Genomic DNA, 57150 nt, shown 5'->3' with positions numbered 1-57150 from the left:
ACCCGGTGCACCCAGTTACGTATTAGGTATTATCAATTTGCGCGGTAACGTGGTTACAGTCATTGATACGCGCCTGCGCTTTGGTTTGCAGACGACCGAAGTCACAGACAATTCACGTATTGTGATCATTGAGTCTGAACAGCAGGTTATTGGCATACTGGTCGATAGCGTTGCCGAGGTGGTTTATCTGAAAACCTCGGAAATTGATAGCGCTCCGAATGTGGGTACTGACGAGAGTGCTCGCTTTATTCAGGGGGTAAGTAACCGAGATGACGAACTCTTGATTCTGGTTGACCTGGATAAAATGCTCACCGATGAAGAGTGGGATGAAATTTCCCGTCTGAGCTAAATGATGACGAACTGGTTATTTGCTATTTCAGCGCTGGCTCTTGGGCTGGCGCTTATTGCTTTAGTCGCGGTGGTTATTACCTCGCGGCGGCAAGCTGAGCTTATTGAACGTCAGCAGCAGCGCTTGCTCATGCTGACCGAAACTGCCAGTGAAGTGTTGTCCTTACGTGAGCAGTTCAAACAGCAACCCTCTGAAGCACCCTCGAAGACTGATTTTGCTCAGCAGCAGGTGGTTGCTCAGTTGCAGCAGCAAGTCGCGCAGCTAAACGAAGAGCAACAGCAGTTACAGCAAAGGTTGCAAGAAGTTGCGGAGCAGGATCCGGGTAGTAAGCTTTATCAGCGCGCTGCTAAGTTAGTGGCGAGCGGAGCCAGTGTTGAAGAGCTGATGCAGGAATGTGACCTGCCGCAGGCTGAGGCTGAGTTATTAACCTCGTTGCATAAGAAAGGCGCATAAAGCGGCCTAACCCTCTTCCCATTGTCTTGGGAATTTGCCATCCAGTAAGTACGCGAAAGCGATAATTTCTGCAATAATAATGTACAGCTCGCGTGGAATTTCATCGCCGACATTCAGTTTGGCCAGCGAATCGGACAGCAAAGGATCTTCATGGACTAAAACGCCATGCTCTTTTGCAACGGCAATAATTTCTTCAGCAAGTTCGTCAAACCCCCGGGCTATGACTTTGGGCGCATTAAAACCGTCGTAAGACAAACCTATCGCTTGTTTTTCTTTCTTGTCACTCATACTGTCACCCGAATAATACCGCTATGCTGCTGCGCCAGGTTGTCCGGAATTTTGCCTTGCTGAACCCGAAGTTTAACGCTGTTAACCTCCAGTTCGGCAAGTCTTTTTTCAAGCTTTTCGACATTACTCTCAACCACCTTTTGCGCCGCTTTCGTTTCGGTATAGAAGTCAACCGATGACCCTTGTGGATGGTAGCGACCTTTAACCAGCAAAGGTCCGGTACTTTCCAGTTCAAAGCGTAGGGTAAATAACCATAAGGTTCGGCCACCTTCTCCTTTATTGTTACTTTCGCGTTCACTGCGAATAAGCAGTTCATGCTGCTGTGGCTTCTGCGTATCAGCGGGTAACAGAATGTAATATTCCGGTTGTTGAGGAGGAGAGTCCTGTAACCTTGCCTGACTGCTCTGCGCTGAGTTAAGAATACCGGTAAAGAGCTGTAATAGTCGCTGCAACTGTTGCTGCGGTAATTGTTGCAACAGGGAATTAATGCGCTCGCGCACTTCGCCTGCATTTTCTGGGCCAGGGTTAAGCACCTGCTGAATAAAGGCCTGAGTAAACTGATTTGGTGAGGTTCTCGCTGCTGAACTATTGCTGGTCGTTTCCGGTTGCTGCTGCATTGCCAGCCCCAGCAGCGTCATTAGCATTTGCCCTAAACCTCCCATTTGCTGGCTGGGTTGAGCGCTGACCGGGCGCGCCGCAAACCAGTCGCTGACCCAGCTCTGCAAGGCCTGGGGGCGCTGCATGGAATCCGCTGTTGGCATTTGCTGAAGTACTCTGACTAAAAGCTGTTGTAAGGCCTTAGGTGGCGACTGCAAGGCTTCTCTTGCTGCTTCTGCTGATAATCGCGCCGTTGGCTGCTGAACGCTTTCAGTCGTGCTTGTCGATGAGGGCGAAGGCCGCAGGCTTTCTGGTATAAAGTTCTGCAATGCCTGTTGAAATTGTTTGGGTGTTATTTGCTGAGCCTGTTTTATTGCTAATCCGGTAGCCGTTGGTATCGACACTTTTTGCGTTGGTGAGGGCTGGGCAGCGGCGTTTGGCTGACTCACTGGCTGGTTAATGGGTTGAGCGCCTGGCTTTGATGTTACCGGCTGTTGCGGTGTCGGTTGCACCGTAGCAACCCGACCTTGCTCAACAAAGGCTTTAACCAGTTTGGGCGGCAGTTGAGTTATCGGCACCTCTGCAACAGCCACAGGCTTTGTTGCACCAGTGCTAAGAGCTACACGAACTATCGGCTGTTTAGGATCTGGCTGAGTTATTGTCAGTTGCAATTTCGTTGGCGCCGTTAATGGCGGCTGAATATTTTTGGGTGGGTTAGGCCATTGCCAGTTGTTACCCTGAATACGAGCTGGTTGCTGGCCTTTCGCTGGCTCAAAAGTTACCGGTAAACTGATCTGGACCAATAATTGAGCGAGTAACCGAGTTGTATTTGCCTGATTCAGCAGGCCAGCGTTAATCGAAGGCGTTGGAATATTACCCTGTTGCGGAGCCTGAGTTGCGGCTGCGGTTGCGCTGCCATTAGAGGCGGAGCCACTGAAAATACGCATTAGACTGGACAATTGCTGCTGTTCGGCACGAGCTAAGGTTCGTTCCGGAGAGGCCATCATTTGTTGTAACAGTTGCTTAATATCAGCCATGCGCTTTACCTAATTTTTATGGTAGAATCTTGGGCATTTGCGTCAGCTTACCAGTAAGGTTCCGGTTGTAAAATCCGCATGACACAAGTTGCTTCCACCAACAGCCCACTATTGCACGCAGAGCAGCTAAGCTCAATCCGTGGAGGGCGGGTATTATTTGAAAATCTCGACTTTTCAGTGAGCGCGGGTCAGTTATGGCAGGTTAGCGGGCCTAATGGTGCCGGAAAATCGTCGTTACTGCGAATTCTTACCGGATTGCTGGAGCCCTCCGACGGTGTTGTTTCTTTTGACGGTCAGCCGCTGAATCAGAACTGGTCGGAATACTGTCAGCAGTTACTGTTTATTGGCCACAAAGCCGCGGTTAAAGGCGAGCTAAGTGCGCTGGAAAACTTTCACTGGCAGCAACAGTTATCCTCGGTGCAAGACGTGGATGCCTGGGATTTGCTCGAGAAGCTCGGACTGCTGGGGTTAGAAGATGAATTAACCACGCGACTGTCTGCAGGCCAGCAACGACGAGTTGCATTAACTCGATTATGGGCGACGCAGGCTTCGCTATGGATATTAGACGAGCCCTTTACCGCTTTGGATGTACAGGGAATAGCTTTATTACAACAACGCTTTGTCGAGCACTTAGATGCAGGCGGCACCATTATTTTTACCTCGCATCAGTCGCTGACTTTGTCAGGTTTAACGCCCGAAAAACTGTCTCTGGAATACCGGGGTGAGGTGCTATGAGTCAGCTTTCGAATAGACAAACCTGGTTAACCCTGCTGAAGCGGGACTTGCGAATAGCCGCAAGGCGACGCAGCGATGCCTTAAACCCTCTGCTCTTTTTATTAATGGTCGTGACGTTGTTTCCGCTAGGCATTGGTCCCGGTCCTGATATTCTGGCTCGTATTGCCCCCGGAATTATTTGGGTAGCCGCTTTACTCGCCAGTTTGTTGGGGCTTGAACGCTTGTTTCGCGATGATTTCCAGGACGGCACCCTGGAACAGCTGTGTTTATTGCCTCAGCCTCTGGCCTTTACGGTTACGGCGAAAATGATGGCGCACTGGCTGTTAAGTGGATTACCGCTGGTTATTCTGTCACCCGTTCTGGCTTTGCTGTTGAGTTTACCGTTGCAGGGGTGGTGGGCACTGGCGTTAACTTTGTTGCTGGGAACTCCGGCATTAAGTGCGTTGGGAGCTATTGGTGCAGCGTTAACTTTGCAGGTTCAGCGCGGAAGTTCGCTGGTCAGTTTAATTTTAATTCCGCTTTTTATTCCCTTATTGATATTTGCCACGGCGGCAGTCGAAAATGCCTCAATGGGGCTTGCAGTTCATGGTCAGTTAGCGATACTGGCGGCAATTTCAGTTTTAACCGTAACATTGGCTCCGCTGGCTGTAGCAGCTGGCATTAGAATGAGTGTGAATTGATATGTGGCGATGGTTACATCCGTACGCAAAACCCGAAGCAACTTATAACCTGTTGCAAAAGCTGCTGCCATGGTTTGTGGCATTAACACTTGTAACTCTTATTACCGGCGTAATTTGGGGGCTGGCATTTGCTCCAGGAGATTATCAGCAAGGTGACAGTTACCGAATTATTTTCCTGCATGTGCCTGCAGCGATTTTTTCTATGGGCGCTTATATGGGTATGGCCATCATGGGAGGCATTGCACTCATCTGGCAGATTAAGACCGCAGAGTGGGCTATTCCGGCAATTGCGCCTGTTGGTGCGGCACTTACCGTTGTTGCCTTGTTAACCGGGGCCATTTGGGGGAAACCCATGTGGGGAACCTGGTGGGTATGGGATGCACGGCTGACCTCTGAACTGATTTTGTTGTTTCTTTATGTCGGCGTTATGGCCTTGTATTTTGCTTTCGATGACGCCAGAACCGGTGCCAAGGCTGCGGCTATTTTATCTTTAGTGGGTGTTATCAATTTGCCCATCATCCATTTTTCGGTGGAATGGTGGAACACTCTGCACCAGGGCGCAACCATTACCAAGTTTGAGCGGCCTTCAATAGCCGCCAGTATGTTAATTCCGTTATTAATCTGCTTGGCCGGTTTCGCGTTTTTAACCGTATCCTTGGTGATGATGCGGTTAAAAAATGAGATACTAAGACACGAATTACACCGCGCCTGGGCACAGCAACGACTGGAGCAAGACTAATGGTTTTTGACAGTTTTACTGACTTCGTCGCTATGGGTGGGTACGGACTTTATGTCTGGTTGTCATTCTTTTTAAGTTTTGTTGTTCTTGCCGGAGTTGCGTTAGAAACTTTACTGGCAAAACGACAGTTGGTTAAGAAAAGCCGGCAGTTACAACAGCGTCAACAGCGCTTAGCCAGACGCACAGCCAGCCGTGCAGCAGTAGGAGACGGTAATGAACCCAAGACGTAAACAACGCTTAACCTGGGTCGCTATTTTAGTGATTGGGGTTTCGGTAGCAACGGGACTGATGCTGTATGCATTGAGCCAAAGTATCGATCTGTTTTATACACCGACGGAACTGGTTGAAGGCAAGGGCAAGGATAAACAGAAACCTCAGGTTGGCCAGCGGATGCGAGTTGGCGGTATGGTGGTTGAAGGTTCGGTAGAGCGTGACCGCGAAACTTTAGAAGTTTCCTTTAAAATTACAGACATTGGCCCTGAAGTCACTGTGTTGTATCAGGGAATTTTGCCGGATTTATTTCGCGAGGGACAAGGTATTGTCGCTCAGGGGGAACTGATTGAACCAACCGTGTTAAAAGCCAGTGAAGTTTTGGCTAAGCACGACGAAGAATATATGCCGCCGGAACTGGCAGAGCAGATGAAAGGCATCAAACATGTAAACCCAAACACGGTTGAAGAAGGTGATGGGCAATGATTGCTGAAGCAGGACATCTTGCCATAGCCATTGCGCTGGCTTTTTCTGTATTACTGGCGGTTTATCCTTTATGGGGAGCGGCGAAAGGGAACGGCGGCATGATGGCTTTAGCCCGGCCGTTTGCCTATGGCCAGTTTTTCTTTACCGCTATCGCTTTTGCTTTATTAGTCTGGGGCTTTGTCAGTAACGACTTTAGTATTGCTTATGTTGCGGCAAACTCGAATAGTCAGCTACCGGTTGCGTATCGGGTTACCGCGGTGTGGGGCTCACATGAGGGCTCTTTTCTTCTCTGGATGCTAATGCAGGCAGGCTGGATAGCCGCAGTCGCGATATTTTCCCGCTCAATGCCATTGCCGATGATAGCCCGGGTGCTTGCCATTCTGGGGCTGGTAAGCATTGGCTTCTATTTGTTTATGCTAACGGTTTCGAACCCCTTTGATCCCAGTTTGCCTCTCATTCCTGTTGACGGTCGCGATCTCAATCCGCTGCTGCAAGACCCGGGAATGATCATTCATCCGCCATTGCTGTATATGGGCTACGTCGGTTTCTCTGTTGCTTTTGCTTTTGCTATTGCCGCTTTAATGTCAGGCAAGCTTGATGCAGCCTGGGCTCGTTGGTCTCGTCCCTGGACTCTCGCGGCATGGATTTTTCTGACACTGGGTATTGCCATTGGTAGCTGGTGGGCATATTACGAACTTGGCTGGGGTGGCTGGTGGTTCTGGGACCCAGTTGAAAATGCGAGCTTTATGCCATGGCTGGTAGGAACGGCATTACTGCACTCCCTTGCCGTAACTGAAAAACGTGGCAGCTTTAAGTCCTGGACGGTATTGCTGGCTATATCCGCTTTCAGTTTGAGCTTATTAGGCACCTTTTTGGTACGTTCCGGCGTTTTAGTGTCAGTGCATGCGTTTGCAACCGACCCCGCCCGAGGCTTGTTTATTCTGATACTGCTGGGGCTGGTTGTCGGCGGTTCGCTTATTCTTTACGGCCTGCGCGCCGGAAAGATGCAAAGTTACAGCCGTTATGAACTGCTTTCACGAGAAGTGATGCTGCTGGGTAACAATGTCTTGTTAATGGCGGCTATGATAGTTGTGTTTCTGGGCACCATGCTACCTCTGGTTCATAAAGAAATTGGTCTGGGTACCATTTCTATTGGGGCACCTTTCTTTAATGAGCTGTATAGCTGGCTGGTTATTCCATTTGCATTAATGCTGGGTCTTGGACCCTTAATGCGCTGGCGCAGACAAGCTATGCAACCACTTCTGAAACCGCTGGCCTTAGCACTTTCTTTGGCGCTGATTCTGGCCTACACGCTGCCGAAGATTTGGGCCGACGAATTACCCGCGTTGGTGGTTATTGCGCTGTTTCTGGCGTTCTGGGTGGCTCTGGCTACACTGACCGAAGTCCAGCAAACGGTAAAACAACGCAAGCAGGGTTGGGCCGGGCTGACCAAAATTTCCGGTAGTCATTGGGGAATGGTTCTGGGGCATTTAGGTTTTGCCGTAACGCTTATCGGCATCACCCTGGTTTCAAACTATGAGCAGGAGCGCGATATTGCGCTTGCGCCGGGGCAATCGGTTGATGTTATCGGTTATAACGTCGTGTTCGAAAGCCTGCAGCATAGGGAAGGACCTAACTACGATGCCGATCAGGGAGTATTTACTGTCTACAAAGACGGGCAGGAAGTAACGCAGTTAACCAGCGAGAAACGTTTTTATCGGGTACAGCGTACCAGCATGACCGAAGTTGGGCTCGATGCGAGTTTGTTACGCGATATCTATATTGCCATGGGCGAACCTCTGGATGATGAAACCTGGGCCATTCGTTTCTATATCAAGCCCTTTGTCCGATGGGTTTGGCTGGGCGCTATTATCATGGCAATAGGTGGCGCTATGGCATTTGCTGATAAACGTTATCGTAAGCGTGGCATAAAGGAGATGGCCAATGACTAAGTTTCGCTGGTTTATCTTATTTGGTCCGCTGGTTTTATTCATCGGCTTGGTGGGCTTTTTACTTAAAGGCCTTGGAAGCGACCCAACCGAGCTGAATTCGGCGTTAATTGATGAGCCGGTGCCACAGTTTGAAGTGAGTGATCTTTATGACACCGAGGTGACTTACGACCAGTCAGTGTTACACGAGGGCCCTTTGCTGCTTAACGTTTGGGCTACCTGGTGCCCAACCTGTCGCGCTGAGCACGAGTTTCTCAATGAGCTAGCCTCAAGAGGTGTACCAATTGTCGGCCTTAACTATAAAGACGACTCCCGGGAAAAAGCCGTTAACTGGCTAAATACACTGGGTGACCCTTACACGGTGAATTTATTTGACCCGCAGGGCGAGGTTGCGTTTGAATTTGGTGTTTACGGTGCCCCAGAAACCTATTTTATTGACCACAAGGGCGTGATTCGTTATCGCCATGTGGGTGACGTTAATGAACGCAACTGGTCGAATCAACTGCAAGGCATTTACCAGCAATTGCTGGAGGAGGCCGAATGATCCGTTCATTGCTATTAGCTTTTGTCGCAGCGTTTGTATTGACTTCCACGGCATCAGCAGAAAATGAGAACAATTACCAGTTTGACAGCGAACAACAGCGTGCAACCTACCAGCAGTTAACCAAGGAGTTACGTTGCCCCAAGTGCCAGAATCAAAATATTGCCGATTCTAATGCGCCTCTGGCAGAAGATATGCGTGATCGTAGCTATCAGATGTTAAAAGAGGGCAAGTCACGCGAAGAAATTATTCAGTTTATGGTCGCCCGCTATGGCGATTTTGTGCATTACCAGCCACCTTTTACAACGGCTACCAGTATTCTTTGGTGGGGCCCTTTACTGATAGTTGTTATTGGCATTGGTGTAGCCATTGGCTTGACTCGCAAGAAAAAAGCGGCGGTTGAATTAACACCACAAGAACGAGAGCGTTTACAGCAATTGAGGAAGTCGGGCGATGAGTAGTTTATGGTTACTAATGTTGTTGATGTTGCTCGTTGCAGTGGTGTTCGTATTTCTTGCTACAGGAAAGCAAAGACGTTATCAGAAACGTCAGGATGAAAATCAACGCTGGTACGAACAACGTTTGTCAGAGCTTAAAGAAGAGCGCTCTCAGCACGGGCTTCCGGAAGAAGATTATCAGCATGCAAAGCAGGAGCTGGATAAAACCTTTTTGAATGATAGTCAGGATGTTGAAGAAAGCGTTAACTGGCAAAGAGCACCTGTGATTGTGCCGGCGATACTTTTGGTGGTTATATCCTCAGGCCTTTATTGGGCATTTGGCAGTTGGCAGTTACAATTGCAGGCTGAAGATGCACGCGAGCAGTTACCTGAGCTGGGGAAAAGATTGTTGCAGCAACAAAACCAGCAAGCCAGCCGCGAAGACTTAAATACCTTTGCGTTGGGTTTACGGCAAAAGCTGATGCGGGAACCGGATGACGCGGTTGCCTGGTGGATTTATGCTGGGTTAATGGTTGATCTGGGAGCAGGTGAAGACGCCGATGAAGCTTTTCAGAAGGCTCTGGAACTTGAGCCTGACAGAGTGAACACCTTAGTCAGTTACAGCCGGTTTTTATTAATGTCCGGAACGGAAGGCGGGCAGCCTAAAGCGGCTCGTATGCTAGCTCATGCGCTGCAACAGGAACCCGACAATATCGAAGCTTTATCATTACTGGGTTTTGTGGCCTTCGAGCGTCAGGACTGGGAACAGGCTATTAATGCATGGCAATTATTAAAACAGCGTTTACCAGAAAATTCCAGTAGGTATCAGGCAGTTGTTAACGCGCTGGAAAATGCAAAGAGCCAGCAGGAAAAATCTGAAGTTGAGCTAAAGGTTACTGTTAAGCTAAGTGATGAAATGCGTCGTTACTTGCCTGCTGAAGGTACAGTTTTTGTTTACGTTACAGGCTCAGAACAGCCTATGCCTGCGGCGGTTGTCCGGCAGCCCGTGAGTGAGTTTCCTATGACTGTGACCTTGTCGAATAGTAATGCCATGTTACCGGATTATAAGTTGAGTGACCTTGACGAGTGGCTGGTGCATGCACGTATTTCGCAGGATGAAAAAATCGATCGCCAGATGGGTGATCTGGAAGCTGAGACTGTCGCTATACAAGCTGACGGTTCAACCGAATTAACTTTGACTTTATCGACCCGGATTGACGAATGAAAAAATATGGTTTTTTAATACTACTTTCCCTGTTTATGGTTGGGTGTTCATCGACACCTGAAGACCCTTATGCCGACCCACGTGACCCGTTTGAAGATTTTAACCGCGATATGTGGGAGTTTAACCGTGATGTTGATAAGGCGGTGTTAAAACCCGCCGCTGAAACCTATGAATATGTTCCTCAGCCAGTTCGCACATCTTTATACAACGCAGTCGAGAACCTAGATGAGCCCTCGTCATTTGTGAACAACCTACTGCAATGGAAAGTTGCCGATGCTGGCATTTCATTGGGGCGTTTTGTTGTCAACTCCACCGTGGGTTTAGTCGGTCTGTTCGATGTGGCAACTCCCATGGGTCTTACCAAGCGCGAAGAAAGTTTCGGTCAGACCTTAGCGGTCTGGGGCGTGCCGGAAGGCCCTTATTTGATGTTGCCGCTTTTGGGCCCAACCGTTGTCGTAGACCGGGGGGGCGACTATGCCGATGGTCAATATTTTCCATACCCCTTGTTAAGTTGGCCGGTAGATTTGGCTCGTTACGCCATAAAAGGGCTGGAACTGCGTCTGCGCTTGCGTGATCAGGAGCAAGTACTGGAAAACTCCCTGGACCCTTACTCTTTTGTTAAAGACGTTTATTATCAGCGCTGGCAGGATCAAGTGTTTGATGGTAACCCGCCGATTGAAGAAGAAAACTTTGATGACTTTGACGATGACTTCGACGAAGACTTCGATGATTACGACGAATGAGTCGACGAGTCTTATTGACGATTAACCATTCCTGAACAATGCTTAGGGCATGAGTCATAACTAAGAAGTGACAATGCCCCGAGCACACATCGCATTAATTGAAGACGATCCGGTATTTCAGTCTGTCGTCAGACAGTATCTGGTAAATAGCGGTTATGATGTGTGTTGTGCAGATAATGGCAAACAAGGTATTAAGCTTTGTCAGGAACAATGTCCGGATATTGTGCTGTGCGATTTAAAACTACCGGATATTGACGGCCTTGAAGTTATAGAACAACTGCTAAAAGCTTGCACACAAATTCCAATTATTGTTATTTCCGCCTCTGAAAAAATGTCCGATATCCGTGAGGCTGTCCGCCTTGGCGCCTGGGATTATCTGGTTAAACCTGTGCAGAGCCTTAGTGTGATTGAAAACGCGATAGAGAATTGCCTGCAACGTTACCAGTTGGAAGAAACCTACCTGCACGATGTGTGGGAGCTGGATGCTCATATTGATATTTTGTATCAGGACGACGTTATTGTTGGGCGGCTGGTTGATGAGTTATTGCCGGACGGACCATTAAACCTTAATGGCTACCAGTTTAACTGTTCTATTAATGACTCAGGAAAGTCTCCGCTATGGATTGATTACCGGCCTTTAACTGAGGGCAGGGTTTTAGTCATTATGGCTGCTGCGCAAAATGCAACGGAGCAGAACTTACTGCCTTTACTGGTATTGAAAACCCTTATTGATCCGCTTATCCGTCAGCATCTGTCAGGCCATGATAATACCTTGCTAGCGCCCGGGTTGTTATTAAAGCACTTGAACCACGAGCTTTGTCATTCACAGGTGAGAACCGCTTTTGATGCTTTGGTGGGTATTGTTGATACAGCAAAGCATAGTTGGTTATGGGCTCAGGCCGGAGATAAGTTTGAGCCCGAGCCAGGGGCAAAACCCGACTTAGCGTTAGGCATCTGGCAGCACGCCAACTTTCGAGAGCATCGCATAGAACATCTGCATAAGTTGCACTGCGGATACAAGAACACTGAGCTTATTGTGACTGCTGTGCCTCAAACTGTTTGATGGCTTTATCAAGGTATGGCAGTGACATATTCAGATTAATGGGTTGTGTAAATAGTGGGTAACCAATACCTGCCGCTAGTAAAGCCGGAACTTTCCACCAACCTTCGACCTCTACAATAAAGAAGAAAATAAGACAAATAGGCACCAATTTAGCCATATTACAAATGAGGCGGCGTGGCACCGGCATTTTTTCCTGTGCCATGGATAAAATCATAGCTCGCTGAGTAAAGCTGTAGTTAGACAGTTGCGGAATGTGACGCGAAGAAAAATATAAAGCCATAGTCAGTCTTTCATTTGAATTTTGTTAATTGGGTTGCATTATAACATGGGAAAAGGTTATAAACTTGCGCTTCTGAAGTGAACAGAATTTAAGGACAGCTGTTATGGTCAAAAAAGTCGTTATTCCAGTAGCCGGGCTCGGAACTCGAATGTTACCTGCTACCAAAGCCATTCCTAAAGAGATGTTGCCGTTGGTCGATCGCCCCCTTATTCAATACATTGTTGAGGAATGCGCCGCTGCAGGTTTGACCGATGTGATTCTGGTTACTCATTCCAGTAAAAACTCGATAGAAAATCACTTTGACACGAGTTTTGAGCTGGAGACGACTTTGGAGCAGCGGGTAAAGCGGCAACTGTTGGCTGAGGTGAAGGCCATTTGTCCTGAAAAAACTACAATTATGCATGTTCGTCAGGGTGTTGCAAAAGGCCTGGGGCATGCCGTTCTATGCGCGCGTCCATTAATCGGAGACGAGCCTTTTGCTGTCGTATTACCTGACGTTCTGGTTGATGACGCCAGTTGTAAGCTGAATCGCGATAACTTAGCTGAAATGGTGAAAAACTTTGAAGCAAGCGGGCATTCGCAAGTCATGGTCGAAAAAGTGCCGCAGCAAGACGTCAATAAGTATGGCATAGCCGATATTAATGGCGCGGAGTTGAGTCCGGGTGAACAGGCTGGTATTACTCAACTGGTTGAAAAGCCGTCAGTTGAAGATGCACCGTCAGATTTAGCCGTAGTTGGTCGCTATGTCTTTTCAGCTGATTTATGGTCGCTGTTGGAGAAAACACCGGTGGGTGCGGGCAATGAAATTCAGTTGACTGATGCCATGGCAATGCTGCTGGAAAAACAACCGGTTAATGCGTATTACATGAAAGGCAAGAGCCACGACTGTGGCAATAAGCTAGGGTACGCTCAGGCCTTTGTTGAACATGCTTTGCGACACCCGGATTTGGGCGCCGACATGAAAGCCTACATTCAGTCTCTGAAATAAAGGCCTTTTAACGGGACTGGTACTTAAGTATCAGTTCCGACAAAGTTTTTGCACAAGGCCCGGTTAGTTCTGCTTTGGGTAATACCATATACAAACTGCCTTTACGCGAACTGCTTCCCTCAACTTTTATTTTAGCGAGTCTGCCAGAATCTAAATCTTCCTGAGCGATGTAGCCCGGCAACCAGCAAAAACCTAATCCGTTACGAATGAGTCTGAGAGCTTCGTCAAAGTGGCTTACCGTCCAGCGTTGCTCGGCTTTTAACCAGCCTTCGTCTTCTACCGGCTGGCTGCCGGTATCCTGAATGACTATTTGCAAATATTGAGACAGCTCGTTTTGGTTAATAGGTTGTTCCAGCTTTGCCAACGGGTGTTCAGGGTGACAAACCAAATCCATACTGTACTGACCTATAGGTTCCCCTATAAAGCCACGTGGAATATGGTGAGAAATAACGACATCGGCAGCTTGTTCCTGAATTTGCTCCATCGTACCGGTAAGTACGGTATCGCTGATAACTAAGCGGCTGCCACGACTAAGCTGTTGGAATTCATCCAGCACGGGAACTAGCAGACTGCGGTCAAATACCATTTCTAACGCGAGTTTAACTTCCGGCTCCCAGCCTTGCTCGAGGTTATCAGCCAGCTGTTCTATTTCCTCAGTCAGGTTAGTTAACTGACGCGAACGGCGAAGCAAAACTTCACCCGCCGCGGTTAGGTGAGCTTTTCGGCCTCTGACTTCCAATAACTGTACACCTACCACTTGCTGCAGTTTGGCAACAGCGTGATTAAGCGAGGACTGGCTCTTGTTCAGGGCTTCAGCCGCGTGCGCGTAACCGCCACAGTCAACAACTGCCTGCAGGATACGCCATTGCTCAATGGTCGATTTCGGTCGGTAAACACTCATCTTGATTCCACTCCGGTGGGGCTAAACCCGAGCGGTAATCACTGCTCGAATCGGTGCCTGGTAACCTTCAATAGTCTTATTTGTGTCATTTGGATCAAGGAAGTCGGCTAACGACTCCCCGGTCATCCAATCTGTGCGCCGTTGTTCGTCTATTGAGGTAGTATTATGGTCAACCACAGAGATGTCTTTGAATCCTAACCGTTCTAACCAGACAGACAAGGCACTGGCGCTGGGCAAAAACCAGACGTTACGCATTTGCGCGTAACGCTCGCCAGGCATCATGACGGTGGTTTCATCACCTTCCACAACAATGGTTTCTAAAACCAGTTGACCGCCCGGACGGATTAAAGATTTCAGTTGCTGTAAAAACTCAACAGGTGAACGGCGATGATAAAGCACACCCATACTAAATACGGTGTCGAAGCTTTTAAGTTCCGGCATATGTTCAATACCAACCGGGAAAAAGTGTGCCCGTTGCTGCCACGATAAAGGCATTAACTGGCTAATGGCTCTGAATTGCATGAGAAAAAGCTCGCCCGGGTCAATTCCCCAAACTTGCTCGGCGCCTGCTTCCAGCATCCGCCATAAGTGGTACCCACTACCGCAGCCAACGTCCAGTACCTGACGGCCGCTTAAGTCATCTAAATGTGGTGCTACGCGTTGCCATTTCCAATCAGAGCGCCATTCTGTATCGATAAAAACGCCGAATAAATCAAAGGGGCCTTTACGCCAGGGTTGTAACTGCTGGAGCAGGCCGGTTAAGCGAGCCCTGTCGGCATCAGAGGCTTCATCGGCTTCGCCTATCTGCACGGTATCGGACAATTTAACGTGTTTTGCGGTCAAGTTTGGTAACTGTGTTAGAACCCGCTGCCAGCGTTTTAAGTTCCCGTGAGGGGTATTCTTAAAGGCCGTGAGTTGTGGTGCCAGAGTATCCAGCCACTGGCTGTGCGGACTTTGCACAAGTGCGCGAAGTTCTTTACTGAAATCAACCATAATATCCCTTATTTAACGGCCAGCATGGCGGCGAAGTTAAAGCACTGGAACCAGACCGAGCTGTGTTGAAAACCTGCTTTTTGAAAACGCTGTTGATGAGCCTGCAATGTATCAACTTTCATTACGTTTTCGATTGCTGCTCGTTTTTGGCTAATCTCAAGTTCACTGTAACCATTGGCTCGTTTAAAATTATGGTGCAGTTCAATGAGCAGATCATTCATAGATTCATCCGGATGGCGTACTTTTTCCGCGACTAATAGCGCGCCGCCTTTATTCATACCATTAAAAATGTTCTGTATAACCTCGTCTCTTTTATCTTGGCTAATAAATTGCAAAGTAAAGTTTAGTACCACCACTGACGCATTTTTAATTTCGGTTTCGGCGAGATCCTGACAGTGAAGTTCAACCGGGATTTGGCTTTTAAAGCCATCCAGGTGCAGTTGCGCACGCTCTATCATAGGTTGAGAGTTGTCTATTCCAATAATTTTGCAGTTTTCTGTCTGCTCGCACCCTTTACGTATAGCAAGGGTCGCTGCGCCCAATGAACAACCTAGATCGTACAAGCGACTATTAGGCTGAACATAGCGGCTAACAATTTGTGGCAAGGTCTGTAAGATACTGGAGTAGCCCGGAACCGAGCGGTTAATCATGTCAGGAAATACTTCGACAACCTGTTGGTCAAAACAGAAGTCAGAGATGCTGGGCAAAGGCTTTGAAAATATCGTGTCATGTTGCGTCATAGAAGCTACTTTTATTCGATAAAGAATTCAGATTAATAGGCATTTTACCGATAAATGCTACTGACGCACAGGCAATATTCGACTAAAATCCGCGCTATTGCTGCGGAGGGTAAAATATTGAAACGAGCTTTAGGTGTAGTAAGTGCTATTTTTGTCACTTTTACTACAACCGTCTTTAATAGTCATGCAGGCCAATCTGATAACTGGACCCAAGCCTATGAAGAGGTGCGTATAGGTGTGCCCGATCAGATGGAGCCTTTGGTATCAATAAAAGACGGTAAAGCTATAGGGCTCGATGTTGATTTAATTAAAAAGTTTACCCAGGACATTTCGGCAAAAATAGTCTGGAAGCCCTGCGGCCATTGGCGTGACTGCCTTGAGGCGATAAAAAACAAAGAGATTGATGTACTGACCAGCGTTTCTTACTCCGTTGAACGAAATCAGTTTATGGATTTTACCCAAAGTTACTGGTCGACGCCCTGGGCTGTAGCTTCCATGAATACCACTCAACTGAGCAGCGGCAGTCTGAATCTGGAGCAGTTAACCGATAGCAAAATTGGTGTGGTCGAAGGTTACAACATTGTGCCGCAGCTGGCGCAGCTTCGCAGCGTTCAAACCGTTGAAGTGGACGGCATACGTGAAGGTGTGAATTTGTTGCGTAATAATGCGGTTGATTATTATGTTGATAGCCTGCCGTTGTTGGTTCATGAGTTGCAGGAACGGCCGCTGCCGGGCTCCGAGCTTTCTGTTATTGATGATGCGCAGGGCGAAGAGCTTTACCTGGCGGTGAGAGATGACTGGCAACCTATAGTCATGGCTTTAAATCATGGCATTGACAGTGTCACTGAAAGTGAGCGTAATGAACTAAAAAATAAATGGTACGGTTTTCAGTTAGAGCAGGGCTGGAGCAATAAAGAGTTACTTGATATTGCCATGAAAGTTGGCTCTGTCGTTTTACTCATTATTGTTGGCTTTGCTATCTGGAACAGTCGATTACGCCGGGAAATTAAATTGCGTAAAGCAGCGGAAAGACGTATTCGGCATATTGCAACGCACGATGAATTGACTGGATTGCCGAACCGAAACTTAATGCAGGATCGTCTGGAGCAAACCATCAGTCAGAATGAAAGAACGGGAAAACCCTTTGCTGTACTTTTTCTAGACCTCGATGGATTTAAGAAAATAAATGACGAGTTTGGGCACAGTTATGGCGATGAGCTCTTAATTCAGGCTGCACACCGAATGGGCACTTTATTAAGGCGTTCAGATACGGTATGCCGTCATGGTGGTGATGAATTCGTTATCCTGCTGCCAACAGCGAACAGTGTCGGTTCATCACTGGCAGTGTCTCGTAAATTGGTTGTGCAGTTGGCCAAGCCTTATAAAGTGAAAAAGCAACAGTTGGAAATTAGTGTATCCATTGGCGTTGCTATTTACCCTAAGAACGGTACCAATACTGACGATTTGCTTCGCTCTGCGGACAAGGCTATGTACCGGGCAAAAGCCGCTGGTAAAAATGATGTGCGTCTGGCTGGCGACGACGGATGACATTCGTCGTCAGTCCGCTATAATGTTGCGCTTCGTAAAAACATTCATTGCAACAGCTAGCAGGATAAACGCGCATGCGAACTCATTACTGTGGACAAATAAATGCTGAATTAGCGGGACAAGAAGTCACGTTATGTGGTTGGGTAAATAAACGCCGGGACTTAGGCGGCTTAATTTTCATCGATTTGCGCGACCGTGAAGGGCTGTTGCAGGTTGTTTTTGACCCGGACCAAAAAGCGTTATTTGAGACAGCAAACAGCCTGCGTCAGGAATTCTGCGTGCGCTTAAGCGGTAAAGTTAACCGTCGGCCGGAAAGTCAGGTAAACAAAAACATGGCAACCGGCGAAGTTGAACTGTTGGCCACTGACTTAGAAATATTCAGTCGCTCTGAACCGCTGCCTATTGATTTTAATCAGCAGGTAAGCGAAGAAGCACGACTGCGTTATCGTTATCTTGATTTGCGTCGTCCACAAATGAACGAAAAACTGCAGTTCCGGGCTAAAGTAACCAGCGCAGTACGTCGCTTTTTTGATGACAACGGCTTCTTAGATATAGAAACGCCAATGTTAACGCGAGCAACGCCGGAAGGCGCGCGCGACTATCTGGTGCCAAGCCGTACTCATAAAGGACGCTTTTTCGCGCTGCCACAAAGCCCTCAGTTGTTTAAACAGCTGCTGATGATGTCTGGTTTTGATCGCTACTATCAAATTGTTAAATGCTTCCGCGACGAAGATTTACGCGCTGACCGCCAACCTGAATTCACTCAGATAGATATCGAAACCTCGTTTATGAGCGCTGAGCAGGTCATGGAAATTACCGAGCAAATGGCTCGTGACCTCTTCAAGCAACTACTTGATGTGGACTTAGGTGAATTCCCGAGCATGACCTGGCACGAAGCCATGCGCCGTTTTGGTAGTGACAAACCCGACCTGCGTAACCCATTAGAGCTGGTTGATGTTGCTGATGTTTTAAAAGACGTTGAGTTTAAAGTCTTTTCTGGGCCGGCGAATGACGAAGAAGGCCGTGTTGCTGCTATCCGTTTACCGGGGCAGGCTGAAAACGTTTCACGCAAGATGATTGACGAATACACACAATTTGTCGGCATTTATGGCGCGAAAGGTTTGGCCTGGATTAAAGTAAACGACCGCAGTGCAGGCCGGGAAGGCTTGCAGTCACCTGTTCTTAAGTTCCTGCCGGACGAAGTGATTGAGCCGTTGCTTGAGCGTATGCAGGCAGAAACGGGTGATGTGCTGTTCTTCGGTTCCGATAAGTCGCATGTGGTTGCAGAAGCACTGGGCGCTTTACGTCTGAAGTTAGGTAAAGACTTTGAACTGGTCAGTAACGAATGGAAACCGCTATGGGTTGTAGACTTCCCAATGTTCGAAGTTGCAGACGACGGCAGTCTGGCCGCGTTACACCACCCGTTCACCGCACCGGTCAATGTGACTCCTGAGGAGCTAAAAGCTAACCCGGCAGCCGCTATTTCAAACGCCTACGATATGGTGTTGAATGGTGTTGAGTTAGGTGGTGGTTCGGTTCGTATCCACGAAAACGCAATGCAGCAAGCGGTGTTTGAAGTGTTAGGTATTGAAAAAGACGAAGCGCAGGAAAAATTTGGCTTCCTGTTAGAAGCGTTAAAATACGGTACGCCACCGCATGCGGGCTTGGCTTTTGGTTTAGACCGTCTGGTGATGTTGATGGTTGGCGCAAGCTCCATTCGTGACGTTATTGCCTTCCCGAAAACAACCACCGCGGCTTGTGTTCTGACCGATGCGCCTGGCGCAGCGAACCCGGCAGCATTGCAAGAGCTGGGCGTAAAAAGTATTGTGAAGGAAGACGAGTAATCAACAGAGGTGACATATGGCTGGTCATTCCAAATGGTCTAATATTAAGCACCGAAAAGCCGCGCAGGACGCTAAGCGCGGCAAAATTTTTACCAAGTTAATTCGTGAAATAACGGTCTCTGCCCGCGAAGGCGGCGGGGACCCTGAAACCAACCCGCGTTTACGTGCGGCTATCGATAAAGCCTTATCCAATAATATGAAGCGCGACACCATAGATACTGCGGTCAAACGCGGTTCGGGTGATCTTGAAGGCGATAACGTTGATGAGCTGACTTATGAAGGCTATGGTCCCAGCGGTGTGGCTGTCCTGCTGGAATGCATGACCGATAACCGAAATCGGACGGTGTCAGATGTTCGCCACGCGTTCAGTAAGTTAGGCGGTAACTTAGGTACCGACGGCTCTGTTGCCTACTTATTTAATAAGAAGGGCGTTATTAGCTATTCTGACGGTGTGACCGAAGAACAGGTTATGGAACCGGCGCTGGAAGCCGGGGCGGAAGATATCCTCGCTTACGATGAAGGGAGTATCGATGTCATTACATCACCGGAGAATTTCGGCGCAGTTAAAGATGCTCTGGATGCAAAAGGGTTGGAAGCCAGCAACGCTGAAGTGACTCAGGTTCCTGACACCCGCGTTGATTTGGATGAGGAATCCGCACGAACCTTTTTAAAACTGCTGGATGCGCTGGAAGACTTAGACGACGTGCAAAACGTTTATCACAATGCCGATATCTCTGATGAGATCATTGCGCGACTGGACGACTAAGTGGCGATTATTCTGGGTATCGACCCGGGTTCGAGACTGACCGGCTACGGCGTTATAGAGCAGCGAGGGCGGCAACTGAATTACCTTGGTAGTGGTTGTATCAAGGTTATTGGTACCACTAAAGAGCCTTTAACTCTGGCGGAAAAGCTGCGTCGCATTCATGACAGCGTCAGTGAACTCATTACTCAGTTTAAGCCGAACGAATTCGCGATAGAACAAGTGTTCATGGCAAAAAACCCGGATTCCGCTTTAAAGCTTGGGCAGGCTCGAGGGGCTGCGATAGTAGCTGCCGCACGTGCAGAGCTTCCGGTAGCGGAGTATTCAGCGCGACAAATTAAACAGTCTGTGGTGGGTAACGGTGGTGCAGAGAAGTCTCAGGTTCAGCATATGGTAATGGCGTTACTGAATCTGCAGCGTTGCCCTCAGGAAGATGCCGCAGATGCACTCGCCGTTGCCTTATGTCATGCTCACAGTTCACAAAACCTGATTAAAATGGCAGGCGCCGCGCGTAAAACTGTGCGAGGGCGTTTGCGTTAACGGAGTAAAAAAGTGATAGGTCATATTCAGGGCGTACTTACCAGCAAGCAACCACCGGAAGTGGTATTAGATGTACAGGGCATTGGTTATGAAATTCAGTTGCCAATGACCTGCTTCTATCAATTGCCGCCGGTGGGCGAAACCATAAAATTAATCACACATTTTGTGGTGCGCGAAGATGCACAGCTATTGTATGGTTTTATTTCTGCTTCAGAACGTTCGCTGTTCCGGCTACTACTGAAAACTCAGGGAGTTGGCCCGAAACTGGCTTTGGCCATTTTATCCGGCATGTCAGCAGATGAGTTTGTCATGGCTGTGAACCAAAACGATGTTACTCGTTTGGTGAAATTGCCAGGTGTGGGCAAAAAGACCGCCGAACGTCTGGTTATAGAAATGCGTGACCGACTCAAGGACTGGCAGCCGTCTACGCCATTTACTGATCGCGCACCGCTGGATAGCCAGGGTATGGATGCAGGAGAACATCCGGCCGATGCAAGAACTGATGCCATTAGCGCCTTGCAGTCACTTGGGTACAAAGAAAATCAAGCTGAAAAAGCCCTGCAAAAAGTGTACTCTGCAGAACATAACAGTGAGACCTTGATTCGACTGGCGCTAAAGCAGCTGTCGTAAGGAAGCCCCATGATAGAAGCCGATCAAATACCTACTCAACGGCTCATTGAACCCGACGTACAGGGTGAAGATGAGGCTGTTGATCGTGCCATACGGCCTAAAACTCTGGCGGATTATACTGGACAGAAGCATGTCGTTGAACAGATGGGGATTTTCATTGAGGCCGCGCGCAAACGTCAGGAAGCCCTGGATCATCTTTTAATTTTTGGTCCTCCGGGGTTGGGTAAAACGACGCTGGCGAACATTGTGGCGAACGAGCTGGATGTGAGTATTAAAACAACCTCCGGTCCGGTTCTGGAAAAAGCGGGTGACTTAGCGGCATTGTTGACCAACCTTGAAGCACATGATGTTTTATTTATTGATGAAATTCACCGTTTAAGTCCGGTTGTTGAAGAAATTCTTTATCCGGCTATGGAAGACTATCAGCTGGATATTATGATTGGTGAGGGTCCGGCCGCGCGTTCGATTAAATTAGACTTACCACCTTTTACTCTTATTGGAGCCACCACCCGTGCTGGCGCGCTGACGTCACCGCTACGCGACCGCTTTGGTATTGTGCAGCGTCTTGAATTTTACGATGTTAACGAATTAACCGACATTGTGGCGCGGTCGGCTCACTTTATGAATGTCCGGATGCTTGACGGTGGAGCCCGGGAAATAGCACGCCGCTCAAGAGGAACGCCACGTATAGCTAACCGTTTATTGCGTCGGGTACGCGACTACGCCGAAGTCAGAGGCAATGGCGACGTTGACGAAACAACAGCCAATGCAGCGTTGACCATGGTGGATGTTGATCAGGCTGGTTTTGATTATATGGACCGGAAGCTGTTATTAGCCATTATGGAAAAGTTCATGGGTGGACCTGTGGGGTTAGATAACCTGGCAGCAGCCATAGGCGAAGAAAAAGATACCATTGAGGATGTTCTGGAACCTTATTTGATTCAGCAGGGCTTTTTACAACGCACGCCGCGAGGACGTATAGCGACTCCCAGAGCTTATCAGCATTTTGGCTTAAAGCCCGAAAATAGGTAAAAAAAAGCCCGCACAATGTGCGGGCAAACAGAACAACAAGAAGGAAGTTAAATCCAGGGAACTATTGCTGAATAAACAATCTCAGAAAAAGTGACAACCAATCTCTTCGTCTTTGATATGCTGGGTATTATAAAGTTAATCTGATTCTGATCAAACAAGAAAAATTAGATGTTCGCATTATAATAACTAATCTGGAAGTTGTGTTCTTTGTACAAAAAAAGCGCAACATATTTGTAACAAAAAAGAAAAAGCTCTAAAAATCATGGTTTTGATATTTTGTTCTTTTCGTCCTGTTATAAAAAAAAGTCTGCTGACAAAGTAATCAGTTGTGGTTTTAAGGGCTTCTTTACAAAATATTACACAAAGGTAACTTTTCGGAACTTTACTTGAGGTGGTAATGTCTCATTATGAATTTGAATGGCCTATCCGGGTTTACTACGAAGACACGGATGCAGGTGGTATTGTTTATTATGCTAATTATCTCAAGTTCATTGAAAGAGCACGAACCGAGTGGTTAAGATCATTAGGGATTGAACAGGATACCTGGTTAGCTCACAATATAGCCTTTGTGGTTCGCAAGGTAGAACTGGATTTACGGCAGGCGGCTAAGTTTAATGCTGAACTAAGAGTTACTGTCAAAGTTACAAAGATTAAGAAAGCCTCTTTGGCTTTCGAACAACAAGTTTTGGCGAAGGATGGCAGTGTGCATTGCCAGGCAACAGTGTTAGCAGCCTGTGTTGATAATCAGGCGATGAAAGCTGTCGCTATTCCGGAACCGATAATATCGCGTATTCAGTCAGGGGTTTAAAGCGTGGAAGCAGAACTATCGTTTATTGATTTATTCATGCAAGCCAGTTTCTTGGTCAAGCTGGTGATGGTTATGTTACTGGCGATGTCGGTATGGGGCTGGGTGTTAATTTTTCAGCGCAAAAAAGTGTTGAAGCAGGCTCGAAATGACGCGCTAAAGTTTGAAGATAGATTCTGGTCAGGCGTTGATCTTGCGCGTCTTTATCAGGAAATTTCTGCTCGCGCCAAGAATGCGCGGGGAATGGAGTTACTGTTTCACGCTGGCTTTAAAGAGTATGCCCGGCTGCGTAACCACTCAACAACAAATACGCAAACAATGCTTGAAGGCGCATTTCGTGCAATGCGCGTGGCGCACGCTAGAGAAACCGAAAAGCTGGATAACAACTTAGGTATTTTGGCCACTATTGGTTCTATAAGCCCTTATATTGGTTTGTTTGGAACGGTATGGGGAATAATGAATGCCTTTATCGCTTTAGGTGCCGTGCAACAGGCTACGCTGGCCATGGTTGCACCGGGTATCGCCGAAGCACTGATTGCAACTGCGATGGGTCTTTTCGCAGCGATACCGGCTGTTATTGCTTACAACCGATTCACCACCAGTGTGGAAAAAGTTGATAATCAATACATGAACTTTATTGATGAATTCATCTCGATTTTACAGCGACAGTCGTCGGCTCAGGCTGGCAAAAGTAAAGTAGAGGGCGAAACGGTATGATGGTAATGCCGCGCAAGCGTCGTAAGCCGGTTGCGGAAATTAACGTAGTACCTTACATCGACGTGATGCTGGTTCTGCTGATCATCTTTATGGTAACAGCTCCTTTAATCACTCAGGGGGTTAAAGTTGACTTACCAGAAGCAACAGCCGAGCCTCTTGCTGAAGAGAGTAAACCACCTTTGGTTGCATCGGTTGATGCTGAAGGGCGTTACTATTTAAATCAGGGAGATTCTCAGGATACGCCCATGCAGGCTGATGAACTCGCAACTCTGGTTGCTGCTCACTTGCAAGTTGAACCAGATACTCCTGTTATGGTCAATGGTGATGGAGCGGTGTCTTATAATCAAATTGTGCAACTGATGGTGTTACTGCAACGAGCGGGTGTGCCCTCAGTCGGTTTAATGACAGATTCGTCGGATAATTAGTTGTGGCAAAATCAGATAGCTTAACCTTACCGCTGATATATTCGATTGTCATACACGCTGCAATTGCAGGTGTGTTATTGATTAGCTTTGAATTTACCCCCTCAACGCCGGAGGCGATGGAGGTGAATTTAGATCAGAGCGAACTGGATATGTCAGAAGAGATTGTTAGCGCGGTCACTGTTGATAAATCCAAAGTTCAGCAACAGGCGGATAAAATTCGCCAGCAAAAAGCGGAGCAAGAGGCGGCCGAACAGCGCCGTATTGAAAGACTTGAGCAAAGAGCTGCCGAAGCGCGTAAAGCGAGAGAAAGAGAAGAACAGCGCAAGAAAGAAATTGAACGTCAGCAGGAGCTTGAGAAGCAGCAAGCCGAAGAAGCACGTAAACAAGCTCAGCAAGAGAAAAGAGAGGCGGAACGCTTAGCTGAAGAACGGGCTAAAGCCGAAGCGGCAGCGAAAGAAGCCGAACGCCGTAAACGCGAAGCCGAAGAAGCCGAGCGGCGTGCTGAAGAGGAGCGTAGAAAACGCGAAGAAGAGCGCCGTAAGCGTGAAGAAGCGGAACGTAAAGCTGCGGAACGAGAAGCTCAGCTGCAAAAAGAAATGGAAGAAGAGCGTGCACGCCGGCAGGCAGCTCGCCGTCAACAGGTATTGAGTGAAGTTGAAAAGTATCAGGCGCTTATTCAGCAAACTATTCAGCGAAACTGGAATGTTGATGACTCAATGCGTGGCAAGTCATGTGAGTTAACCATACGAGTAGCTCCAAGCGGATTCGTTAAGTCAGTAGACACCGGCAGTGGCGATGCGAACGTTTGTCGTTCAGCTCAAAATGCCGTATTAAAAGCTACAACGCTGCCGGTTTCTGAAGATCCGGAAATTTATGAACAAATGAGTACAATTAAACTGACTGTAAAACCGCAGTTGTAACAAGGTGACCGATGAAAAATCTATTAATTAAAAGCATTTTACTCTTTGTTGCGCTAACCGCTTTTGCGCGTGCCGGGGTACTGGAAATCGTCATCACGGAAGGTATTGATACCGCGCGGCCGATTGCTGTTGTGCCTTTTCAGTGGAAAGGTGAAGGAGAGGCGCCAAGCGAAATTACCGATGTTATTGCTGCAGATCTTATGCGTAGCGGTAAATTTAATCCGATTCCCACAACTGCTATGCCGCAACGTCCGGCTGCTGATGATGAGATCGATTATTCGGCCTGGGCAAAAATGGGCGTAGAAGCCATTTTGGTTGGCTCAATAGAACCGTATTCAGTCGACCGCTATATGGTTAAGTTTGAAATTATTGATGTGCTCCGGGGACAAATTACCGGTGGTAACTCGCAGATGTTACGCAACGGTGAGTTGGTGCAGAGTAATGACCATGTTCTTGATTCACGCTCCAGTGTTATTGATGGTGATCAATTTCGCTCTTATGCACATCGAATTTCAGATGTTGCTTACGAAGCGTTAACGGGCGAACGTGGTGCTTTCATGACAAAAATCGCTTATGTCACGGTAAACCACGATGATCGCTATCCATACAAACTGGCGGTTGCAGATTATGACGGTGCGAACGAGAAAATACTGCTACGTTCACCCGAGCCGTTGATGTCTCCGGCCTGGTCTCCTGATGGTAATAAACTGGCTTACGTTAGTTTCGAGAATAAAACAGCAGAAATATTCATGCAGGATATTTATACCACCCGCCGCGAGAAGCTGACGTCGTTCCCCGGGATAAACGGTAACCCTGTTTTCTCGCCAGATGGCAAAAAGTTAGCTATGGTTTTATCTAAGGATGGAAATCCTGAGCTTTATGTGTTTGATATTAAAACTAAGGACTTGCAACGTGTTACTCGTAATCGTACGATTGATACAGAGCCTAACTGGACGCCAGATGGTGAATCTTTAGTGTTTACCTCAGAAAGAGGTGGCAGACCGCAACTATATAGCGTAAATTTATCATCAGGTCAGGTTCGTCGGTTAACCTTTGATGGTGAGCAGAATTTAGGTGGTACCTTAGTGCCGTCCGGCGAAGATATGATTTTAGTGAACCGGACACGTGGTAACTATCATATCGCTAAGCAAGAGTTTCCGCGTGGAAACATGCAAGTTTTAACGAAAACGTCTTTAGATGAGTCACCAAGTGTGGCACCAAATGGCAGTATGGTTATTTACAGTACAACGCATAATAATAAACAAGTACTGGCTTTGGTTTCTATCGATGGGCGTTTTAAAGCACGATTACCGGCTACCGATGGTGAAATTAAGTCACCGGCTTGGTCGCCATTTATGTAAAACAAAAGCCTGAATGGTTGAATTGTTCGATAAAAACGATAAGGACGAAAAGGATGCAGCTTAATAAACTTTTAAAAGCTCTGGCAATCGTTGTACCAATGGCAACTCTGGCCGCTTGTAGCTCAAACCAGGAAACTGATTCAGGTATGGGCGCAGGTCAGGAGACCAATCAACAAGCTGAGCAAGACTCTGGTGTTGAAGTTGGTGCAGCAGACCGCGCACAAAGAATGGAAGAAGAACGTCAGCAAAAAATGGAAGCGTTACGTAAAGAACACATCGTTTACTTCGCTTTTGACAAATCTAACGTTCAGTCAGAGTACACCGACCTGTTGTCGGCGCACGCTGATTACCTAGTCAAAAACCCGTCTGTGAAAGTTGTTATTGAAGGTCATACCGACGAGCGCGGCACACCTGAGTATAACATCGCGTTAGGTGAGAGACGTGCTAAAGCAGTTGAGAGCTACTTGCACAACTTGGGTGTTCAGGATTCTCAAACCTCGACTGTTTCATATGGCGAAGAAAAACCAATGGTAAATGGTTCAAACGAACGCGCATACGCGAAAAACCGTCGCGCTGTTTTAGTTTACTAATTTAAAAGTAACGGATAGTAATGAGAAAAACGCTGTTAGCTGTATGTTTGTGTGTGCCTGGGGCTGTTATGGCCCAGGCACCTGTTTCTGGACTGTCGTCTTCAGGCGGTGTTGAGCAACGACTGGAACAAATCGAGCGCATGCTCGAAGCCCGTTCCAGTGCTCAGCTTGAAATGCTTAATCAGTTAGGTTCTTTGCAGCAAGATGTTGCTGAATTAAGGGGCATAACGGAAGAGCACGAGTACCGTCTGGAGCAATTGTTGCAACGCCAGCGCGAGCTGTATCAGGAAATTGATCGTCGCTTCAGTAATTTGAAGTCGAGCAATAACCAGAGTGAAACTGCCGGCAACGATTACAATAGCCTTGAGCAGGTACCGACACAAACAGACAATAGCAGCTATTCTCCAAACCTTAGCGAGAATGATGCTTATGACAAGGCGATAGCTTTAGTCCTTGAGGATAAGCGTTATGATGAAGCTATACCTGCATTTGAGTCTTTTCTGAAGAACTTTCCAAACTCGACTTACTCTCCTAATGCTCACTACTGGTTAGGTCAGCTGTTTTTTGCCAAACGTCAATACGATCAGGCAAAGCAACAGTTTGAAACTGTCGTTAATGATTACCCAGACAGTAATAAACGTGGTGATTGTTTATTAAAGCTTGGTGCTATCGCCAGTGAGCAAGATAAATCGGCAGATGCAAAAGCTTATTACCAGCAAGTGATTGAAGAATACCCGGAAAGTACCGAAGCTAATTTGGCAAAACAACGCTTAAATCAGTAACAACTGGGCAACATGTGTTCGTGAATTAAGCAGTCGCACAGTTTTTTTCAATTTTCAGTTGCATACGCGCACTATTTCAGTAAACTATGCCGCCGTTGCCAAGCAGAAACGGGCAATATTATTGGCGTTGGGTTGTTAGCTCAGTTGGTAGAGCAGTTGACTTTTAATCAATTGGTCGCAGGTTCGAATCCTGCACAACCCACCACGTCGCCGATAAAAATATTTACCAGAATATGGGTTGTTAGCTCAGTTGGTAGAGCAGTTGACTTTTAATCAATTGGTCGCAGGTTCGAATCCTGCACAACCCACCACTTCACTGAATACCCCATTAAGAAAACCACTCAAACCATACTGATGAATTAAGAGTGATACTGACTTAGCTATAAGCATCCCTTGAATTCCGCTATAATAGTCCTCACTTATTAAGAACACTTGGAAAACAAGCCGTAGTATCATGACCGAGATTCAAACTCTGGATAGCCTTGATTATACTTTTCCGCCAAAGCCTAAACCGTTAAGTGCGGAAGAGAAGTCCGAAACCATTAATCGTATTAAGCAGCTTCTGATTGATGAAGACGCTGTATTGGTGGCTCACTACTACACAGACCCCGATATTCAGGCGTTAGCCGAGGCAACTGGTGGCTGCGTGGCCGATTCTTTAGAAATGGCTCGATTTGGTCGCGACCATCCGGCAAAGAAGCTGATTGTAGCTGGTGTTCGTTTTATGGGCGAGACGGCTAAAATTCTTACGCCTCATAAGCAAGTGTTGATGCCAACATTGAAAGCCGAATGTTCCCTTGATCTTGGCTGTCCACCAGAAAAATTTGCTGAGTTTTGTGATCAACATCCTGACCGGACAGTTGTCGTTTATGCGAATACTTCAGCAGCGGTAAAAGCTCGTGCAGACTGGGTAGTGACATCCAGTATGGCGCTTGAGCTTGTTGACCATTTGGATGCAAAAGGAGAAAAAATTCTTTGGGCACCAGATAAGCATTTAGGCGGTTATATTGCACGGGAAACCGGAGCTGATATGTTGTTGTGGCAGGGCGCCTGCGTCGTGCATGATGAGTTTAAAGCGAAAGCCCTGCAGGATATGAAAAAGCTTCACCCCGAGGCGGCTATTCTCGTGCACCCCGAGTCGCCGGAGAATATTGTCGCGATGGCAGATGCTGTCGGTTCTACCTCGCAGCTTATTAAGGCGAGTCAGGAATTGCCAAATGAAACCTTCATAGTGGCTACCGACAAAGGCATTTTTTATAAAATGCAGCAGCTGCAACCGAATAAGACCTTTATTGAAGCCCCCACTGCGGGTAACGGCGCAACGTGTCGCAGTTGTGCGCATTGCCCCTGGATGGCAATGAACGGCTTAAAAGCGATAGAAGAAGCGTTAACGGACGGTGGAGAAACACATGAGATTCATGTCGATGAAGCTCTGGGCAAAAAAGCCATGGTGCCGCTAGACCGAATGCTGGAATTTGCAGCGACTTTAAAGTGATTTAAAAGGCTCCTTCGGGAGCCTTTTTACTTTTTGTCTATACAACATATTTGTAACAATAATAGCCCCAGTGCCTACCGAAGCTGATGCCTGCATGGTAATCTAGCTTTATTGAATAATTATTCGAGTGGTATAAGCATGGGACTTTATGATCCAGCTGATGTCCGTGATAACTGCGGCTTCGGCCTTATCGCTGATATTAATGGCGAAGCTCAGCAAGGTTTAATTTCTACCGCAGTAAAAGCGCTGGACCGTATGCAACATCGTGGTGGTATTGGTGCCGACGGTAAAACCGGAGATGGCTGCGGACTACTACTGCAAATGCCCGAGCAGTTTTTCCGCCAGTACGCAGAAACTCAAGGTTGGCAGCTCAGTAAGAAATTCGCTGTCGGTATGGTATTTTTTAGTCGCGATAAGGATAAGCGCGAGTCCGCCCGCCACCTTATTGAGCAAGAGCTTCAACGAGAGACTTTAGCGGTCACTGGCTGGCGTAAAGTTCCGGTCAACAACCAAGTACTGGGTGAAGGCGCTAAATCGTCTGAGCCGGTTATTGAGCAGGTTCTGGTGTCGGCTCCGCCGGGCTGGCGTAAAAAAGATTTGGAAAGACGCTTGTATATGGCGCGGAGACGCGTCGAAAAGCTGATGCCTAATCAGGATGAGCTCTATATTTCCTCGTTGTCGAGTCTGGTCTTAGTCTATAAAGGCCTGATGATGGCAGCTGACTTGCCAGCTTATTACACTGACTTAGCCGATGCCGAAATGAAAACCTCTATTTGTGTTTTCCATCAGCGCTTTTCTACTAATACGGAACCGCGCTGGCCGCTGGCTCAGCCGTTCCGGTTCCTTGCCCACAACGGCGAAATTAATACTATACGTGGGAATCGTCAGTGGACGCAGGCAAGAGCTTATAAATTCCAGACCCCCTTACTGCCTGACTTACAGGACGCAAAGCCACTGGTGGGACTGTCAGGCTCCGATTCTGCGTCGTTAGACAATATGCTGGAGCTGTTACTGGCCGGTGGCATGGATTTATTCCGGGCCATGCGCTTGCTTATCCCGCCGGCATGGCAGGGCGATGCCACCATGTCGGACGACATGCGTGCCTTTTACGAGTTTAACTCTCTGCATATGGAGCCCTGGGATGGGCCTGCCGGTGTGGTCATGAGTAATGGCCGGCATGTGGCCTGTAGTCTGGATAGAAATGGTCTGCGTCCGGCGCGGTATGTTCTGACCCGCTCAGGTATTCTGACCATTGCATCCGAAGTGGGTATCTGGGATTACGACGAGCAGGAAGTGATAGAAAAAGGCCGCCTGGGACCGGGACAAATGATGGCGGTGGATACCTATACCGGCAAAATTTGGTATAACGACCAAATTGAAGAAGAACTCAAGCAGCGTCACCCTTATAAACAATGGCTGGAACAACACCGTCGCCACTTGATACCGTTTGAACGCAGCCACGCCGACAAGCTGGGTAAACGTTTGTATGACGACGAGACTATGCTGGTTTTTCATAAAGCGTATTTGTATTCCGAAGAAGAAATACAGCAGATTATCAGTGTTCTGGCGAAAGATGGTCAGGAAGCCGTCGGTTCTATGGGGGACGATACACCCACCGCAGTGCTTTCAAAACAGCCTCGTTTGCTTTACGACTATTTCCGGCAGCAGTTTGCTCAGGTGACTAACCCCGCTATTGACCCTATCCGTGAACGCCATGTTATGTCGCTTTCCACTATCATAGGCCGTGAGCATAATGTATTTAACGAGGCATCCGGCGATGCCGACAGGGTGGTATTTGAATCACCTATCCTGATGTACACCGATTTAAAGCAGCTACGGGAACTTGATGAACAACATTACCGGGCAACCACCTTGTCGCTGGGGTTTAAACCGGAGCAGCAGAATTTACAACAAGCCATCGATAGCCTGGTTGAGCAGGCAAAAGCCGCGGTTAAGGATGAGCAAACGGTTATTCTGGTTCTCAGTGACAGAGATTTACAGCGGGAACAGCTGACGATACCTGCAGCCATGGCTGTTGGGGCGGTGCAACAAGTGCTGGTGAAGAATGATCTTCGCTGTGACTCAAACATTATTATTGAAACCGCATCCGCGCGTGATCCGCACCATATGGCGGTATTAATAGGCTTAGGTGCCACTGCGGTTTATCCCTACCTTGCGTATGAAACCGTGGAGCAACTGGTCGCCCGGGACAAAGTTCAGCTGGACATAAAAGAAGCATTGCTCAACTACCGTAAAGGCCTGAATAAAGGGTTACTGAAAATACTTTCGAAAATGGGTATTGCGACAGTGGCGGGTTACCGGGGCTCCTCCTTGTTTGAGGCGGTTGGGTTGAACGAAGATGTACGTCGTCTTTGCTTTGAGAACGTACCAGCACGCATTGACGGTACCGGCTTTGACGATATACAGCAGGATCTTCAGCAGAGCTTCCATCGCGCCTGGTTAACACGAAAAAAACTGGCTCAGGGCGGTTTGCTAAAATATGTGCACGGTGGGGAGTACCACGCTTATAACCCGGATGTTGTGATGTCGCTGCAACGCGCGGTGGCAACAGGCGAGCAGCGAGATTACGACGTTTACGCTAAGTTTGTTAACGAGAGGCCGGTGACTCACCTGCGTGATTTGCTCAGTATCAAATTGCCTGAAAAGGCAAAAATTAAAAAAGAAAAAGTAGAAGCCAAAGAACTCCTGTTTCAGCGTTTCGACACGGCAGCTATGTCGATAGGCGCGTTAAGCGCCGAAGCTCACGAAGCCTTAGCTATTGCCATGAATACTATTGGCGGGCATTCAAATTCTGGCGAGGGTGGGGAAGATCCGAAGCGCTTTAACAACGCAAAGAACTCGCGAATTAAGCAAGTGGCCTCGGGGCGCTTTGGTGTCACGCCGCATTATTTGGTTAACGCCGATGTTATACAGATAAAAGTTGCGCAAGGAGCCAAACCCGGTGAGGGAGGTCAACTGCCCGGCGAAAAAGTGACTGCGGAAATTGCCCAACTGCGATACGCCGTAGCTGGTACTACCTTGATATCGCCGCCGCCGCATCACGATATTTATTCCATTGAAGATTTAGCTCAGCTGATTTTTGACTTAAAGCAGGTGAATCCGAAAGCCTTAGTTTCAGTCAAGCTGGTTTCTACTCCGGGTATTGGCACCATTGCTACAGGTGTCGCGAAAGCGTATGCCGATTTAATTACCGTCTCCGGCTACGATGGCGGAACTGGTGCCAGCCCCATGACCTCGGTCAAGTATGCCGGCTCGCCCTGGGAGCTTGGTCTGGTTGAGGTGCACGAAGCCTTAGTTGCTAATAATCTCCGCCATAAAATTCGGTTGCAGGTTGATGGCGGCTTAAAAACCGGTATGGATATTGTGAAGGCGGCTATTTTAGGCGCTGAGAGCTTTGGTTTTGGCACCGCCCCTATGATTGCTCTGGGCTGTAAGTATTTACGCATTTGTCATTTGAACAACTGTGCAACAGGCGTCGCCACTCAGGATGAAACCCTGCGGCGGGAACATTTCTCCGGCTTGCCGGAACGCGTGGTGAAACTGTTTGAGTTTATGGCGGAAGAGGTGCGTGACATTCTCGCTCAATTGGGGCTGGAAAAGTTAACCGACGCTATTGGCCGGGTTGACCTACTGGAACGGCTGACTGGTGAAACCAAACGTCAGCAGCAGTTACAGTTAATTGCCTTGTTGCAGTCAGCCGGGGTTCGCTCAGAGCATTCTTTATATTGCACCGAGAAGAACCCGCCGTTTGATCAGGGCAAGCTGAACCAGCGATTGCTGGAGTTGTGCAAGGAGTCTATCTATAAGCGCAGCGGAGGTCATTGGTCTTTGACTATCCGTAATGACGACCGTTCGGTTGCTGCAAGTGTATCGGGTTACATTGCCAGCCAACATGGAAATCAGGGAATGGCTGTTGCGCCAATTACTTTAGGTTTCATTGGTACCGCAGGACAAAGCTTTGGTGCATGGAATGCCGGAGGCTTAAAGCTTCACCTGACCGGAGACGCCAACGACTACGTTGGGAAAGGTATGGCCGGCGGTGAAATTACTATTAAGCCGCCAGCAGGCTGTCGTTATAACACGCACGAAGCAGTCATTATGGGCAATACGTGTTTGTATGGCGCGACTGGCGGAAAACTTTATGCTGCCGGTTGTACCGGTGAACGTTTCGCGGTGCGTAACTCCGGCGCGACAGCTGTGGTAGAGGGTATTGGTGACCATGGTTGTGAATATATGACCGGCGGTATTGTGGTGGTACTGGGGGAGTGTGGCATCAATTTCGGTGCCGGCATGACAGGCGGTTTCGCTTATTTAAGAGACAGCGACGGCGACTTACATCGTCGGCTTAACCACGAATTGGTTGAGGCCGTTGCAGTGGATACCCCGATCATTCAGGAACACTTGCGTGGTTTAATTCATGAGCATCACGAAGCAACGGGAAGTCACTACTCGCGCGAGTTATTAAACAACTTCGGGCAAGTAGTGGACAGCTTTTATATCGTCAAACCAAAAGCAGCAGATGTGAAAGAGCTTTTAGGGCATCGGGCGCGGTCAACCGCAGAATTACGTGTGCAGGTGATGTAATGAACAAAAATATTTATCAGTTTTTGGACGTGCAGCGCATTGATCCGCCGAAACGTCCGGTTGAAGAGCGCCGCATTGAGTTTAAAGAAGTTTATGATCCAATGCCTGACGTGCAGCTAAAAGGCCAGGCAGATCGTTGCCTGGACTGCGGAAACCCTTATTGTGAGTGGCAATGCCCGGTTCACAACTATATTCCTCAGTGGCTGGAGCTGGCCAATGAAGGGCGGGTTATTGAAGCCGCTGAACTGATGCATAAAACCAACAGTCTGCCTGAGGTTTGTGGTCGGGTCTGTCCGCAGGATCGTTTGTGTGAAGGAGCCTGTACGCTGAATGACGGTTTCGGCGCAGTAACTATTGGCAGTATTGAAAAGCAAATGGTCGACGAAGCCTTTAAACAAGGGTGGCGACCAGATTTAAGCGGTGTGACTCAGCGTCAGGAACGGGTTGCTGTCATTGGAGCCGGGCCTGCAGGTCTTGCCTGTGCCGACGTATTGACGCGTAATGGTGTCAAAGCTGTCGTTTACGATCGTTACCCGGAAATTGGAGGCCTGCTAACCTACGGCATTCCGCCATTTAAGCTGGATAAAGCGGTCATGACGTTGCGTCGTGAAATATTCACCGACATGGGTATTGAGTTTAAGCTGGGTGTCGAAGTGGGTAAAGACATCAGTTTTGCTGAGCTGGAAGCCAATTATGATGCGGTATTCTTAGCTCTGGGGACTTATAAAGCGCTGGATGGAAAACTAAAAGGCCTGGATGCAGATGAAGTTTATCCTGCCTTGCCGTTTCTCATTGGCAATACACAAAAGCTTATGGCTCATGAGCCTATGTCTCAGTATCCACTTATTGATGTGAAAGACGAGACCGTGGTTGTGCTTGGTGGTGGCGATACTGCGATGGACTGCGTCAGAACCTCAATCAGGCAGGGAGCGAGTTCGGTTGTCTGCGCTTATCGCCGCGACGAAGGTAATATGCCAGGGTCGCGCAAAGAAGTGCAGAATGCTCGCGAAGAGGGCGTGTCTTTTGAGTTTAACCTGCAGCCGCTGGAAGTAGTCACAGACAATTCGGGTAAGGTTAGCGGCGTGAAAATGATGCGTACTGAACTTGGCCCGGCGGACGCGGATGGCCGCAGACGTCCACAACCTGTGCCGGATTCAGAATTCATAATGCCTGCAACGGCGGTGATTATTGCTTTTGGCTATCAGCCCAGCCCGCCAGAATGGTTACAACAACATAAAGTGGAGCTAAGCGACTGGGGCACTGTGCTGGCCACTGGCGACACGGAGTTTGCGATGCAAACCAGCAACCCGAAAATATTTGCCGGTGGCGATATGGTGCGCGGCGCCGATCTGGTCGTGACGGCGATAGCAGAAGGACGCAACGCCGCCGAGGGAATGCTGGATTATTTCGACGCCGTATAAGTTATGGGCAGCGCAATCAGCGCTGCCATTGTTTAATAACCGGCGCATAACCTTCGCGAAAATTCGCATACTGAAGTTGGTAACCACTGTCTTTCAAACCCTTGTTCATACAGCGTTTAGAGCCTCTGGGACCAACTTTTTTATTAATGTTTCCTGCCAGCTCAATTCCAAGCTGCTCAGCCAGCCACTGATAAACTTCGTATTGTTTGACCGGTTCATCGTCATTAACTAAATAAACAGGTTTGGGCTGATTAACCTGGGTAAGTAAATGCACAATAAAGCCAGCGACATCGTCCTGATGTATGCGGTTAGTCCAGCTGTCACGAAGCTGGACATTGCCCTGAGTTAATTGACGCAATAAAAAGTCACGTCCCTCGCCGTAAATACCACTGCAACGAAGAATTGAGGTTTGCCCCGGTAAGGCATTGATAATGGATTCAGCCTGTAATAGAGCTTTACCGGAGTCTGACGTAGGCTCGGTTGCACTGTTTTCATCAATCCACTCGCCGTCGCGTTGTGCGTAAACGCCGGTGCTGGAAACGTAAATAATATTAGGCTGATGCCTTTGCTGCGACAGTACCTGTTGCAGGTGACGACAGGGAACGACATAGCCCTGATGATAGCTATCTTCTGCGCCTTTTGCAGGAGTCAGGGTAATGACAACATTATCCCATTTATTCTGGAACAGTTGGTAAAGCTCTTGTTCACTGTTTAAGTCTGCTGCAACTAAATTGACCCCCTGGCGTACCGGCTTGCTCTCCGGGGTTCTGCAAACTCCGGTGACTTGCTCGTTTTGCCCGCTCAGCCGTTGCGCAACGCGGTCTGCAATATCGCCGTAACCGAGTAAAAGCGTTTGCATGAAGATCCTCTTGGCGTTAATGTAAAAGAAATGTTGAACTTAATATAGATACTGAACAATAGCCCATTATGAGCAGTGACCCTTCAATAGAAAGTCTGATTGATGAGCTTAAAACAGATTATCACCGCTCTCAATTTGAGTCTCTGTTTAAACGTAAAACAAAACATCTTAGCGGGCCCGAGAGGCTGCAGGCGCGTATGCGCATTACCGAGTTAGCGAAACCAGCTTTGGGTGTTATAGATCTTCGCAAGAAAATTCAGTCCGAAATTGAAGCTTACCCTTTTCAGGGGCGCGTACATTATTTTGATTTAGCTGCGAAACGATTATTTGAAGACGGCTTACGACTGTATAAGGGTGTTTTTACAAACGACACGAAACAGCAAATATTAGCGTTGAAAACACAGCATCAGCAGTTAGCGGAAGACAAAGCCTTAGCCCAGCAGGAACAAGAGAAGGCGCTTGCCAGTTTCGTGGCCGGGCGTGAGTACCAACGTTGTGAGCAACGGATTAACCTGGTCAGCGCTGTGACCATGGAACTGGCCGATGGCCAGGAATTCAGCGCTATGACTGTGGACATCTCTAATAATGGACTGCAGCTAAAGCTAGGTTTTGATCCTCAACTAACCGGCTTGAAGTATGCACGCGTAAAGGTTTACTTTTCAGGGCTTAGCGACGACTTTGTGTTTGACGCAACCCAGGAATACGAATACCGGGTAGTAGGGCTTAAAGAAAAAGACTTTTGTCTTTACTTACGTTTAAGGCGCATGGATGAAACTGGCGATGACGAACTTGGTCGGTTTTTAGCGGCTATGTTGAACAAGTCCCGGCGTCGCTATAAAGTCAATGTTGAGCATTTAGCCCAGAGGGTTACAGCCCGGGTGCATGAAAGTTGTTGGTTTGATGCTGTTCAGGCTGTGCCATTCATTTTAAAAGATGGCTCAGGGTGCTGCGCTTTAGTTCAGACAAAATCAAATCAGACCCTGCTGAACAGCTGGCAGCAACACCAGAATGACCTTATTGCGGAGCTTATTGAGCAACCGTGGGTTCAGTCTGTGATAAATGAGTTGCGAAAAGCCAGGAAACCCACAAGGCGGCAAGTTACCTTGTTTCGTATTAGCCTGCCCATAAATAAAGTCTGGCGTGAGTACTTACTGCCGCTGCAGGCTATACAAAAAGAAAAAAGCTTAATTGCTACGTTGAACGCATTGCGTGCGGCAGGTTATGGGGCAAGGTGTTATCAACTGACGCTCACTCACAGCAAAGACGATGAGCTAGTCTACGGCGAATTTAATGCGATAAAAACTCCACTTTGGCGCGAACATTCCAATGAGAAGCTGAAATTATCGGTACTACAGGAATACCAGACCAAAGGAGCTAAAGCACTGAGTTGTAAACTGCTTAGTCCTGAAGCGTCAGCTGAGCAGAACATGTTTCGTTATGCTTTATCCAGCGCCTTATTTTTGTATAAAAGCGGCGTTGACTGGGAGCCTCAGCTGGCCGCATTAATGCCCGTTTCTGAAGGCTTACCGAAATTGTTTGATGATACTGAATTTTGGTTAGCAAACAACGAACGCTTACTCGGCGGACGGCGGCTGAGCTCCGAGCTAAGAAAGGCATTGCGTCGAGTGTCTGAGAACAGCAACTTGTCGCCGCGTATATTACTGTTAAGAGTTACTCAGGCCACTCAGAAAGACGGCGTTATGGGGCGGGAAATTAGCGAGTACGACAGCTTTGAAGAGGCGGCAGAATACATTCGTTTTCTTGACGAGGATGATAACTTTCTTGCGCTGCTGGTAACAGGGCAGCCATGTCAGCATCAAATAGCAGCCGGGTTGACGACAGATTTGTCTTATATTCAACGCTACCTGCCGCATCGCGCAAAGGAGCTTGAATCCAGTTTTAAACAACTGCGCGGCGTCATAACCCTGACAGACGTGACTCAGACTCTAAGCGGGCTTGCGCAACTAACGGAGCAGTTATAAAGGTTACCGTTTGCTGCTCCTGCGCGTGGCTTTCCATCCTGCGTTATATACCGCATAATCCAAACAAGCTCATTAATTAACAGGTATTCAATTATGTTCAAATCGTGGACAAGTTCATTACTGGCGGTAAGTGTTGGTTTAGCCACTCCGCTGAGTGCTATCGCTCAGGATAGCATTGACTATAAAGAGCAGGAAAAGTTACATGAAATAGCCGGTGCCATGCAGGCTGATCGCATTGAAAGCGATATTCAGACGCTGGTGGATTTCGGCACGCGCCATACCTTATCTGAAACGGAATCTGATACGCGAGGCATTGGTGCTGCGCGGCGCTGGATTTATGCTGAATTTGAGCGCATATCCGAAGCCTGTGGTGGTTGCCTTGAAGTGATGTACGTCAGCGACACGATTTCGGGAGAAGAGCGCATACCTGACCCTGTGGAAGTGAAAAGTGTCATTGCGGTTCAGCGTGGTAAAACAGACCCTAATCGTTATGTGATGATGTCCGGGGACATCGACTCGCGAGTTAGTGATGTCATGGATTATACCTCCGACGCCCCGGGCGCAAACGATAATGCCTCTGGTGTCGCTGGCGCGTTAGAAGCGGCACGAGTGCTAACCCAGTACGAATTTGATGGTTCTATTGTTTATGCGGCACTGGCAGGCGAGGAACAAGGTCTGTTTGGCGGCAAAATTCTGGCCAAAAAAGCGAAAGATGACGACTGGCATCTGACCGCTGTGCTTAATAATGACATGATTGGTAATATTGAAGGTATTAACGGGGTTATTGATAACACCACTGCACGTATTTTTGCTGAAGGCACCCGTATGAATGAATCGGATCGCGAAGCAACCATGCGCCGTTTTTATGGTGGCGAAGTGGATTCTCCTTCACGCAACTTAGCCCGCTACATTGATACAGTGGCTGATCGTTACATCAATAATTTAGACACTATGATTGTTTATCGCTTAGATCGCTTTGGTCGTGGTGGGCATCATAGACCTTTTAATGATTTAGGCTATGCCGGTATCCGCATTATGGAAACCAACGAAAATTATAACCGTCAGCACCAGGACCTTCGTGTGGAAGATGGCATTGAATATGGCGATACCATCGATGGCGTAGACTTTGACTACGCCGCTAAACTGACAGCGCTGAACGCGGTTTCTATGGCAAGCATGTCTTGGGCGCCAAGGCCTCCTGCTAATGTCGAAATAGAAGGTGCAGTAAAACCGGATACAACCCTGCGCTGGACGGCGCAAGAGGAAGATAAAGAAAATATTGCGGGTTATAAAGTTTACTGGCGCTTAACCAGTGCTCCTCAGTGGCAGTTCAGCCGCTATGTGGGTAACGTAAACGAATACACACTGGAGAATGTGGTGATCGATAATTACATTTTCGGTGTAGCTAGTGTCAGTAACGATGGCTTTGAAAGCCCAGTTGTATTTCCGGGACCAGCGGGGACATTTTCTATTGAGTAAAACGTTGTTCAAAGCATTAACCGAGCCGCTAAATTATGAAGGGGAAGACCGAAGAGTCGGTTTCGAACTGGAGTTTAGCGGTTTAACTCTGGAGAGAACTGTCGAAGTTCTGCAACAACAGTTGTCGGGGAAACGGGTTGCGGTCTCTAAAGCGGAACAAAAAGTTGAAGTGGATGAACTGGGTTCATTTACAGTTGAGATAGACTGGGACTATTTAAAGCGAAAAGCGAAAGCAGAAGGCGGAGACAATTCTGCCTGGGTGCGCGAGTTAGGCAGCATAGCTGAGAACCTGGTACCTATCGAAATTGTTTGCCCGCCATTGACTCTTGAGCAGTGTGAGCGGTTAATTCCTGTGACCGATGCTTTACGGGAAGCAGGTGCGAAGGGCACTGATGAGTCCTGGATTGCTGCTTATGGTGTGCATATTAACCCGGAGGTGCCGTCGTTAGAGCCAAATGTCCTGCTGCGTTATTTGCAGGCATTTTCTTTGTTGCAATGGTGGCTGGTAGAGGCTCACCGGGTTGATACAACACGAAAGCTGAGTCCTTATATTGATAAATATCCTGAAGCCTACATTCGCTTGCTGGTTTCTCAGCAGGAGGTAAGCCGGGAGCAACTAATTAATGATTATCTGGAACATAATGCCACCCGTAACCGGGCGCTGGATATGTTGCCGCTGTTTGCTTTTCTGAATGAAGAAAAAATTATGAAAGCGGTGGAAGATAATAAGATTAAAGCCCGCCCGACATTTCATTATCGTTTACCGAATTGTCAGCTTGAACACCCTGACTGGGATTTAACCGAACCATGGAAAATTTGGTGGATAGTGGATGCTCTGGCGAACGACGAACAGGCTTTAGATTACTGGAAGCAAGCGTTCACTGATGCTGAACGCCCGCTAATAGGGGTTTCAGAAAAAGACTGGAAGGAAAGGTTGCAGCAATGGCTCAAAGACCGCGAGTGGTTGTAACAGGAACCGCCAGACGGTGGTCTCCTTCCTGGTGGTGTACCTGGCTTATTCTTAAGTGTCTTGGGGCAACCCCTGTGCGCGCGAGTGTCAGACACAGCTGCGACCACGAAGGTATCGACGCCGTGATTATTGGCGGCGGCGATGACATTAGTCCATCCGAGTATAATCAACCACCGGAGCGTGACGGCGAATACGACCCCGACAGAGATGAGCTTGAAATTGCCTGGATACGCTGGGCTCTGGAAGAAAAAAAGCCTCTGTTAGGTATTTGTCGTGGTTCACAATTGATTAATGTGGTGCTGGGTGGTGAACTGAACCAGAATATTAGGGAGCTACGACAGCTAACCTATAACAGACCCGGGTTATTGCCAACTAAGCAGGTATTTATTGAGCCCCGGAGCCAGTTGGCGAAAATTTGTAAAAAACAAAAACTGCGAGTTAACAGTTTGCATTCACAAATTGTGAAGCAAACTGGCGTCGGGATGCTTGCTGTGGGTTGGGATCTCGATGGTTTTCTACAGGCTTCTGAAGGGCAGACCGAACAAACTATTATTGGCGTACAGTGGCATCCTGAGTATCTTTTCTATGTACCCAGTCAGCTCAGAATTTTCCGTTGGCTTATCAAACAATAATTGAACATTTCGATTATACCCTCGTCAATACATCAATTTTTTTGATCCATCTTTGAACCTTATTAGTATAATCGTTCAATTACATAGATAAATATATCATCATCACTTTCTGGAGCATTACATGACCATAGCAAATCGGTTGTACGCGGGGTTTGCCTTTATTCTGCTGTTACTTGTTATAACGACCATTGTCGGTACGTATCAGGTTAGCGAAATCGATAAAACACTAACAAGAGTGAATGAAGTAGGAAGTGAAAAACAACGCTTTGCTATTAATTACCGTGGCAGTGTCCATGACCGTGCTATTGCTCTGCGCGATTTAGTACTTGTGGATGATGCCGCGGATCGCCCTCCGCTGCGTGAGCTAATTGATGATTTAAAGGCGAATTACAACACAGCAGATAAGGGTATGAGTGCTATTTTTTCTGACAGCACTTTAGTTAGCAGCAAAGAACGTAAATTATTGGCTGCTATTGAAGACGTACAAGTGCGTGGACTGGCCGCCGCGGATGAAACAGAGCGTTTGCTGAGTTCAGGTCAACGACAACAGGCGCAGGAATACGTACTGAATGAACTGTCTCCGGTTTATGCTGAATGGCTGAATCGTATTAATACCTTCATCGACTATCAGGAGCAGAATATAGCGTCAGGTACCGAAGGTGTTATGGACCGCAGTGCAAATTTCGCCACTTTAATGTGGTGGGTGACTGCTTTTGCCATTATTAGTGGTGGTATAGCAGCCTGGCGGATAGTGGCCAAGCTGACTCATACCATAGGCGGTGAGCCCGAAGAGGCCGCCGAGGTATTGCAGCGCATTGCAGACGGTGACTTAACGGTTTCAACCCGGACACGCTATGAAGATAGCATGATGGCGGACGTTAACCGCATGGCTCGTCAACTTAGAGAAATTCTGCAGGATGTTAATGACTCCGCAGATACGATTCTGAACTCATCGAACGAGTTGTCTGAAACCGCGAATGATAACCAGCAATTAGTGGTTCAGCAGCAAGAGCAGACCACTCAGGGTGCAACGGCAATTCATCAGATGGCACAGACGGTGCGGGAAGTTGCTCAGCATACAGAGCAGGCGGCTCAGTTGGCGGACGACACTGATAAAGAGACTGTTGGTGGTAGCCGTGAAGTTGAAGCGACCATACGATCTATTGAAGAGCTGGCAAACCAGGTTGAAGGTGCGTCAAAAGTTATTGGTCAGTTGTCTGATAACACGGCAGAAATTCATAAAGTACTGGAAGTGATAGAAGGCATTGCTGACCAGACCAATTTACTGGCGTTGAATGCCGCAATTGAGGCCGCCCGTGCCGGCGAACATGGCCGCGGGTTCTCGGTGGTTGCTGATGAAGTCCGCGCACTAGCGAACCGAACTCAGGACTCAACCCGTAATATTCAAAGCTTAATTGAAACCATGCGAGTGAGTGCCAACGACGCTGTTACCGTTATGGAAAAAGGCAGAGGAAAAGCCGCAGAAAGTGTTGAACAGGCGCGCTCCGCCGGTAAGTCTCTGCATGCGGTGAATAGCTCGGTTGCAAAAATGAGCGACATGAACGCGCAAATTGCGACTGCAGCGGAAGAACAAACTGCCGTAGCGGAAGAGATAAACCAGAACTTCACATCCATTACTCAGGCTGCTGAGCAAACCGCAGCAGGCTCAGAGCAAATTAGTGAAGCCAGCCGTGAGCTGAACGAACTGGCAAAACGATTAAATAATGGCATGAAACGCTTTAAAATTGCTTAAACCCCTTGATTAGAACGGCTAAAACCCCTACCATAGCGGCCGTTCTGGAGAGGTGTCCGAGTGGCTGAAGGAGCACGCCTGGAAAGTGTGTATACGGCAACGTATCGAGGGTTCGAATCCCTCTCTCTCCGCCAGATACAAAAGAAACCGCCCTTGAGGCGGTTTTTTTGTGTCTGCAGAAAGAGGGGGCTGTATGAGAACTGTATTTACATCATGCTTTGTAAATAGAGCTGCTCACCCAGTCGATCCATTAAGTTCAGCTGTATCTGTAGCCAGTACGCGTGATCTTCTTCGGTATCTTTTAAAATACCGACCAGCATTTCGCGAGTAACGTAATCATCCACTTCTTCGCAGTATTCAATGACTTCACGCAGTGTTTTGGCGTTGTTGTGCTCAAGCTTTAAATCGTTTTCCAGCATCTCCCGGACATCCGAACCTATGGTATGAGGTTCGCGATTGCTCATGTTGGGTTTGCCTTCCAGGAATAAAATTCTGCGAATGAGCAAGTCTGCATGACCGCGCTCGTCGTCAATTTCATGGTTAATGCGCTCATAAAGCTTCATTAAACCCATGTCTTCGTACTGACGCGAATGTGAGGTGTACTGGTCAATTGACGTGAGTTCAAAAGCCAGCAGGCGATTTAGTTGCTCAACGACATTGTTATCTCTGCGCATTATTCAGCTCCTTGAATTTTTGTTTGCAAATAGACCTCGTTACCCAGGCGCGATATCAAATCAATTTGAGTTTCAATCCAGTCGAGATGTTCTTCCTGCGAGTCGAGAATATCGCGTAATGCGTTACGGCTGACATAGTCTTTGTGTATCTCACACTCTTTTATGGCTTCGCGTATTGCGCTGACATCGTTAAACTGGACTTTGTGGTCCATTTCCAGCATTTCTCTTGGGTCTTCACCAACGTATAACTTACCCAGTTCCTGCAAATTAGGAATGCCTTCCAGAAATAAAATGCGTTCGATAAGCACATCGGCGTGCTTCATTTCGTTAATAGAGGCTTTATAAATAGGCTTGTTCAAACTTTCGAAGCCCCAGTTACGATACATGCGGGCATGAAGAAAGTACTGATTAATGGCGGTAAGTTTGAGCGTCAGTATTTTATTCAGTTGCTGGATGACTTTAGCATCACCTTTCATAGCCGTATTACTCCTTAATTCACTAGGTATGAATTAAGTGTAGCATACGGAAACCGGAAGTTGAGTCTCTTTACCTGCTTGACTAGAACGTTGTTCGAGGGCTTCGTGAAGAACATCTTTGGCACAGTTTTTACAACAGCCGCACTGTGAGGCTACACCGTATTGCTGGCGTAAGTCTCGCATTGAGTTCACCTCACCAGAAACTACGGCCTGATGGATGACTTTATCGTTAATACCTTTACAAAGACAAACATACATAGACTATCACCTCACTTGATAGTGACAGTCTATGTTAAATGCGAACGATTTGCAATAGTGTTTTATTGTGGTGCGATAAAGCCTGTTTTCAATAAATACAGGGTATAGAGCAGGTACAGACAAATAAAGATAAAACCATGTACGCGATTGATACGCCCTTGTCGTGCTTTGCGGATACCAAAGGCCATTAGCAGTAATGTTAGTATGGCCATGGCAACCCAGTCACGGCTTAGCACTAAAGGTTCTAGCGAAACCGGCTCAATAGCACCGGCAATACCGACTACCGCTAATGTGTTAAACATATTCGAGCCGATAACGTTACCCAGTGCCAGGTCGTGCTCATTCTTGCGGGTTGCCGCAATGGCTGAAGCCAGCTCTGGTAAGGAGGTACCAATGGCGACCACAGTCAAACCTATGACTAAATCGCTGACGCCGAGTGACACCGCAATATTCACGGCACCCCAGACTAGAGCACGTGAACTGACAATTAGCAGTAATAAGCCAACAATAAGCCAAATAATGGCGGGTTTCATTGGCAGAGGATTTGCGTCCAGTTCTTCAGTGAATTCCGCGGCTAAGCTGTCGTCGCTGCTTTTTGAGCCTATCCAGATTGACCAGCCCATGTAGCCAACAAAAACAACTAACAGAAGAATGGCTTCCAGTCTGGTAATTTGATAGTCGAGCAAAAAGAGGGCGCTTAACAGGGTTATTGCGATTAGCACTGGCATTTCGCGGCGGATAACCACAGATTTAACCGCAATAGGAGCGAGCATAGCGGTAATACCTAAAACCAGTGCTATGTTGGTTATGTTCGAGCCATAGGCATTACCCAATGCCAACGCAGGGTTACCCTGCATTGACGCCAGTGCCGATACGACCATTTCCGGCGCCGACGTACCAAAGCCAATAATGACCATACCGATAACTAACGGCGCCATGCCCAGGTGTTTTGCTACTGCGGCTGCGCCCTCAACAAAGCGGTCTGCACTCCAGACCAAAACAGCCAAACCCACAATGACCGCAACAATCGATAACGTCATAACACCCTGTTCCTGTTAAAAAGAAAGGGCGATAGTTTAACGCATGGTTTCCTTAATAGCATCAATACTTGACGGATCGTCAATGGTTGAAGGAACAGCGACATCGTCGCCCTGTAAAACCTGCCGAATAAGACGTCTCAATATTTTTCCTGACCGTGTTTTAGGTAGCCGGGGCACAATGTGCAGCGTCTTCAGGCAGGCAATTGCGCCAATTTCTTCGCGTATTGACTGGATAAGTTCCTGTTGTAATTGCTCATGATCAATGGTGGAAGAGTTTTTAAGAATAACAAAACCAACCGGTAATTCGCCTTTTAGCTCATCCGGTTGTGCAACAACAGCGCATTCAGCAACGTCTTTATGGGCTGCCAAAATTTCTTCCATTTCTCCGGTGGATAAGCGATGGCCTGCAACGTTTATTACATCGTCTGTACGACCCATGATAAAAACATAGCCTTGTTCGTCGATGTACCCTCCGTCGCCACTGCAGTAATAACCCGGAAAGGCATTGAGATAACTGCTGTGCAGGCGTTGTTCATCGCCCCATACGGTGGTCAGGCAACCGGGAGGTAAAGGTAAGCGCACGCAAATTGCACCTTCTTCTTTGCTGCCTAAACTTTTCCCCAGTGGGTCCAGTACACTAATCTCATAGCCGGGAACCGGAAAGGTGGAAGAGCCGGGTTTCACTTTTACCGCTCCAATACCAACCGGGTTAGCGCACATTGGCCAGCCGCTCTCGGTCTGCCACCAGTGGTCGTAAACCGGCAGGTCGGTTAATTCGGTTGTCCATTCATAGGTAGCCGGATCTAAACGCTCTCCGGCCATATAAATGCGTTTCAGTGAGCTTAGGTTATAGCGCTGAATAAACTCGCCTTCAGGGTCTTCTTTTTTTATTGCCCGGAAAGCCGTCGGAGCAGAAAAGATGGCGCTGACGTTATAGTCCTGAACTATGCGCCAGAAGGCTCCTGCGTCTGGCGTATTCACCGGCTTGCCTTCGTAGAGTACACTGCTGCAGCCAAAGAGCAGCGGACCATAAACAATATAAGAATGACCAACGACCCAGCCCACATCGGATGCCGTGAAGAAGACTTCCCCCGGCTTTAATCCGTAAACGTAATTCATGGAAAAATTCAGGGCAACGGCATAGCCACCGTGGTCGCGCACAACGCCTTTCGGCTTGCCCGTAGTGCCCGAGGTATAGAGAATATAAAGAGGATGAGTTGCCGGTAGAGGAACAGCTTCTACAGGGCTTGCTGTCGCTAATGCCTGTTCCCAGTCGGTGTCCTGACCTTCTTGCATTTCTGCCTGGCACTGCTCGCGCTGGTAGACAATAGTGCGCGGTTTGTAGCTCGCTTCAGCCAGAGCTTTATCCACAATAGGTTTGTAGGGCAGAACTTTGGTCCCCTCAATACCACAAGACGCGGTGATAATGAGTTTGGGAGCTGCGTCGTCGATGCGAACAGCCAGTTCGTGCGCAGCAAAGCCACCAAAAACGACGGAGTGAATGGCCCCAATGCGAGCGCAGGCCAGCATTGCAATAGCGGCTTGCGGTATCATAGGGAGATAAATAATAACCCGGTCGCCTTTTTCTACGCCGTGTTGCTTCAGCACATGAGCAAAGCAGGCAACCTGCTCCCGTAACTGATTAAAGGTGTAACTGGTTTTACTTTCGGTAACCGGTGAGTCGTAATACAAAGCGACTTGCTCGCCGCGGCCTGCTTCAATTTGTGCATCGAGTGCTAAATAACTGATGTTAACTTCGCCATCCGGAAACCAGTCTGCCAGTCCATTCTTTTTGACCCGGGCTGCGACTTTAGGCATTTTGAACCAATTTAAGCGACGCGCTTGCTCCAGCCAAAAACCTTCAGGATCTTGCTGAGCTTCGGAGTAAACGTTTTTATAGGCTTGCATAGCACTACCTCAAATCCTTTTATGCAGAGCCTTTAAGCATATTCTGTTGGCTTAAATTTCCTATTCGACTTAGGTCTAAACCGCTTTGATATAAGTCAGGTTTACCAGAATCTCAGGCGTCTCAACAACAGGAATTCGACAATAGCGATAATTACCAGCGCACCACAGAAAATCATAAATGCACCTTCGCTTTCTACCCCAGGCATACCACCAATGTTTATTCCAAAAACACCGGTTAAAAAACTGAGAGGTAAAAACACTCCGGCAATAACCGAGAGCCAATAGGTGTTGCGATTCATTTTTTCGGCTATGGCCTGCTGCAGTTGCTCGCGCTGCATCCAGACTTGCTCTAGCATCAGGTCAATTTGTTCGAATAAACGCTGAGTGGTATCGCGCTCGTTGATAAGCCACTGGTGTAACTCCGTGCTCATAACCTTTTCGGTTTCTGTGCTGAGTTTTTCTAAAGCGGCCAACTGTGGACGGATAAAGCGGTTAAGTCGTAACAGACGACGGTGTAAAGCCGTGAGTTTTACCTGAACCGATGCCGTATTATCAAAGCCTTCACCCTCAATGGCTTCCAGTTGTTGCTCTGCCGAAGACACCACATCTTCAATTCGTAAATTCAGTTGCTCAATTAAGGCAACGATAAAGTCGTGTAATGACTCCGGCCCCAATTTTTGGTCAAGTTGCTCACGCAATTTTGCTATGGATAAAAAAGGACGTTTACGAAAGCTGTACAAGGCGCCTTTATAGTAGAGTAAGCGCAGACTGAGCATGTCTTCGGGGGATTCGCCGGTGTTTAAATTAACGCCCCGTAGCAACAGCATAAAACCGTCGGGTAAACGCTGAAAACGGGGGCGGGTATCTTCTTCCAATACCGCGTCAATCAGAGGTTCTGGTATACCTGCTTGAGTTAACCATTCGGTTAGTCCTTCGGCATCACGCTGAAAATGAAACCAGGTGTTTTCTGTAGCACTTGATGGCGACTGAAGTTGTTTCGCGGGATGTTGACTGAAATCCCAGGCGTCAATTAAAAAATCCATAGAATCCTCACATATGACAATTATTCAAAGTCTATAGTGAGGTATTCAACTTGTCATTTGTTTTACACACCAATTAGTCAGGCAATTCGCACAAAGACGAATCGAATACCACTAAGTGATCAAAGTCGATATCAATTCCGATTTGTTCGCCCGTTTTTAACGGTTGATGCGAAGGACCTACAGCCAGTACGTGACTGGTATCGGCCAGTTCCAGAGTATAGAGATAATGAGAACCACGAAAGCCGCAGCCAACCACTATAGCCCTCATGCTGCTGTCGTTATTAATTAATACGTCATCGGGACGCACTAAAAAATTAACACTCATGTCGGGCTTATTGTGCAACTGTGAGTGCTCTATGACTCCGAATGCGCAATGCAGTTGATGTTCTCTTATTTCGCCATTGAGCAACACGCCGCGGCCAATAAAGTCAGCGACCAGTTGATGCGTCGGCTGATGGTAAAGAGCATAAGGCGTTTCCCACTGCAGCAGCTGACCTGAATACATCACGCCCGATTTATCTGCCATGGCAAAGGCTTCCTGCTGATCATGAGTAACCAACAGGGCCGTAATACCTTCTTCTTTTAGCAATCGTCTTACGTCGTGAGCCAGAACTTCGCGCAGCTCGGCATCAAGGCTGGAGAAGGGCTCATCAAGCAGCATCAGCTTAGGTTTGGGAGCCAGAGCGCGGGCCAGAGCAATACGTTGTTGTTGCCCTCCGGATAACTCGTGCGGGTAGCGGTTTTGATAACCGTTGAGGCCAATGCGGATCAGCAGCTCTTTAACTCGCTCGTCTTGCTGTTTTTTAGGTAAACGGTTAATGCCAAAACGGATATTGTCGGCCACAGTTAAGTGCGGGAACAACGAAAAGTCCTGAAACATCATACCAACTTCTCTTTGTTCGGTTGGTATTTGCACCCGGCTGGATGAGACGGTTTTTCCATGCAGTTCAACGTGTCCGCTGGAAACCGGAATAAAGCCAGCTATAGCGCGCAGTAAAGTAGTTTTACCACAGCCGCTGGGACCGAGCAGGCAGCCTATATCTCCCGGCTCCAGAGACAAACTCAGTCTATCTACGATGAGATCACCGGAGAGCTGGATGCTGACTGCGTCAATATTCAGTAATGTGCTCATTTACTCTCCTGCTTTCAGTGTTTTGCTGCGTAAGGCTCGGGACAGCATGATAACCGGAATTAACCCGACTGCGACAATCATCAATGCGGGGGGGCCGGCATCGGCTAAGCGTTCATCAGAGGCCATTTCGAATGCGCGCACCGCCAGAGTGTTAAAGTCAAATGGACGTAATACCAGCGTGGCGGGCAGTTCTTTCATCACATCGACCAGTACTAAAATTAACGCAGCCAGTAACGGACTGCGGAGCAACGGCAAATGAACCCGCCATAAAATACGTTTACCGCTGGCGCCCAGAGTTCGCGCGGTATCGTCCATTTGCGGTGTAATTTGTTCCAGTCCCGAGTTAACGGTTTGCAAGGACACCGATAAAAACCGAACGCTGTAGGCAAATAAAAGCGCGATAACGGTACCGGAGAATAATAACCCGGGATTAAAGTCAAACATCCATTCACTGATAGCGATAATGTGATTATCAAGCCAGGCTAAAGGTGACAACAACCCTACTGCTATAACAATACCGGGAATAGCGTAACCCATACCCGCCAGACTGATAGCGGCGCGCAAAGGTCGGGTAGGGTGGCGACGGCGACCATAAGCAAGCCATAACGCCAGAGCGACAGTAATTAATGCCGCTAATAATCCCAGCCAAAGCGTGTTAAAGGTTAGCACCCAGAATTCGCTTTGCTGCCATATTTCAGACTTCTGAACCGACCACCAGAGCAACTGTGCTGCTGGTATCATAAAGCCGAGCACGACTGGCAGCCAGCACACCAGCGAAGCCAACGCCGCCCGCCAGCCGCTTAATGGCCTGCGCTGAGGAGGCTTGGTTGCAGAACGCTGCTGATAAAAGCGAGCCCGACGTCTTGAGTAGCGCTCAACCATTATTAAAATAATGACAAATACCAGCAGTAAAGCCGATAGCTGCAGCGCTCCCTGTGCATCTCCAATACCATACCAAGTGCGGAAGATACCTGTGGTAAATACCGTGATGCCAAAGTATTCCATGGTGCCGTAGTCTGCCAGAGTTTCCATTAAGGCCAGAGTGACACCGGTTGCTATAGCCGGACGCGCCAGTGGCAGAGCAACCTTCCAGAAACTTCTTAATGAGCTGGCACCCAGAGTTTTCGCACTTTCAAACGCGGTTGTCGATTGCTGCATGAAAGCGGATCGGGTAATAAGGTAAACGTAGGGGTAAAGAACAATACAGAGAACAAAGATAGCGCCATTCAGACTGCGTATTTCCGGAAACCAGTACTCACCTATATTGACAGAGAAAATGTCCCGGATAACCCCCTGTACCGGGCCGGCATAATCGAGCAGGCTTGTATAGGTATAAGCTGTAATGTAGGCAGGCATAGCCAGTGGCAGCAATAACGCCCAGCTTAACCAACGCCAGCCGGGAAAATCGTATTGACTAATGCACCAGGCCGTACTTACCCCGAGCAAAGTGACACCGGTACCGACAGCGAACAATAAGATCACTGAATGACCGATGTATTCCGGTATCACGGTTTGCCAAAGATGTTGCAGAGTGTCCCATTGAGGGTTCAGTAACGACAAAGCTACCACTATGAGTGGTAGCCCTATCAAGACCGCGACGGCAAACAGCAACAGCGTGCCACGGTTCATCTATACGTCTCCTGGTAGTAAATTAACGCCAGCCGGCACGGTTCATTAAACGCACGGCGTCGCCGTTATTCTCACCCAGAATATCCATTTCAATGTCATCCTGCTTAAAGTCACCCCATTGCTGGAGTGTTTCGCTCCACTCGACGCCTTCGCGAACCGGGTATTCATAGTTGGCCTGAGCATACCATTTTTGTGATTCTTCAGAGACCAGGAACTCGATGAGCTTTTGAGCTTCGTCAACGTTTTTAGCGTGTTTGGTAATGCCTATGCCAGAAACGTTTACATGAGCACCTTGTTTGTCCTGTGCTGGCCAGAATATTTTAACTTTTTCGGCCGCTGAACGCTCTTCTGCGTCGTCGGAGTTCAGCATATGACCAAAGTAATAGGTATTGGCAATAGCGATATCACAAACACCAAAAGCTACGCCTTTAATTTGGTCGCGGTCGCCACCAACGGGTTTGCGAGCAAAGTTTTCGACAAAGTCTTCTGCCCATTCTTCAGTTTTTTCTGCGCCGTGGTGTTCAATTAGCGCAGCAACTAACGACTGGTTATACAGATTATTGGAAGAGCGGATGCAGATACGGTCGTTCCATTTTTCATCTGCGAGGCTTAAATAAGAGTCCAGTTCGTCCGGGTTAACGCGCTCTGGCGAGTAAAAAATGGGGCGGGCGCGTAAACTTAATCCGAACCAAAGGTTGTCGGTAGAGCGAAAATGAGAAGGAACGGCTGAATTAATTTCGTCAGAGTTTACCGCCTGAAACGCGTCTGCTTCAACGGCGCGGTGAAGAGCACCTGCGTCAACGGTTAAAAATAGATCCGCCGGGGTGTTCTCGCCTTCGGAGTTCAATCGGGCCAGCAACGCGTCCGCTTTACCGGTTAATAAATTAACTTCGATGCCGGTTTCTTCAGTGAATTTTTCCAAAACGGGTTTGATCAGCGCTTCTTTTCGGGCTGAGTAAATATTAACTTCAGCGGCGGCGCTAGTGAAGGACACCAGTGTCGCAGAAGTCGCAGCAAGTATTGCCAGTAGTGAATGAAACTTACGCATTTCAGATGACTCCTTAACGAACTATTTTAAGAGAAACGCGACGATTATATCAAACAAAGCGAATAATGATAGCCATTCTCATTTAAAAAAATAGTCATCTAAATTCGCTATTTGAGGGTAGTCAGAGTGTTAGCTTCTGCTATTCTAAAACGACTTACTTTCAGCGGAGAAATTATGTCTGACTTATCGATGCTTGCCCTGATTGGCGTATTGTCCATTAGTTGTCAGTGGTTAGCGTGGCGTATTAAGTTGCCGGCAATACTGCCGTTATTAATTTGTGGCTTACTGCTAGGGCCCACTCTGGGGTTACTTGAACCAGACTCGCTATTTGAGGATTTACTCTTTCCTTTTGTCTCATTAGCGGTGGCGGTTATTTTATTTGAAGGCAGCCTGACCCTGAAATTTGAAGAAATTCGTGGTCATGGTCGCATGGTAACCAACCTGGTTAGCATCGGCATGCTGGTAACCTTTGTTGTTATCGCCATACTAACGCATTTTATTATGGGCTATGGCTGGGAAATTTCAGCCTTGTTCGGAGCCCTTGTTGTGGTCACAGGGCCGACCGTTATCCAGCCCATGATACGGTCTATCCGGCCGATTAATAAGTTAGCGAATATTTTGCGCTGGGAAGGCATTATTATTGATCCGCTGGGTGCCTTGCTCGCGGTACTGGTATACGAGTTTATTATTGCCAGCCAGGATGTTGCTTTCCTGCATGCTTTGCAGGCCTTTGCAACCACTATCGCTTTGGGCTTTGCTCTGGGTTGGGGCGCAGCGCGCTTGCTTGGCCTGGCTCTGGGGCGAGGCTGGTTTCCGCATTACTTACAGAACGTTGCTACCTTAACCATAGTGCTGGGTGTTTTCGCGCTATCTAATGCTATTCAGCATGAGTCTGGCTTATTAACCGTTACGGTTATGGGTATGGTTATGGCCAATACGCGTAACCTCAATATGGAAGAAATACTAGAGTTTAAGGAAACTCTCAGTGTGCTCCTTATTTCTGCGCTTTTCATTATTTTGGCAGCGCGGCTGGATTTTGCAGAATTTGATGCGTTGGGAATGCCCGCGGTTATTCTAATTGCCATTATTTTGTTTGCGGTGCGCCCTCTGGCTGTTTGGTTGTCTGCGATAGGAACCGAGCTGAGGTTTAAAGATAAGGTCCTATTATCCTGGATAGCCCCCCGTGGTATTGTAGCGGCGGCAGTTTCTGCATTGTTCGCATTAAAAATGGAAGAGTCAGGCTGGACTGAAGCCGCGGCGGTTGTTCCGTTGGTTTTTCTAGTGATAATGACCACCGTTGTATTGCAGAGTTTAACTGCAAAACCGCTGGCCAGAATGCTTGGGCTGCTGGAACCTCAAGCCAAAGGGTTCTTAATTTTCGGTGCCAACCAAATGGCGCGGGCGGTTGCAAAAAGCATACAGGAAAGCGGCATTCCGGTTCGCCTGGCTGATACCAACTGGGAAAACATCAAGTTAGCGCGAATGGATAACTTACCTGTGTATTTTGGTAACCCGGCTTCTGAACACGCAGCTAATAATATTGATTTAACCGGCCTTGGCCAGTTGTTGGTTATGTCGCCCTACAAACAGCTGAACCCCTTAGTGTCTATGTACTATCAGGATTGGTTTGGTTCCAGAAAAGTGCATGGTTTAAACGGTGGAGAGCAGGATTACCGAGCCAGCCATCAGTTGACCGAAAGTTACCGCAAGACATTAAACTTATTTGGCGACAGCGTAACCTATTCAAAGCTTGCAAGCCTGCATTTTAAAGGCGCTAAAATTAAGTCGACACCTATTACCGACAGTTTTAGTTTTGCAGACTACCAGCAGAAGTATGGAACTCGTGCTTTGCCGATGTTTGCGCTGGACGATGCCGAAAAACTCCATATTTTTACCACTGAAAGGGAATTGATACCACAGTCGGGTTGGACAGTAATAGCCATGATTTCAGCGGAGCCTGAAGAAAATGACGTCGAGCAGGATAACGCAGAGCGAAAAGAATGATGTTGTCGGCTGCCCTCAATGTGACTGGGTAAGCCGACTCGTCTCTCTTTCCGGGAATGAACGCGCTGAGTGCCCACGTTGCGGGTACGTTCTGGAGCATGGCAGGAGAACAGAGCATTTTACTTTGGTGGCAATAGCCACCTCGGCTCTGGTAATGCTTTTAGCCAGTCTATCGGTCGACTTTATTCGTTATTCTGCGGCCGGTGTTGAACAGTCAATGACCCTACTGGACACTGCGTGGCAGCTTTCTTATTTTCACGAAAAAGTATTGGCTGTGTTAGTTCTTTTAACGGTTATTCTCATTCCGTTTATTTACCTGGTGAGCCTGATTTGGGTTTACAGTCATGCTAAAAACGCAGCACGAAACCGAAGTAGTCTATATTTACTGCGCTTAACCGAACATCTAAAACCCTGGTTAATGACCGACGTTTTCCTGCTTGGCACTTTGGTGGCGTTGGTTAAGATCTCCAGCCTGGCAGATATTCGCTTACTGGAGGGCTTCTGGAGCTTTAGCGCCTTTGTTGTGCTGTTACTTTTCGTTTATGAGCGGGTGAAACAGACGCCCGTTTGGCGGCATTTGATTAAAACGTCGCAGTCAGCACCTGACGGTCAACCCGGAATGACGGCATTTGAACAAGGGTTACAGACTTGCCCGGTATGTTATGCGCTGAATTCTCAGAACGCTGATACTTGTTACCAATGCACAGAGCCACAGAAAACATCCTGGTGGCGTAGGCCAGGCACAACGGTCGCGTTAATTACTGCCGGCGCTATTATGTTAATTCCGGCGCATTGGTTACCGGTTATGGAAACCGTCCGATTTGGTAGCGACCAACCGTCAACCATAATTGGCGGAGTAACGGAGTTATGGCAAAGTGGGGATAAACCAATAGCGGCTATTGTTTTCGTCGCCAGTCTGGTTATACCTGTGGCTAAAGTACTGGTGCTGATAACTTTGCTAATATTAGCTCGCTGGCAAACCCCGCAAACGGTTCGCCACCGTCTTATTTTATTCAAACTGACGGACTGGATAGGGCGCTGGTCAATGATCGATATTTTTGTTGTTGCGATACTGGTAGCTTTGGTTCGTAGTGGTTCCGTTATGTCGGTTTACCCGGGCAGTGCTGCGGTTTCATTCGCGGCAGCTGTGGTTCTTACTATGCTTGCAGCGATGAGTTTTGATACACGCTTATTCTGGCGAGAGGCAGATAAATGACAGAGAGTTCAACGACTAAGGTCCGCAAATTTTCCGGCATATCACCGGTCTGGATTGTACCGCTGCTGGCTCTTGCTGTGGCGCTTTGGATGGTTTGGCAGGATACGCGCGGAACCGGGCCCACTATTACTGTGGCAGTAGGGGACGCCGAAGGCATCGAAGCCGGAAAAACTCAGGTGAAAGTTCGTAACGTAGACGTCGGACAGGTTACTGAAGTGCGCCTGTCGGAAGACTTTTCTTCGGCTGTTATAGAAGTGGCGATGAACGAAGGCACCGAGCGAATGTTAAACCCGGAGACCCGAATTTGGGTAGTAAAACCCAGAATTGGACGACAGGGAATTAGCGGGTTGGGAACTTTACTATCAGGTGCGTATATTCGTTTGCAGCCAGGAGACTCTAAGGAGCAGCAGTCGCATTTTAAAGCACTGGAACAGCCACCTGTTACTTCTCAGGAAACTCCAGGGCGCCGGTTAAATTTGACCAGCGAGGGGCAAACCAGCGTAACAGTAGGTGATTCAGTGCAATATCAAGGTTTCACCGTTGGTCAGGTAGAGCAGTCGGAGTTTCAGGTCGATGAACGACAAACTCGATATCAAATTTTTGTGAAGGCTCCTTATGATGAGCTTATTACCGAAAATACGCGGTTCTGGTTGCAGCGGGGCGTTTCTATTCAGTGGAATTCTCAGGGACTGGACTTGGCTTTGGGCTCCATCGAGTCCCTATTGGGAGCCAGTGTGACTTTTGGTGTTCCTGAAGGACAGCCACGGGGGGATAAGCTTACCAGTGAACAGGAGTTCGAGCTGTTTGAAAGTCTGGAGGAAGCAAAACAGCAAGGCTATATTCACGGTATTGATTACGTTGTTTTACTGGATGAGTCTATTGCGGGTCTTGAAAAAGGAGCTCCTGTTCAATTTAAAGGGGTGCGTGTTGGCACGGTAAGAGAGGTGCCGCTGCGTTGGTTCCCGGAAAACGGTGATGAAGCTCCTTTAAAACGTATTCCCATTCTTATTCGCTTTGAACCTGAGCGCCTAAGAGGGTTGGTGGCCGATACCGATATTGAAAACTGGGAAAGACGTTTGCCAGAATTATTTAAGCAGGGTTTAAGAGCGAATATCCGAGCCTCTAACTTGTTAACCAATACCTTATTTGTCGATGTTCGCTTTTATCCGAACGCTGGTGAGAAAAGTGGCGACGATATATTTGCCGGATACCCGGTTATGCCGGCAATGGCTAGTGACTTCACTCGACTGGAAGAAAAGTTAACGGCGCTATTGGATAAGTTCAATCAGTTGCCACTGGAGCAGGGACTTAATGACTTTTCGGCCGCGATGAGTTCGGTCGACAGTACGGCCAGGAAGCTTGATAGTGTGTCGGAAAGTTTGGCGGCTATTGTTGAGCAACCACAAATGAAGCAATTGCCTCAGTTATTGCAGCAAAATCTTATTCAGCTGAAAGAGCTTACCGGCAGTTTTAATGAAGGTTCCCCGACACGACAGCAGCTGAATCAAACGTTAACTGAAATTGAGCAGCTCTCACGTGAGTTAAAACCGGTAATTGAGTTGTTACAGGAACAGCCGAACTCGCTTATTTTTAGCCCATCTATAGAGCCCGATCCGGAGCCGAAAGCTTATGAATAGCAGATATTCTTTTCCAAAAATACTCAAGCCGTTTGTTACTGGTGCAGCAATTGCGTTGCTCGCCGGGTGTTCCTCTAACTCATATGAGATAACGCAATATCGACTTCCACATTTGAGTGAGTCCGCGGAAGCTTTGTGTCATGCGGATAAGCGTCCTGTATTTGTGGGTGATTCAGCGGCGAAACCCGGGTTGCAGCTACAGCAGGATGAAACCCGCTGGCATAGTGCCCGGCAGCACCGTTGGAGTACGCCTCTGGCGCATCAACTTCAGCGTAGTGCTCAGCGCCTTTTGCTGGCTGACAATTGCGAAGGCAAGCTAACGGTTTGGGTTGACGATTTTTATGGAAGTAATGACTCACGGGCCGTTGTTGCGGGTCACTGGGAGTATAAAAGTCAGGATAACCAGACGGTGCTGAAAGGAACCTTTACTGAAAGCATGCCGTTGAAAAGTGACGGCTATCCTGCGTTAGTCAATGCTCTGGATGAAGCCTGGCTTGA

General features: G+C 47.9%; 55 protein-coding genes and 3 tRNA genes (2 of these 58 running past the window's edge). 42 read left to right on the top strand and 16 right to left on the bottom strand.

What is annotated here, in order from left to right; genetic code table 11:
- Both B2U97_RS02690 and B2U97_RS02685 read left to right on the top strand, forming a co-directional pair.
- Positions 1 to 349 carry the 3' portion of a chemotaxis protein CheW gene (locus B2U97_RS02690; RefSeq protein WP_011234361.1) on the top strand. The gene continues 155 nt to the left of window position 1, outside the view, so 349 of the gene's 504 nt are visible here — the last part of the coding sequence; its start codon lies off the left edge, out of view; its stop codon occupies positions 347 to 349.
- The gene (locus B2U97_RS02685) at positions 350 to 802 is read left to right on the top strand and encodes a DUF2802 domain-containing protein (protein WP_110012746.1); all 453 of its coding nucleotides are present in this window, start codon (positions 350 to 352) and stop codon (positions 800 to 802) included.
- A gap of 6 nt (positions 803 to 808) precedes the next feature.
- On the opposite strand, the gene B2U97_RS02680 is transcribed toward B2U97_RS02685, so the two are convergent.
- Both B2U97_RS02680 and B2U97_RS02675 read right to left on the bottom strand, forming a co-directional pair.
- Positions 809 to 1090: an EscU/YscU/HrcU family type III secretion system export apparatus switch protein gene (locus tag B2U97_RS02680; protein ID WP_011234359.1), complete on the bottom strand. Its 282-nt coding sequence runs from the start codon at positions 1088 to 1090 to the stop codon at positions 809 to 811.
- A complete protein-coding gene (locus B2U97_RS02675; protein WP_286823470.1) occupies positions 1087 to 2724 on the bottom strand; it encodes a flagellar hook-length control protein FliK in 1638 nt (545 codons plus the stop codon). The genes B2U97_RS02680 and B2U97_RS02675 overlap by 4 nt, the downstream gene beginning before the upstream one ends.
- 78 nt (positions 2725 to 2802) lie before the next feature.
- Here B2U97_RS02675 and ccmA point away from each other — a divergent pair, with 78 nt between their 5' ends.
- From ccmA to B2U97_RS02620, 11 genes are all read left to right on the top strand, one after another.
- Positions 2803 to 3459, top strand: a complete 657-nt coding sequence (ccmA, locus tag B2U97_RS02670; protein ID WP_011234357.1) for a cytochrome c biogenesis heme-transporting ATPase CcmA — start codon at positions 2803 to 2805, stop codon at positions 3457 to 3459.
- On the top strand, positions 3456 to 4139 hold the full coding sequence (gene ccmB / locus B2U97_RS02665; protein ID WP_114981598.1) for a heme exporter protein CcmB: 684 nt from the start codon (positions 3456 to 3458) through the stop codon (positions 4137 to 4139). The genes ccmA and ccmB overlap by 4 nt, the downstream gene beginning before the upstream one ends.
- Before the next feature lies 1 nt (position 4140).
- Positions 4141 to 4878, top strand: coding sequence for a heme ABC transporter permease (locus B2U97_RS02660; protein WP_153848925.1), 738 nt, complete (start codon positions 4141 to 4143; stop codon positions 4876 to 4878).
- Positions 4878 to 5108: a heme exporter protein CcmD gene (gene ccmD, locus B2U97_RS02655; RefSeq protein WP_286823469.1), complete on the top strand. Its 231-nt coding sequence runs from the start codon at positions 4878 to 4880 to the stop codon at positions 5106 to 5108. Before B2U97_RS02660 ends, ccmD begins: the two co-directional genes overlap by 1 nt.
- Positions 5092 to 5574, top strand: coding sequence for a cytochrome c maturation protein CcmE (ccmE, locus tag B2U97_RS02650; protein ID WP_153848926.1), 483 nt, complete (start codon positions 5092 to 5094; stop codon positions 5572 to 5574). The genes ccmD and ccmE overlap by 17 nt, the downstream gene beginning before the upstream one ends.
- The gene (locus B2U97_RS02645) at positions 5571 to 7526 is read left to right on the top strand and encodes a heme lyase CcmF/NrfE family subunit (RefSeq protein ID WP_286823468.1); all 1956 of its coding nucleotides are present in this window, start codon (positions 5571 to 5573) and stop codon (positions 7524 to 7526) included. The genes ccmE and B2U97_RS02645 overlap by 4 nt, the downstream gene beginning before the upstream one ends.
- A complete protein-coding gene (locus tag B2U97_RS02640; protein WP_011234351.1) occupies positions 7519 to 8067 on the top strand; it encodes a DsbE family thiol:disulfide interchange protein in 549 nt (182 codons plus the stop codon). The genes B2U97_RS02645 and B2U97_RS02640 overlap by 8 nt, the downstream gene beginning before the upstream one ends.
- Positions 8064 to 8525 (top strand): cytochrome c-type biogenesis protein, encoded by a 462-nt coding sequence (locus tag B2U97_RS02635; protein WP_286823467.1) that lies wholly within the window; start codon positions 8064 to 8066, stop codon positions 8523 to 8525. Before B2U97_RS02640 ends, B2U97_RS02635 begins: the two co-directional genes overlap by 4 nt.
- Positions 8518 to 9726, top strand: a complete 1209-nt coding sequence (ccmI, locus tag B2U97_RS02630; RefSeq protein ID WP_286823466.1) for a c-type cytochrome biogenesis protein CcmI — start codon at positions 8518 to 8520, stop codon at positions 9724 to 9726. Before B2U97_RS02635 ends, ccmI begins: the two co-directional genes overlap by 8 nt.
- On the top strand, positions 9723 to 10469 hold the full coding sequence (locus B2U97_RS02625) for an MlaA family lipoprotein (RefSeq protein WP_286830220.1): 747 nt from the start codon (positions 9723 to 9725) through the stop codon (positions 10467 to 10469). Before ccmI ends, B2U97_RS02625 begins: the two co-directional genes overlap by 4 nt.
- 73 nt (positions 10470 to 10542) lie before the next feature.
- Positions 10543 to 11532, top strand: coding sequence for a response regulator (locus tag B2U97_RS02620; protein WP_272989847.1), 990 nt, complete (start codon positions 10543 to 10545; stop codon positions 11530 to 11532).
- Here the strand turns inward: B2U97_RS02620 and B2U97_RS02615 are convergent.
- Positions 11501 to 11812, bottom strand: a complete 312-nt coding sequence (locus tag B2U97_RS02615; protein WP_011234346.1) for a DUF6170 family protein — start codon at positions 11810 to 11812, stop codon at positions 11501 to 11503. The genes B2U97_RS02620 and B2U97_RS02615 overlap by 32 nt on opposite strands.
- Before the next feature lie 103 nt (positions 11813 to 11915).
- On the opposite strand from B2U97_RS02615, the gene galU reads away from it, so the two are divergent.
- Positions 11916 to 12800: a UTP--glucose-1-phosphate uridylyltransferase GalU gene (galU, locus tag B2U97_RS02610; RefSeq protein ID WP_011234345.1), complete on the top strand. Its 885-nt coding sequence runs from the start codon at positions 11916 to 11918 to the stop codon at positions 12798 to 12800.
- 7 nt (positions 12801 to 12807) lie between these two features.
- Here galU and B2U97_RS02605 read toward each other — a convergent pair whose 3' ends face one another.
- The 3 genes from B2U97_RS02605 to cmoA are packed head-to-tail and all read right to left on the bottom strand — an operon-like array spanning position 12808 to position 15434.
- Positions 12808 to 13701, bottom strand: a complete 894-nt coding sequence (locus B2U97_RS02605; RefSeq protein WP_272989844.1) for a LysR family transcriptional regulator — start codon at positions 13699 to 13701, stop codon at positions 12808 to 12810.
- A 21-nt stretch (positions 13702 to 13722) separates the two neighbouring features.
- The gene (cmoB, locus tag B2U97_RS02600; RefSeq protein ID WP_286823464.1) at positions 13723 to 14694 is read right to left on the bottom strand and encodes a tRNA 5-methoxyuridine(34)/uridine 5-oxyacetic acid(34) synthase CmoB; all 972 of its coding nucleotides are present in this window, start codon (positions 14692 to 14694) and stop codon (positions 13723 to 13725) included.
- 8 nt (positions 14695 to 14702) lie between these two features.
- Positions 14703 to 15434 carry a carboxy-S-adenosyl-L-methionine synthase CmoA gene (gene cmoA / locus B2U97_RS02595; RefSeq protein ID WP_114981591.1) on the bottom strand — a complete coding sequence of 244 codons (732 nt, stop codon included), beginning with the start codon at positions 15432 to 15434 and terminating at the stop codon, positions 14703 to 14705.
- 117 nt (positions 15435 to 15551) lie between these two features.
- Between cmoA and B2U97_RS02590 the strand changes: the two genes are divergently transcribed.
- The 18 genes from B2U97_RS02590 (at position 15552) to B2U97_RS02505 (ending at position 34912) form a co-directional block, all read left to right on the top strand.
- A complete protein-coding gene (locus B2U97_RS02590; RefSeq protein WP_286830218.1) occupies positions 15552 to 16982 on the top strand; it encodes a diguanylate cyclase domain-containing protein in 1431 nt (476 codons plus the stop codon).
- A gap of 74 nt (positions 16983 to 17056) precedes the next feature.
- Positions 17057 to 18826, top strand: coding sequence for an aspartate--tRNA ligase (aspS, locus tag B2U97_RS02585; RefSeq protein WP_011234340.1), 1770 nt, complete (start codon positions 17057 to 17059; stop codon positions 18824 to 18826).
- A 16-nt stretch (positions 18827 to 18842) separates the two neighbouring features.
- The gene (locus tag B2U97_RS02580) at positions 18843 to 19592 is read left to right on the top strand and encodes a YebC/PmpR family DNA-binding transcriptional regulator (protein ID WP_011234339.1); all 750 of its coding nucleotides are present in this window, start codon (positions 18843 to 18845) and stop codon (positions 19590 to 19592) included.
- Positions 19593 to 20129: a crossover junction endodeoxyribonuclease RuvC gene (ruvC, locus tag B2U97_RS02575; RefSeq protein ID WP_110012732.1), complete on the top strand. Its 537-nt coding sequence runs from the start codon at positions 19593 to 19595 to the stop codon at positions 20127 to 20129.
- A 12-nt stretch (positions 20130 to 20141) separates the two neighbouring features.
- On the top strand, positions 20142 to 20759 hold the full coding sequence (gene ruvA, locus B2U97_RS02570; RefSeq protein ID WP_110012731.1) for a Holliday junction branch migration protein RuvA: 618 nt from the start codon (positions 20142 to 20144) through the stop codon (positions 20757 to 20759).
- Between the two features lie 9 nt (positions 20760 to 20768).
- Positions 20769 to 21791 carry a Holliday junction branch migration DNA helicase RuvB gene (ruvB, locus tag B2U97_RS02565; RefSeq protein WP_286823461.1) on the top strand — a complete coding sequence of 341 codons (1023 nt, stop codon included), beginning with the start codon at positions 20769 to 20771 and terminating at the stop codon, positions 21789 to 21791.
- Positions 21792 to 22188: 397 nt separating this feature from the next.
- On the top strand, positions 22189 to 22599 hold the full coding sequence (gene ybgC / locus B2U97_RS02560; RefSeq protein ID WP_034819843.1) for a tol-pal system-associated acyl-CoA thioesterase: 411 nt from the start codon (positions 22189 to 22191) through the stop codon (positions 22597 to 22599).
- A gap of 3 nt (positions 22600 to 22602) precedes the next feature.
- The gene (gene tolQ, locus B2U97_RS02555; RefSeq protein ID WP_034819846.1) at positions 22603 to 23313 is read left to right on the top strand and encodes a protein TolQ; all 711 of its coding nucleotides are present in this window, start codon (positions 22603 to 22605) and stop codon (positions 23311 to 23313) included.
- Complete coding sequence (gene tolR, locus B2U97_RS02550) at positions 23310 to 23738, top strand: protein TolR (RefSeq protein WP_286823460.1); 429 nt, start codon at positions 23310 to 23312, stop codon at positions 23736 to 23738. The genes tolQ and tolR overlap by 4 nt, the downstream gene beginning before the upstream one ends.
- Before the next feature lie 2 nt (positions 23739 to 23740).
- Entirely contained in the window at positions 23741 to 24658 is a 918-nt protein-coding gene (tolA, locus tag B2U97_RS02545; protein ID WP_286823459.1) for a cell envelope integrity protein TolA, read from the top strand.
- 11 nt (positions 24659 to 24669) lie between these two features.
- On the top strand, positions 24670 to 26019 hold the full coding sequence (gene tolB, locus B2U97_RS02540) for a Tol-Pal system beta propeller repeat protein TolB (protein ID WP_286823458.1): 1350 nt from the start codon (positions 24670 to 24672) through the stop codon (positions 26017 to 26019).
- A 53-nt stretch (positions 26020 to 26072) separates the two neighbouring features.
- Positions 26073 to 26609, top strand: coding sequence for a peptidoglycan-associated lipoprotein Pal (gene pal, locus B2U97_RS02535; protein WP_110012729.1), 537 nt, complete (start codon positions 26073 to 26075; stop codon positions 26607 to 26609).
- A 68-nt stretch (positions 26610 to 26677) separates the two neighbouring features.
- Positions 26678 to 27391: a tol-pal system protein YbgF gene (gene ybgF, locus B2U97_RS02530; RefSeq protein ID WP_227016310.1), complete on the top strand. Its 714-nt coding sequence runs from the start codon at positions 26678 to 26680 to the stop codon at positions 27389 to 27391.
- Positions 27392 to 27520: 129 nt separating this feature from the next.
- A tRNA-Lys gene (locus B2U97_RS02525) sits at positions 27521 to 27596 on the top strand.
- Positions 27597 to 27626: 30 nt separating this feature from the next.
- A tRNA-Lys gene (locus B2U97_RS02520) sits at positions 27627 to 27702 on the top strand.
- A 143-nt stretch (positions 27703 to 27845) separates the two neighbouring features.
- Positions 27846 to 28886: a quinolinate synthase NadA gene (gene nadA / locus B2U97_RS02515; protein WP_114981589.1), complete on the top strand. Its 1041-nt coding sequence runs from the start codon at positions 27846 to 27848 to the stop codon at positions 28884 to 28886.
- Between the two features lie 138 nt (positions 28887 to 29024).
- Positions 29025 to 33491, top strand: a complete 4467-nt coding sequence (gltB, locus tag B2U97_RS02510; RefSeq protein ID WP_286830216.1) for a glutamate synthase large subunit — start codon at positions 29025 to 29027, stop codon at positions 33489 to 33491.
- Positions 33491 to 34912, top strand: a complete 1422-nt coding sequence (locus tag B2U97_RS02505) for an FAD-dependent oxidoreductase (protein WP_011234325.1) — start codon at positions 33491 to 33493, stop codon at positions 34910 to 34912. Before gltB ends, B2U97_RS02505 begins: the two co-directional genes overlap by 1 nt.
- 16 nt (positions 34913 to 34928) lie before the next feature.
- Here the strand turns inward: B2U97_RS02505 and B2U97_RS02500 are convergent, their stop codons facing one another.
- Positions 34929 to 35771: an SDR family oxidoreductase gene (locus B2U97_RS02500; protein ID WP_011234324.1), complete on the bottom strand. Its 843-nt coding sequence runs from the start codon at positions 35769 to 35771 to the stop codon at positions 34929 to 34931.
- Between the two features lie 68 nt (positions 35772 to 35839).
- Between B2U97_RS02500 and B2U97_RS02495 the strand changes: the two genes are divergently transcribed.
- From B2U97_RS02495 to B2U97_RS02470, 6 genes are all read left to right on the top strand, one after another.
- Positions 35840 to 37753: a PilZ domain-containing protein gene (locus tag B2U97_RS02495; RefSeq protein WP_286823451.1), complete on the top strand. Its 1914-nt coding sequence runs from the start codon at positions 35840 to 35842 to the stop codon at positions 37751 to 37753.
- 93 nt (positions 37754 to 37846) lie between these two features.
- Positions 37847 to 39232: a M28 family metallopeptidase gene (locus B2U97_RS02490; protein WP_011234322.1), complete on the top strand. Its 1386-nt coding sequence runs from the start codon at positions 37847 to 37849 to the stop codon at positions 39230 to 39232.
- Entirely contained in the window at positions 39225 to 40202 is a 978-nt protein-coding gene (locus B2U97_RS02485; RefSeq protein ID WP_011234321.1) for an amidoligase family protein, read from the top strand. The genes B2U97_RS02490 and B2U97_RS02485 overlap by 8 nt, the downstream gene beginning before the upstream one ends.
- Positions 40175 to 40834 carry a gamma-glutamyl-gamma-aminobutyrate hydrolase family protein gene (locus B2U97_RS02480; protein ID WP_286823450.1) on the top strand — a complete coding sequence of 220 codons (660 nt, stop codon included), beginning with the start codon at positions 40175 to 40177 and terminating at the stop codon, positions 40832 to 40834. The genes B2U97_RS02485 and B2U97_RS02480 overlap by 28 nt, the downstream gene beginning before the upstream one ends.
- A 121-nt stretch (positions 40835 to 40955) precedes the next feature.
- Complete coding sequence (locus B2U97_RS02475; protein WP_011234319.1) at positions 40956 to 42587, top strand: methyl-accepting chemotaxis protein; 1632 nt, start codon at positions 40956 to 40958, stop codon at positions 42585 to 42587.
- 46 nt (positions 42588 to 42633) lie between these two features.
- Positions 42634 to 42721, top strand: a tRNA-Ser gene (locus B2U97_RS02470).
- Positions 42722 to 42793: 72 nt separating this feature from the next.
- On the opposite strand, the gene bfr (B2U97_RS02465) is transcribed toward B2U97_RS02470, so the two are convergent.
- The 9 genes from bfr (B2U97_RS02465) to B2U97_RS02425 all read right to left on the bottom strand — a co-directional run bounded on the left by bfr (B2U97_RS02465) (position 42794) and on the right by B2U97_RS02425 (position 51795).
- Positions 42794 to 43261 carry a bacterioferritin gene (gene bfr / locus B2U97_RS02465; protein WP_011234318.1) on the bottom strand — a complete coding sequence of 156 codons (468 nt, stop codon included), beginning with the start codon at positions 43259 to 43261 and terminating at the stop codon, positions 42794 to 42796.
- Positions 43261 to 43737, bottom strand: a complete 477-nt coding sequence (gene bfr / locus B2U97_RS02460) for a bacterioferritin (RefSeq protein ID WP_286825155.1) — start codon at positions 43735 to 43737, stop codon at positions 43261 to 43263. Before bfr (B2U97_RS02460) ends, bfr (B2U97_RS02465) begins: the two co-directional genes overlap by 1 nt.
- Positions 43738 to 43770: 33 nt before the next feature.
- Positions 43771 to 43995: a (2Fe-2S)-binding protein gene (locus B2U97_RS02455; protein WP_286825154.1), complete on the bottom strand. Its 225-nt coding sequence runs from the start codon at positions 43993 to 43995 to the stop codon at positions 43771 to 43773.
- A 62-nt stretch (positions 43996 to 44057) separates the two neighbouring features.
- Entirely contained in the window at positions 44058 to 45035 is a 978-nt protein-coding gene (locus tag B2U97_RS02450) for a calcium/sodium antiporter (RefSeq protein WP_286825153.1), read from the bottom strand.
- A 36-nt stretch (positions 45036 to 45071) separates the two neighbouring features.
- Entirely contained in the window at positions 45072 to 46943 is a 1872-nt protein-coding gene (locus B2U97_RS02445) for an acetate--CoA ligase (protein ID WP_286825152.1), read from the bottom strand.
- Positions 46944 to 47044: 101 nt separating this feature from the next.
- Positions 47045 to 47986: a CorA family divalent cation transporter gene (locus B2U97_RS02440; protein ID WP_286825151.1), complete on the bottom strand. Its 942-nt coding sequence runs from the start codon at positions 47984 to 47986 to the stop codon at positions 47045 to 47047.
- A gap of 73 nt (positions 47987 to 48059) precedes the next feature.
- Positions 48060 to 49118: an ABC transporter ATP-binding protein gene (locus B2U97_RS02435; RefSeq protein WP_286825150.1), complete on the bottom strand. Its 1059-nt coding sequence runs from the start codon at positions 49116 to 49118 to the stop codon at positions 48060 to 48062.
- A complete protein-coding gene (locus B2U97_RS02430) occupies positions 49119 to 50747 on the bottom strand; it encodes an ABC transporter permease (RefSeq protein ID WP_286825149.1) in 1629 nt (542 codons plus the stop codon).
- Between the two features lie 22 nt (positions 50748 to 50769).
- Positions 50770 to 51795 (bottom strand): Fe(3+) ABC transporter substrate-binding protein, encoded by a 1026-nt coding sequence (locus B2U97_RS02425; RefSeq protein ID WP_034819901.1) that lies wholly within the window; start codon positions 51793 to 51795, stop codon positions 50770 to 50772.
- Between the two features lie 174 nt (positions 51796 to 51969).
- Between B2U97_RS02425 and B2U97_RS02420 the strand changes: the two genes are divergently transcribed.
- The 4 genes in view from B2U97_RS02420 to B2U97_RS02405 are tightly spaced (each overlapping or abutting the next) and all read left to right on the top strand, a layout consistent with a single transcriptional unit that may run on beyond the window.
- A complete protein-coding gene (locus B2U97_RS02420) occupies positions 51970 to 53799 on the top strand; it encodes a cation:proton antiporter (RefSeq protein ID WP_034819903.1) in 1830 nt (609 codons plus the stop codon).
- Positions 53762 to 55015 (top strand): PqiA/YebS family transporter subunit, encoded by a 1254-nt coding sequence (locus B2U97_RS02415; RefSeq protein WP_110012670.1) that lies wholly within the window; start codon positions 53762 to 53764, stop codon positions 55013 to 55015. The genes B2U97_RS02420 and B2U97_RS02415 overlap by 38 nt, the downstream gene beginning before the upstream one ends.
- On the top strand, positions 55012 to 56652 hold the full coding sequence (gene pqiB, locus B2U97_RS02410; protein WP_011234307.1) for an intermembrane transport protein PqiB: 1641 nt from the start codon (positions 55012 to 55014) through the stop codon (positions 56650 to 56652). The genes B2U97_RS02415 and pqiB overlap by 4 nt, the downstream gene beginning before the upstream one ends.
- Positions 56645 to 57150, top strand: the 5' portion of a protein-coding gene (locus B2U97_RS02405) for a PqiC family protein (RefSeq protein WP_110012668.1). Its footprint extends 49 nt past the window's final position; 506 of the gene's 555 nt are visible here — the first part of the coding sequence; its start codon is at positions 56645 to 56647; the stop codon falls past the right edge of the window. Before pqiB ends, B2U97_RS02405 begins: the two co-directional genes overlap by 8 nt.

The sequence above is a fragment of the Idiomarina sp. UBA3176 genome (assembly GCF_002364295.1).
Classification (GTDB): Bacteria; Pseudomonadota; Gammaproteobacteria; order Enterobacterales; family Alteromonadaceae; genus Idiomarina; species Idiomarina loihiensis.
This window is presented reverse-complemented; position numbering and strand designations above follow the sequence as displayed.

Excerpts from the sequence above, each read along its gene's own strand:
- B2U97_RS02685 (WP_110012746.1), top strand. The coding sequence starts at position 350 with ATGATGACGAACTGGTTATTTGCTATTTCAGCGCTGGCTCTTGGGCTG.
- B2U97_RS02680 (WP_011234359.1), bottom strand. The coding sequence starts at position 1,090 with ATGAGTGACAAGAAAGAAAAACAAGCGATAGGTTTGTCTTACGACGGT.
- B2U97_RS02675 (WP_286823470.1), bottom strand. The coding sequence starts at position 2,724 with ATGGCTGATATTAAGCAACTGTTACAACAAATGATGGCCTCTCCGGAA.
- ccmA (WP_011234357.1), top strand. The coding sequence starts at position 2,803 with ATGACACAAGTTGCTTCCACCAACAGCCCACTATTGCACGCAGAGCAG.
- ccmB (WP_114981598.1), top strand. The coding sequence starts at position 3,456 with ATGAGTCAGCTTTCGAATAGACAAACCTGGTTAACCCTGCTGAAGCGG.
- B2U97_RS02660 (WP_153848925.1), top strand. The coding sequence starts at position 4,141 with ATGTGGCGATGGTTACATCCGTACGCAAAACCCGAAGCAACTTATAAC.
- ccmD (WP_286823469.1), top strand. The coding sequence starts at position 4,878 with ATGGTTTTTGACAGTTTTACTGACTTCGTCGCTATGGGTGGGTACGGA.
- ccmE (WP_153848926.1), top strand. The coding sequence starts at position 5,092 with ATGAACCCAAGACGTAAACAACGCTTAACCTGGGTCGCTATTTTAGTG.
- B2U97_RS02645 (WP_286823468.1), top strand. The coding sequence starts at position 5,571 with ATGATTGCTGAAGCAGGACATCTTGCCATAGCCATTGCGCTGGCTTTT.
- B2U97_RS02640 (WP_011234351.1), top strand. The coding sequence starts at position 7,519 with ATGACTAAGTTTCGCTGGTTTATCTTATTTGGTCCGCTGGTTTTATTC.
- B2U97_RS02635 (WP_286823467.1), top strand. The coding sequence starts at position 8,064 with ATGATCCGTTCATTGCTATTAGCTTTTGTCGCAGCGTTTGTATTGACT.
- ccmI (WP_286823466.1), top strand. The coding sequence starts at position 8,518 with ATGAGTAGTTTATGGTTACTAATGTTGTTGATGTTGCTCGTTGCAGTG.
- B2U97_RS02625 (WP_286830220.1), top strand. The coding sequence starts at position 9,723 with ATGAAAAAATATGGTTTTTTAATACTACTTTCCCTGTTTATGGTTGGG.
- B2U97_RS02620 (WP_272989847.1), top strand. The coding sequence starts at position 10,543 with ATGCCCCGAGCACACATCGCATTAATTGAAGACGATCCGGTATTTCAG.
- B2U97_RS02615 (WP_011234346.1), bottom strand. The coding sequence starts at position 11,812 with ATGGCTTTATATTTTTCTTCGCGTCACATTCCGCAACTGTCTAACTAC.
- galU (WP_011234345.1), top strand. The coding sequence starts at position 11,916 with ATGGTCAAAAAAGTCGTTATTCCAGTAGCCGGGCTCGGAACTCGAATG.
- B2U97_RS02605 (WP_272989844.1), bottom strand. The coding sequence starts at position 13,701 with ATGAGTGTTTACCGACCGAAATCGACCATTGAGCAATGGCGTATCCTG.
- cmoB (WP_286823464.1), bottom strand. The coding sequence starts at position 14,694 with ATGGTTGATTTCAGTAAAGAACTTCGCGCACTTGTGCAAAGTCCGCAC.
- cmoA (WP_114981591.1), bottom strand. The coding sequence starts at position 15,434 with ATGACGCAACATGACACGATATTTTCAAAGCCTTTGCCCAGCATCTCT.
- aspS (WP_011234340.1), top strand. The coding sequence starts at position 17,057 with ATGCGAACTCATTACTGTGGACAAATAAATGCTGAATTAGCGGGACAA.
- B2U97_RS02580 (WP_011234339.1), top strand. The coding sequence starts at position 18,843 with ATGGCTGGTCATTCCAAATGGTCTAATATTAAGCACCGAAAAGCCGCG.
- ruvB (WP_286823461.1), top strand. The coding sequence starts at position 20,769 with ATGATAGAAGCCGATCAAATACCTACTCAACGGCTCATTGAACCCGAC.
- ybgC (WP_034819843.1), top strand. The coding sequence starts at position 22,189 with ATGTCTCATTATGAATTTGAATGGCCTATCCGGGTTTACTACGAAGAC.
- tolR (WP_286823460.1), top strand. The coding sequence starts at position 23,310 with ATGATGGTAATGCCGCGCAAGCGTCGTAAGCCGGTTGCGGAAATTAAC.
- tolB (WP_286823458.1), top strand. The coding sequence starts at position 24,670 with ATGAAAAATCTATTAATTAAAAGCATTTTACTCTTTGTTGCGCTAACC.
- pal (WP_110012729.1), top strand. The coding sequence starts at position 26,073 with ATGCAGCTTAATAAACTTTTAAAAGCTCTGGCAATCGTTGTACCAATG.
- ybgF (WP_227016310.1), top strand. The coding sequence starts at position 26,678 with ATGGCCCAGGCACCTGTTTCTGGACTGTCGTCTTCAGGCGGTGTTGAG.
- nadA (WP_114981589.1), top strand. The coding sequence starts at position 27,846 with ATGACCGAGATTCAAACTCTGGATAGCCTTGATTATACTTTTCCGCCA.
- gltB (WP_286830216.1), top strand. The coding sequence starts at position 29,025 with ATGGGACTTTATGATCCAGCTGATGTCCGTGATAACTGCGGCTTCGGC.
- B2U97_RS02505 (WP_011234325.1), top strand. The coding sequence starts at position 33,491 with ATGAACAAAAATATTTATCAGTTTTTGGACGTGCAGCGCATTGATCCG.
- B2U97_RS02500 (WP_011234324.1), bottom strand. The coding sequence starts at position 35,771 with ATGCAAACGCTTTTACTCGGTTACGGCGATATTGCAGACCGCGTTGCG.
- B2U97_RS02495 (WP_286823451.1), top strand. The coding sequence starts at position 35,840 with ATGAGCAGTGACCCTTCAATAGAAAGTCTGATTGATGAGCTTAAAACA.
- B2U97_RS02490 (WP_011234322.1), top strand. The coding sequence starts at position 37,847 with ATGTTCAAATCGTGGACAAGTTCATTACTGGCGGTAAGTGTTGGTTTA.
- B2U97_RS02480 (WP_286823450.1), top strand. The coding sequence starts at position 40,175 with ATGGCTCAAAGACCGCGAGTGGTTGTAACAGGAACCGCCAGACGGTGG.
- B2U97_RS02475 (WP_011234319.1), top strand. The coding sequence starts at position 40,956 with ATGACCATAGCAAATCGGTTGTACGCGGGGTTTGCCTTTATTCTGCTG.
- bfr (WP_011234318.1), bottom strand. The coding sequence starts at position 43,261 with ATGCGCAGAGATAACAATGTCGTTGAGCAACTAAATCGCCTGCTGGCT.
- bfr (WP_286825155.1), bottom strand. The coding sequence starts at position 43,737 with ATGAAAGGTGATGCTAAAGTCATCCAGCAACTGAATAAAATACTGACG.
- B2U97_RS02455 (WP_286825154.1), bottom strand. The coding sequence starts at position 43,995 with ATGTATGTTTGTCTTTGTAAAGGTATTAACGATAAAGTCATCCATCAG.
- B2U97_RS02450 (WP_286825153.1), bottom strand. The coding sequence starts at position 45,035 with ATGACGTTATCGATTGTTGCGGTCATTGTGGGTTTGGCTGTTTTGGTC.
- B2U97_RS02445 (WP_286825152.1), bottom strand. The coding sequence starts at position 46,943 with ATGCAAGCCTATAAAAACGTTTACTCCGAAGCTCAGCAAGATCCTGAA.
- B2U97_RS02440 (WP_286825151.1), bottom strand. The coding sequence starts at position 47,986 with ATGGATTTTTTAATTGACGCCTGGGATTTCAGTCAACATCCCGCGAAA.
- B2U97_RS02435 (WP_286825150.1), bottom strand. The coding sequence starts at position 49,118 with ATGAGCACATTACTGAATATTGACGCAGTCAGCATCCAGCTCTCCGGT.
- B2U97_RS02430 (WP_286825149.1), bottom strand. The coding sequence starts at position 50,747 with ATGAACCGTGGCACGCTGTTGCTGTTTGCCGTCGCGGTCTTGATAGGG.
- B2U97_RS02425 (WP_034819901.1), bottom strand. The coding sequence starts at position 51,795 with ATGCGTAAGTTTCATTCACTACTGGCAATACTTGCTGCGACTTCTGCG.
- B2U97_RS02420 (WP_034819903.1), top strand. The coding sequence starts at position 51,970 with ATGTCTGACTTATCGATGCTTGCCCTGATTGGCGTATTGTCCATTAGT.
- B2U97_RS02415 (WP_110012670.1), top strand. The coding sequence starts at position 53,762 with ATGACGTCGAGCAGGATAACGCAGAGCGAAAAGAATGATGTTGTCGGC.
- pqiB (WP_011234307.1), top strand. The coding sequence starts at position 55,012 with ATGACAGAGAGTTCAACGACTAAGGTCCGCAAATTTTCCGGCATATCA.